Genomic DNA, 53,730 nt, shown 5'->3' with positions numbered 1-53,730 from the left:
CTGCCTCGACGGCCGCACGATCCGCGACGTCGACCTCGAAGGCCTTGACGCCCGTGACGCGGCTGATGTCGCGGTCGAGCACCACCGGGGTGCCGCCGGCGGCGATGACGCCCTGGACGATGGCCGCGCCGAGGCCCGAGCCCCCGCCCGTCACCAGGACCCGTCCCGGGTTGTAGCCGCTGGTCCCCGGAGTGGTGGTTGCGTTCTCAGTCATGCTGTTCCTTTCGTTGCGTGCGCCCGGCGCAATCAGGCCGGGCACGGATCTGCAGCCCGTCAGCCGACGCGTGCCAGCGCGGCTGCAAGTTTGGTGGTGGAGCGTGCCGGGATGTACGGGACGGTGACCGTCCTGCCGCCCCAACTGCTCACGAGGGCGGCCTCGGGGAGGTCCTCCGCCGCGTAGTCGCCGCCCTTGACCCAGATGTCCGGCTGGAGGCGCGAGATGGCGTTCTCCGGTGTGGACTCACCGAAGACGAGCACGGCGTCGACGCACTCGAGTGCGGCGAGCAGCTCGGCGCGGTCCTCCTGCTTGATGATCGGCCGGTGCTCGCCCTTCAGCCCCCGCACCGACTCGTCGGAGTTGAGGCAGACGATCAGGCAGTCCCCGAGCCGTCGGGCCGCCGCGAGTGTGCGGGCGTGGCCGGCGTGCAGGAGATCGAAGCACCCGCCGGTCGCGACCACCGTGCCACCCGATTCCCGCGTCCGGCGGGCCACCACGAGTGCGTCGAGGCCGTCGACGGGCAACTGCTCGGGCGCCTCCTCGCGGCTGCGGCCCATCGCGCCGACACCTCCCGAGGCGAGGAAGTGTGCCGCTGCTTCGGTCGCCTGCTGAGCGGCGACGTCGATCGCGGCTCCGCCTGCGAGCCCGACGGCGAGCGCGGACGCGAAGCGGTCACCCGCCCCGCACGGGTCGGACGCGGTGACGCGCGGTGCGGGCACCACCTGGGGCAGCAGGCCGGCCGCCGCCACGAGGGCGCCGTGCTCCCCCATCGTGACGAGCACCGCCCGGCTCCCCCAGGTCCGGAGCAGGACGTCGGCGGCCGCGGCGGCGGCCTGCGTGCCGGAGCCCTCGACCTCGGCGAAGCGGAGTGCCTCCCCGATGTTCGGCGTCACCGCGGCGACTCCCGGGACCGGTTGCGCGCCGGCGGGATGCGGGTCCCACACGACGGGCACCGAGGCGGCCAGCGCCTCGAGGCGGGCGCGCAGTGTGTCGTTGGCGAGGAGACCGCGGCCGTAGTCCGCCGCGATGATCGCATCGGCGCCGTCGAGCGCCGCGAGCATGTCCGCCGTGCAGCCCGGGAGGGGTGGCTTCGCGCAGCCCTCGTCGAAACGCACCACGGGCTGGCCCGAGGCGCGCACGCGTGTCTTCACCGGCGTGGGCGCCCCGGAGGGGCCGGCGACAACGGTCACGCCGTCGAGTTCGGCGCGCAGCAGGCCTGCGGCGTCGTCCTCGCCGAGGACGGTGACCAGGACGGCGTCGTGCCCGTCCGCCTGCAGCATGCGGGCCACGAGGCCCGCTCCTCCCGCACGGCGCTGGACCGCGTCGACGTCGACGACGGGGACGGGCGCGTCGGGTGAGAGCCGGCCGGCGCCGCCCGAGAGGTCCGTGTCGAGCAGGACGTCCCCGACCACCACGATCCTCATCGCTGGGCCTCCCGGTAGCGGCGGACCTCGGCGTCGAAGGCCCGGCAGATGGCGTGCAGCGCGATCAGGTGGCCCTCCTGCGCATTGGCCGACGCCGCATCGATCGCCACGTAGTCGTCCACGCACTCGGTCAACGGGTTGGGGCCCACCCCCGTGAGGGCCCAGGTCGTGATGCCGGCCGATCTAGCGGCCTCCACGGCGTGCAGCAGGTTGGGGCTCTTGCCGCTCGTGCTCAGGAGCATCAGGATGTCGCCGGGGCGGCCATGGGCGCTCACCTGCCGGGCGAACATCCGGTCGAAACCGTAGTCGTTCGCTATGGCCGTGACGGCCGAGCTCTCGGCGTGCAGGGAGATCGCCGAGAACGGCTCGCGCTCGCCGTCGAACCGGCCCACCAGTTCCGCGGTGAGGTGCTGCGCCTCGGCGGCCGAGCCGCCGTTGCCGGCTGCGAGGAGGCGTTGTCCGGCCAGCAGGCGGCCGGCCATCTCCACGCCCCAGCCGGCGAGCGTGCCCGCGTTCTGGACGAGGGACTCCACGGCCGGGGTGACCGCCCGCAGGTGGTCCAGGACGAGGCGCCGGGAGTCCACCTGGACCTGGTCCAGTGTGCCCGTGGCGGTCGGGGCGGGAGCACCCGCACCCCGGGCCGGTACGGCCGGATCGGTGCGCGTGCCGGTGTATACGTCGGAGAAATGCGTGGTCACAGTGCCCTGCCTCCCGTGCTTTCGAGTCGACGCGCGGCACTCCGCCGCGCTGGGGTCTGCTGGACGGGTGCTGCGGCGCCCAGAGCCGTCTGGTAGGCCTTCTCGGTGTCGGCGGCGATCCGGCTCCACGAGTAGCGGGCTTTCACGCGGCGGTAGCCGTTGTCGCCCAGTTCACGCGCCCACTCGGGATCGCCCACCATGTCGGCGATGGCGGCGGCGATGGCCGCCGGGTCCTGCGGGGGGACATGGAGACCGGTCTTGCCGTCCACCACGGTGTCCACCAGGCCCCCGACGGCCGCCGCGATGACCGGGACGCCGCACGCCATCGCCTCGAGCGGGACGATGCCGAACGGCTCGTACCACGGCGCGCACACGACGGCATCGGCGCTCCGGAGGACCGCGGGCATCTCGGCGCGGGAGACCTGGCCCCGGAGCACCACCCGGTCGGCGACGCCGAGTTCGACGGCCAGCGCGCGGAGCCGCTGCGCCTCGGGGTCGTCCTCGAGTCCGGTCGAGTTGCCCGCTCCACCGACGATGACGAGTTCGACGTCGTCGCGGCCCATCACGGCGAGTTCACGCAGGGAGCGGATGGCGAGGTCCATGCCCTTGCGCGGGACGAGCCTGCCCACGCTGACGATCCTGTGCGGCTGCCCGCGGTCCTCGACGGGTCCGTGCGGGGTGAACAGTTCGAGGTCCACGCCGCAGGGGGCGATCGACACGCGGCTGCCGGGCACACCCATCGCCTTGAGCTCGAAGACCTCGTCCGAGCAGGTCGCGACGATCCGGTCGGCGCTGCGGCCCACCATCGTCTCCAGCATGAGCCGCTCGGAGGGGCTGGTGTCCTCGGCCCCCTGGTGGCGGCGCTTGACCGTGCCGAGCGCATGGAAGGTCTGGAGGACCTGCACCGGCCGGCCGGCGGCACGCGACTGCCCGGCGGCGTTCAGGGCGGCCAGTCCCGACATCCAGAAGTGTCCGTGCACGATGTCCGGCGGTTCCGTGCCCCAGTCCGCCACGATGCCGTCGGCGAGCTCGCCCATGTAGGGCAGGAGCATGTCCTTCGGGACGCTCCGCACCGGGCCTGCCGTGATGTGCACGACCTCGAGCCTCGGGTCGGTCCGGACGCGATCCGGCAGCGCAGGGTCGTCGCGGCGCGTGTACACCGTGACCTCGTGTCCGCGGCGGGCGAGCGCGAGGGACAGTTCGGCCACGTGCACGTTCTGTCCGCCGGCGTCCACGCCCCCCAGGGCCGCGAGTGGACTTGCATGCTCAGACACCATCGATATCCTCACTGCGCTTTCCTTTCTGTTACCGCCAGGACAGGGTGCCGCGTCGGTTCCTGCACCAGGACGTCGTCCCAGTCGGCGAGGAACCGGGCGAGCCCGTACCGTGCGAGTGCCGCTTCCCGTGCAGCCAGTCCCCGTGTGCGGGCCTCGTCCGGGTCCGCGATGAGTCGTGCCGCCATGCGCACGAGGTCGTCGATGCTGGTCGAGATCGCCCCTGCCTCGGGCGGCACGGCGCGCGCCGCCTCCGTGGTCGCCAGCGCCAGCACGGGCAGCCCGACATGCATGGCTTCCAGGAGGGAGAGTCCGAGGGACGTCCAGCGCAGCGGGTGCACGTAGGCCCGCGACCGGCCGAGCCGGGCGTGCAGGTCCGCCATGCCCAGGTCCCCGCCGATCCGCAGTTCCGCCGGACCGAGGTCGAGGGCGGCGGCGAGCCGGTCCGTCCCCATGCCGAAGACCTCGAGCGGAGCCACGCCCGCGAACCGCGGGAGCAGGTCCGTGCCGGTGATCCTGCCGCGCCGGACGGGTTCGTTGATGACCGCGGCGAGCTGCTCGAGTTCACCCGTGTACAGGTAGCCCGGATCGACGATGCCGTGCTCGATGACCCGGGTCCGCGCGATCCCGCTGTCCCAGAAGAGCTCGTTGAAGTGCGTGACGTGGACGATCGGTATGTCCGTGCGGTCCGCCAGCGGATGCACCGTGCCGACGATGTCGCGCCGGGGTGTGTTGTGCTCGAGGAAGACGGCGGGGAGGTCCCGGCCCGGCGTCCGTCCGAGGAGCCGCTCGCATTCGGCGATCTCCTCGACCCGCTGCAGCACCACGACGTCGATGTCGGCGTCCCGCAGGTCGTGCGGGGCCACCTCGACGACGGAGGCCGGCCAGTCGCGGCCGGCGCGGCCCAGCCCCCATGCTCCGCCGTCGGGCGTGGTGGGCAGCAGGTAGGTGTGCGTGCCCCTCACGAAGGCGTCGGTCCATCCTCCGTGGACGTGCCATAGCAGGATCCTCATCGGTTTCCCCTCGTTGTTCTGCGGCCGTCGGTGCGGCCGATGCTGCGGCGCGAGCCGAGCGACGATATTCCGGAGCTGAGCCGGAGGACGGCGTCGACGACGTCCTCCGGCGAGACGTTGGACAGGCAGGGATGGCCCTGGACGGGACAGATGCGGGCGCGGCTGAGGGCGCAGGCCGCGTCCTGGTCACCGAGCAGTTCGACGGGCACGCGGTACGGGGCCCAGCGGATCGCGGGCACCACGGGCGAGAACAGGCACACCACCGGTGTCCCGACGGCGGCCGCGAGGTGGGCAGGGCCGGTGTTGCCGGTGATCACGACGGTGGCCCCGGCGAGCACGGAGCCCAGTGTGGCCAGGTCCGTCCGGCCGCCGAGGTCCAGGGCCTCCGGGCCGGCGACGGTCGAGGTCAGGTCCGTCTCGTCCGGGCCGCCGGTCACGACCACCCGGAACCCGGCGGCGGTGAGGAGTTCGACGGCGGCCGCGTGGTGCAGGGGCGGCCAGGCCCGGGCGGGCACGGACGCCCCCGGGTGGACGACGACGTAGGGTCCGCGGCCCACGAGGTCCGCGGCGTCGACCAGGTCGGTGACCTGGAGCCGGCCGTCGTCGCCGGGAGCCAGGGCGTACCCCGCGGCCTCCGCGATGCCGAGGGCACGCTCGGCCTCCGGCTGGTCCTCCGGGAAGTCCTCCCCCGGCTTGAGCCGCACGTCGAGGAGCGATCCCGCGTAGTCGACGGATGCTCCGGCGATCCGCCGCACCCCGGCGAGGCGGAGCAGCAGCGCGAGCGGCAGGGGCGACTGGTGGAACGAGGTCAGGATCACGGCCTCGTCGACACCGAGCGCCACGATCCGGTCGTGGAGCTCACCGATGAGGTCGGGCGTCGGGTCGGGGGCGGGGTCCACGATCCAGGGCGCGGACCAGGTGACGACGTCGACGACGCCGGGCAGCAGCCGTGCGGCTGCCGCGCCCTGCGGTCCGCACAGCATGACGACGTCGTTCGGCGAGTCGCCGTGGTCGCCGGCGGCGATGGCGCGGACGGCCGGCCCGGCCAGGAGCACGTCACCGGCGCTGTCGAGGCGGGCGACCAGGACGCGGCGCCTCACGGGGTACCCGCCCAGAGGGAGGCGACGGCCCCGGCCAGGTCGCCCGCGACGGCCGGGGCCGCGCGGATCTCGTCCTCGAGCGTGATGTCCGTCGGCACCAGCACCGCGCGTGCGCCGGCGGCCTCTGCCGCGCCCATGTCCGCTCCGATGTCCCCGATGACGGCCACCTCGGACGGGTCGAGCCCCAGGCGCTCGCTGGCCGACACGATCATGCCGGGCCCCGGCTTGCGGCAGGCGCATCCGTCCGCCGCCCCGTGCGGGCACACCTCCCACACGTCGAACGGCCCGAGCAGTTCCTCCACCCGGGCGTTGACGGCGTCCACCTGCCCGCGCGTCACGAAGCCGCGCGCTATGCCGGACTGGTTCGTGACGACGCCGACCGGGATCCCCCGCGACCGGAGGCCGTCGAGGACCTCCCGGGCACCCGGCATGGGTCGCACGAGGGTCGGGTCCCCGTTGTACGGGACGTCCACGACGATGGTCCCGTCGCGGTCGAACAGGACCGCCCGGGGGGCTGTCCGCGATCGTTCGGCCGAAGTATGCATACAGGCTTAGTTCCCGGGAAGGAGCAGTACTAAACACTTCGCACCGAACTTCTTCTCCTCGGGGATCCCCGCACCGCCGGACGCGCCCTGGACGGGGCGACGACGACGGGCACCCGCCTGCCTCTGGCAGGATGATTCGCATGACTTCCGAGGGCACCCGTGCCACGAGCGCCGAGCGCGCATCGCAGCAGCACCCACCAGCCACCCCTGCGGCGTCCGCCACGACGGTCCCCGCCACGACAGTCCCCGCCACGACACCGCCGCCCGATGGGCGCCCCGAGATCCTGGCCCTGCGGGCGCTGAAGCTCGGGGACCTCCTCGTCGCGGTGCCGGCTCTCCGGGGACTGCGCCGCGCCTTCCCAGAGCACCGCATCCTCTACGCGGCACAGGAGTGGCTCCGCCCTGTCGTGGCGCTCACCGACGCCGTCGACGACCTGCTGCCCACGCACGGTCTCGACGACCCGCTGCCGATCGAGCACGGCCGGATCGACCTGGCCGTCAACCTGCACGGCAACGGCGCGGAGAGCAGGGGACGCCTCGAGGAGATCGGGGCGCGGCGCCGCATGGGACACCGTTCACCGGGCTGGGACGGGCCCGAGTGGGACAACGACGCCCTCGAACGCGAGCGCTGGGCCTCGCTCGTCAGCTGGCACGGCGTCCCTGCCGATCCGCTGGACTGCCGCCTCCGGGTACCCGACGGCGAGAGTCCCGCCCCGGACGCCGTCGTCATCCATGTCGGGGCGGCCTACGGCAGCCGCCTCTGGCCCGTGGAGCGGTTCGCCGCGGTGGCGCGTTCCCTGGCCGCCGCCGGTCACCGGGTGGTGTTCACGGGAAGCGGGAAGGAACGTCCGCGCGCCCTCGCGGTCGCCGACGCCGCAGGGCTGCCCGAGGAGTCCGTCGCGGCAGGGGAGCTCCCGCTCGACCGCTTCGCACGACTGATCGCGGGTGCGTCCCTCGTCATCTCCGCGGACACGGGGGCGGCCCACCTCGCGTCGGCCTATGCGAGACCGTCGGTCATCCTCTTCGGGCCGGCGCCGGTGTCCTCCTGGGGGCCACCGCCCGGACCCCACACCGTCCTGACGGATGCATCGCTCCGCGTCGGCGAGACCTTCTCCCCCACCCCGGATCCGGCCCTGATGGCCGTCACCGTGGAGCAGGTCCTGGCCGCCGCCGCCGACCACGGCATCGCCTAGGAGCGTCCCCCCGGCGCGCCTGCCCGGCGCTTCTGCTAGGCGATACCGGACCGCGAGGGCCGCTGCTCCGGGGCCGCCGGCGCGGCGAGAAGCCTCTTCTGCAGCTTCACCAGGATCCGCGCGAGGGTCCGCGAGACCTGCATCTGGGACATCCCGAGCTCGTTCCCGATGCCCTGCTGCGTCTGCTCCATGAAGTAGCGGCGGTAGAGGAGTTCCTTCTCGCTGCTGTCGAGCTCGTTGACCGCGCTGCGCAGGGAGATCATGTCGTCACTGCGTTCCATGCCGTTGGAGTCGCTCGCGAGCGTGTCGGCCCAGCTGCGCCCCTCGAAGGGCGCATCGAGCGAGTCGGGGCGCAGGCTGGAATGGGACGCCTGCGCCTCCAGGATCTTGTCCTCGGACCAGCCCAGTTCCAGCCCGAGTTCGCGTGCAGTCGCCTCGCGGCCGAGCCGCTGGGCCATGGCGGGAGCTGCCCGGGCGATCTCCGTCCGGAGGTCCTGGACCTCGCGCGGCGGCCGGACCACCCAGCAGGAGTCCCGCAGGTAGCGCTTGATCTCCCCGTTGATCGTCGGTACGGCGAACGACGCGAACGGAACGCCCCGCGCCGGGTTGAAGCGCTGCACGGCCTTGATGAGTCCGAGGTAGGCCACCTGACGGATGTCGGACGCCTCCGGACCGGAGGCCGCGAAGGACCGTGCCACCGATTCCGCGATGTCCATGTGCCGCAGGGCGATGTCGTCCTGCAGGGCCGCCGCGAGGGGCCGCTCCGGATACGTGGCGGTCGCCTGCCCCGCGACGTCCCGTCGGGGGGCTCCGTCGGACACCTCGTGCTCGGCGGTCGTCTGCATGCTGTTCTCCGTCTGGCGTTGGGCACTCACGGTTCCCAACAAAACATCAGCCTGCTTAGTACGCAACCCATCGTCCCGAAATGTCCGATTCCGGGCAATGCCTTCCCTTTTCCTCAGGAGAGGAGTAGTGGCAGCAGCTCGCCGGAGCGCTCCCGATGCGCGCAAAAAGCCCCTCGCCGGATGGCAAGGGGCTTCGATCCAGGGCCTGAGTGGCCGGCCGTCCTCCGGAGCAGTTCAGCCGGGGACGGTCGCAGCGGGGCCCGGAGCGCCGGACTCACCGAGCGCCACGTCCTCCTGCACGGCGGCATCCGGCGCCACCCAGTTCCATCGCGGAGCGCCCAGCTGCCGGATGACCGTCTGGAGGTGGTTCCGCAGTTCGTCGGAGACGAGTCCACCGCCCGCGACCAGGGTGCGCTCGATATCGTCCGCGGCATCGAGCACCTTCCGTCCGTCGGGCGAGATGGAGACCAGATGGGAGCGGCGATCGAGGTCATTGCGCACGCGGCTCACATGTCCCCGGGATTCGAGGCGGGAGAGGGTCTTGCCCATGGTTTGCGCCTGCACGCGCACGATCTGCGCCAGGCTCGCCTGCGTCATCGCGCCCTGGTTCGCGAGGACCCCCAGGGCGATCACGCCGGCATGGGTCACCCCGATGTCGACCAGGCGCTCGTTCCAGGCGTGCTCGACGAGGCGGGCTGCCGTGGTCAGCAGGCGACCGGTGGGCCATTGATCCAGATCGGGCATAAAACTGTGCACTTCCTCTCGCTTGCAGGACCGGCTGCCACCGTCGGCGTCGGATCTTCCACCTATGATAGCTAGGCGGGTTGGTCCATTCCTCCCAGCCGGCCGGACAGGCCGATCCGGGGGGCGCATCCCGCTCCGGCCGAGTAACGAACCTCTAGGAGTATTCATGTCGCAACGACTCGCCGCGGGTGATAGTGCCCCCGACTTTACGCTCAACGACGCCGAAGGCAACGAGGTGACCCTGTCCTCGCAGCGGGGCAGCAGCGTCGTCGTGTACTTCTACCCCGCTGCTGCCACGCCCGGCTGCACCACCCAGGCCTGCGACTTCCGTGACAATCTCGCCTCGCTCGGCGCGGCCGGGTACCGCGTGCTCGGGATCTCGCCGGACCCTGTCGCCAAGCTGGCGTCCTTCGCCGAGCAGGAGTCCCTCACGTTCCCCCTCCTGTCCGACGCGGACCACGCGGTCGCGGACGCCTACGGCGCCTGGGGTGAGAAGAAGAACTACGGCAAGACCTACGACGGGCTCATCCGTTCCACCGTGGTCGTCGACCCCGACGGGAAGGTGGCCCTCGCGCAGTACAACGTCAAGGCCACCGGCCACGTGGCGAAGCTCAGGCGGGACCTCGGCATCGACCGGTAGGGCTCGGGAGGGTGCCCGCTTTCGCGTTACAGTGAAAGGACGGGCCGCTTCCAGCGGAGCAGCCCGAGCGCGAGTGGCGGAATTGGCAGACGCGCTGGATTTAGGTTCCAGTGTCTTCGGACGTAGGGGTTCAAGTCCCCTCTTGCGCACAGTAAAACGCCTAGTCAGAGGCGCATTGGCCGGGCTGGTGTTGATGAAGTTGGCGAAAGTGTTGATCGGACTCGTACTATTCCGGTCTATGGCCAGCATCAAGCACCAGACCCGGTCCGATGGATCGACCCGTCACCAGGTTCTGTGGCGCGACCCCGAGACGCGCAAGCAGCGCTCGCAGTCCTTCGATGATCCGTCTGCTGCGGAGATGCTGAAGAACTTCCTCAACGCCAACGGCCAGTCCTTCGCGCTCGCGTCCGAGGCGGCAGCCGACCTCCGATCCACGGCCCCACGGGTGCGCGACGTCGTCGCCGAACACATTGCCGGCATCAGCGGCATCGAACCTGGCACCCGCTTCCGCTACCGCCGCCTCCTCGAGAACCACATCGACCCGCACCTCGGCAGCATCCCCGTCGACAGGCTCCGGCGCTCGCAGGTCCTGTCCTGGTTTGAGGGCATGAGCGTGGCGGACAAGACCCGTAAAAACATTCACGCACTTCTCTCCGCGTCGCTGGAGACGGCCGTCGCTGGCCGCCTCGTCCCCGAGAACGTGGCCAAGGGTATCCGCCGGGCCCAAGTCTGTTGTTCGGACGCGAGAGGCGATCTTCCTGAGCAAACCGCAGGTCGAGGTGCTGGCCGACACGATCGACCCGCGGTACGCCACGCTCATCCGGTTCTTTGCCGCGTCCGGGCTCCGGTATGGCGAGGCCACAGCACTCCGCCGGCGCGACGTACGAAAGTACGACGACGGGCGGTACGTCGTCCATGTGACCAGGGCGTGGAAGAAGATCGAGAAGGGCTACGAGCTCGGCGGCCCGAAGAGCCCGAAGAGCCGGCGCACCGTCGCACTGCAGCGCTCGCTGACCCCGGCTGTGGCCGAGCAGCTCCACGGCCTCCGACCGGACGAGCTCGTCTTCCAGAACACGAAGGGAGACCCATTGCGGCATGATCTGTTCCGGCGGGTGTATTGGCTGCCCGCGATGGAGTTGCTGCTCGCCCGTGACGTCGAGCCGTTCTTTGATCAGGCGCCCACGCCGCACGACTTGAGGCACACGCATGCGAGCTGGCTTATTGCCGCCGGCGTCCCGCTCCCGGTTATCCAGGCGCGCCTCGGACACGAGAACATCACCACCACGGTCGGCACCTACGGGCACCTCGCCATCGGGGCGGACGCCAGTGCCGCGGACCTGCTCGAGTTATAGACTGATCCGCAGTTAAGGGGTTCAGCGACGCCGGAAAGACTTATTGGAGTGCGTCCCGCTCAGTTCAAGTCGCACTCCATTGATAGTGGTGTACGCGACGTACAAACGGGGTAGAGCCAGCAGGAACACGGCAGCCACATGCGCGCCCGTGAGCGCCGCCAGGGCCGCCAAGAATCCGACTATCGCACCCTCATGGTCCGTCGAGAAGTTCATGCCCAACACCAGCAGTATCGCCGTCACGCCGGCCATGTAGGCAGCCACGAGCAGATGAGCAGCAGTCTCGTCCAAGAAATCCCGATTGCCCTGCTCAGATAGCGCGAAGTCGTCCGCGCGATCGGTGAGTTTCAACCGGAGAGATGAGAGTTGACCGAATGCAGACAGTAAACCACCAGCTAGCAGTGCCATCCCGCTGAGCAGTCCTGCTGGCGCCGAGATCGATCCATGCGTGAACATCATGGCGATGAAGGCGCCGAGCGGGACTACGGTGACGAAAATCCGAGCGACTACATCAGGTTTCGTCGGAGTGGTCCGGTAGTCGGACAAGCCTTTCCAGTGGCCGCGAAAGACTTCGATTGGAATCAATCTGTCTAACATTGATGCCTCCAGATTTTCTTACTCGGTCAAGTCTAGCTCGATCTGAAGGCCCGTATTGATGGACTTCAGCTTGCCTGCGACGGTTGATCGCCAGATGGCGGGGGACGGCAATACGTCCCCGATGGGGTAGATGAACAGGCGCTCGATCGTGTTCGGGGTGATCGTCTGCTTCTTTCCGTTCTCGAGGAAAGAAATCTCGCCATCTTCATAGTCAAAGTTGTCGATGTCGGCGCTGACCAGGACGCCAAGCTCCTGAGCTCCCTCTTTGCTTCGATCTTCGGGTGAGCCTACCTTCTTCCTCCCCCACCAGCTCCGGATGACCTGAATCAGGTCTGACATCCTCGACACTGGGATGCCTTGCTCCGTGAGCTTGATCGTCCCTGAGGATTGGGCTCCGGAAGGGAGGCGCCCCCTACCTGTTAAGGTCAGCGCATGAGACGCACCTTCGTTGATGATGGTGTCTATACGGCCTGGGTCGAACATCGGGGCGGGCCGCCAACGAATCCATGGCGTTTCCGACGGCGTGCCGGCACCATCAAAGCTGACAGCGCCTCGCTGACTCTGAACGTTGAGCCGCTGTAGCAGTGTCTCACCGAGGTACGACCGGCCCTTCGTTATGGACACCATAATGGCCTCCGTACCCACGGACGGTACGTGAAATGTCACCTGGTACTTACGGGTTGCTGCCTTCTTCTTCATCTGCACGGACGGCGACCCGTCTCGACTGTGGAGATCCTCGTAGTCGTTCTCCTTCCCATAAGCTGCGATGACGTCGATCCGTCGGCGCTCTCGGGTTACGTCGGTGACAATCAGGTAGGGCACCAGTTCGTCCTCATCGTCCAGCTTTGCCTTGCGTGCCGCCTCCTTGTCGAGGTCCCGAAGGTAGGTGGCTTCACCTAGGAAGAGCTTGTCTTTCATCTCGGTGAGTCGGAGGAACAGCTCTTCGTAAGCGTCGTGGTTCCGGTTTGCGAAGGACAGGTCATGCAATTTCATGTCCGTCTGCCCCCGACCCAGGTGCAGGGTGAGCAGGTGCAAGCGGTAGCCGTACGTAGACAAGGGTTCCCCGTATTCCAAGCTGGATGTGAGAGATCCAGGCACAAGAAGCACCGCCTGAATCGAAGACCTGCGAACGCGAGTTCGCTGGGCCTGATACTAATCGCAGGGCTGAGGTCGAGTCACTCATCGACCGCGGATGCGTGCAATTACCCAAAGGAGGGCGCCCAGTCGCAGCACGCGTTGGCGCGACCGCTCTACCCGCCCTGCTCGCCGGTAGGTCGGTTGAGTGCAGTCCGCAACCCATGGATCCACCCCACCGCCCGGTAGGAATCCTGAAACCATGGATGGCGTCGAATGGCAGATGAATGTGAGGGAACGCAAAGGATGCCGACAAGCAGAGGGCCCAGCTGGCGCGGATCGTGCTGGAGGAGGGACTCAACTTGGAGGAAGTGTGGCTCTACTACTTCGCGAATGCTGGTACCGCGACGGAGGTCGAGTTCACCCAGTACGCGCTCCGGCAGATCGACCTTCCGGAACTGCAGCTCGACCTGATCTCCCTGGCGCTCCGAGATTTGGTGACGAACATCCGCGAGCTGGAGAACCGCTTCACACTGTAAGACCGACCGCGCCTGTTGCCCGATCACGGCGACTAGATCAGCGCCCCGAGCCGGGTCACACGTGGGCGGGTACGACTCCCCCGCTGCGCTCGCAGCCGCTGCACGAGCATCGGGTTCCAGGCGAGTGCTGCTTCGAGGTCGAGCAGCTGGTTGATGCGCTGGTAGAAGGCCGTGGGCGTGACGTTGAACAGGCTGGTGATGGCGTTCTCGCGGGCGCCCTGGTGCTTGTAGTTGGCGCCGGCCATGAGCAGCATCTTCTGGTCTCGGTCAGTGAGGGCTGAGGTAGCCGCGCGTTGCACGTTCGGAAGTCTCCTGTCCGTATGAGTTAGGGCACGCTGATCTTCAATACAGCTCCCTGATCTGTGTCTTACTGGAAGAGCGGGTATTTGGCTTAGCAGCGGGCCGCCCGTGTGGGGCGGCATTTCGCTGACGTCGGTCGCCGGAATGTCGCCCCGCCTCACCTCGACTCACTGGAGTCAAGGGCGCGGAGGGCATCGCGTTCCTTTGCGTCGAGGTGAGTGAGTCGGTCCCAGAGAACCTCGGGCGTGACCCAGAGCTCGTCGGCTATCTCCCAGAGGTCGTCCCCCGCCCAGCGGTACGCGGCAATCAAGTCCTCGAGTGAGATGAGCCGGCGGGCCACGATGACCCTGACCATGAGCTCGATGCGTAGACTCTGGTGGCCGCGGTGCCCCATGCGGATGTGCTGGAGTTCGTGGGCCAGCGCGCACCGGCGCTCGACCTGCAGCAACCACTTGTCCATGAGGATCCGGTCGACGCCGTTGGTGCGGGCGTGGACGCCGTCGGGCAGTTCGACCCACTCCACGGTGATGTGGGGCAGTGCGCGCAGTTCACGCCAAGGGTGGGTTGAGACCATGCCACCAAATTAGAGAGCGCCGGTGACCTTATTGGTTCGCAAGGTGAACTACAACGGTGTGATTTTGGAGCGCGTCTCCGCTACTCCTGCGCGGCCTCGGCGGCCTCGTCCTGCAGCCGCCTGAGGCGTCGTCCCTGGCTCTCGTGCCCAGTCTCGTATGCGGCGAGGTCGACGTCGTCTTGCGTCGTCCCGTCGCTTGATGCAGGGCTCTCCCCTGCTCGTGTAATGGGGGCGGTACTGACATTCCCATCACCCTCTTCCTCGGTCGCTGCTCGCACCACGGCGATGAGAGCGTCTTGCATGGAAGGCGACAGCTTCTCGGTTCCCGCCGGTAGGCGACTAGCGAGTGCGGAGGTAGGGTCCGCGACGTCAAGACCGAGGCTTGCGGCGTATGCAAGCACCACGGCTTTCTCGCTGGTCCGGAGGATGGCGGCGATCGCCCGGAACGTGTCCGGGTTCTTCGGCCAACTCTTCGGGCCAGCAGTGACGAGCTCATTGAGGTACTGGAACTTGAGGCTGTAGCCAGCTTTCGAGGCGCGCTCCACCAGATCACGGTAGGAAAGCCCGGAGGCGTCCTTCTCGTGCCGGAGTAGCTCGCTGATCGACTGCATGGCCATAGCTTCATCGTTCCTGTCAGGAGTGCGCAACGGGACGGAAACCTAGCCGTCTACCACTGCTGGACAGGCTCACACTACCGAACCGTCTACTAAGTGTTTCCCCGATCGCGCTCGTGTCTTGCTACTGCGCGCGGGAGAGGTAGTTCCCCGGTATTGACACCCGTCTACCAGTGGACCTACGTTTGTACCGTACTGATTGACAGATAGACGTCTACTAGGGGACACTTTGAAGACCAGAAGAAGACCAACCCGAGGAGTTTGGATGCGCCTGAACAGCTCCAGCACACTGCGGGCTTTGATGGAGCAGAATCGGATTTCACTCGGCATGATGGCGGACTACGTCGGATGCTCGAAGGGCTTCATTTCGCATCTGCTTGCCGAGCGCCGCCGGTCCTGCACCCCACTCCTGGCTGACCGCATAGCGCGGGTTCTCCACGTCCCGACCAGTGTCCTTTTCACGGAGCACAAGTCCCCCAGTGCGGTACAGCGCGTCAAGCAGAAGGAAAGGGCAGTGGCATGACGAAGGTGTTCTTCACTCCGAAGGAAGTGGCCGAGGAGCTCGCTCCCGCTATTCAGGAGTTCACGATCATTCGGAAAGCCCGCGCGAAGGAGATCGAATGCTCACGTGGCTCGAAGAACGCCATCCTCTTCACCCGTGAGCAGATCGACCTGCTCGTGCAATCCATGAGGCAGCCCGCTGAACCGAAGGCAGATCCGACCCCGACGCCGGCCGACCTCATTGCGATCTCCGAGCCGCCGAACGTCTTCGGCGCCACTGAGAGATCCCATCGGCGCACCTCGCGCTCGCAGGCCCAGCGCACGGGCTGACACAGACCCTCCCACAGCGTGACCCCCAACCGCCCGGGAGTACCGACCGGGAGTCGTGCCTGAGACCCGCGACTCCCGGTCACCCACACCTTCCCCTCCTCACCCGAAGGAAATGCCAATGTCCGCTACACCTATGCCTAAATCGGCCCAGCCGCTGGTGTCGATCCCCTTCAACCTCTACTTTCACGGCCTCGACAAACCCCACTGGTCCGCCGAGACCGACGGCTTCCGCCCGGACCCGGACGCGCAGCGCCGCGCCGAGAAGTCCCGCCAGGTCGCCGGCAGCGCTCGCCGCCGGCGGGTAGCCACATTGCACGACAGCATCAAGCGCCTAGAGAAGGCGGTCTACGGATTGTCTGAACTGGACGAGACGGGATTCACCGACGTCGCAGCTCAGCACCTCGAGCGGCGCCTGGCCAACACCGTCTCTCATTGCCGCTCGCTCCTCGGCGACATCGCCGCCGCAGTCGACACCTACCGCACCATGGAAGTTGCCTCGGCCACTCCCCCGTCGAGCGACTCGGATCTCCAGTGGGAGCACGACCAGCATCAACGCGAGGAAGAAGAACTGGCGGCAAGCGAAGCCGACGACCTCGCAGCAGACGCCCGGGCCGCCGATCAGGTCATCACAGCGCTCGCCGCCCGCACCGCTAAGGCAGTGCCGTCCGAGACCGACAGCTTCCCGACTCCGGCGGACATCGCAAAGGGTGCGGTCACCACGATCCGCCGAAACAACGTCTGGCCACCACAGTGAGCGGCACTCGCCGCCGCGCAGTTGCCTACGTGCACCCAACCGGGCATCGCCCTTACCGGCAGCCGGCCCAACTGCACTACGGCAACAATGCCGAGCTGCGCTCGCAGCTCGCTGCGTACGTCCGCACCAAATGGACGACCGCCAAACGCATCGACGTCGACCTCGGCGCAAACCAGATCCTCATCAACGGTCAGGTCGTGGCCGGCTTCGCTATCACCGAACCCCGCACAGCGGGACAGCAGGAAGGACTCCCGTTATGAGCACCGCCACCCCGATCGTCCGTCACCGCCGTCGCATGCTCGCATGGGCGCTCCTCGTCGCCGTCGCCCTCCTGCTCGTGACCACCACCGCAGCTCCGGGCAGCTTCGACGGCCGGCACCTCCTGGTCGTCTACGCGCTCGCCGCACTGGTCCTCGAGGCCGAGTGGCATCCCCGTGCAAGCTGACGGCAACTCCGCGGCCGCCGACCCCGTCGACGCGGTCGAGGCCGGCTTCCTCGAAGGGACGACAGCGCGCCTCCGGGTCCTCGAGGTCAGAGCGCAGCTGCAGGCGCAGCGCGCAGCCGATGAGCTTGCCCGCGGAAACCACGACTACGGCGTGATGCTCCTCGTCTGCGCCCTCATCACCACAGAACAGATCGACAAAACCCCGACCGAAGGACCGTCATGAGCGACCTGCAGGACATCCCCTTGGCGAAGCTCGAGCCCCACCCGCACAACGTGCGCCGCAGCCTCCACGACCTCGACGACCTGTCCGCATCGATCAAGGCCAAGGGCATCGTCCAGGCTCTCACCGTCGTGCCTCACCCCACTGCGCGGACGAAGTACGTCGTCCTTGGCGGGCACCGCAGGCTCGCGGCCGCGAAGCTCGCGAAGGTCAAGACCGCTCCGTGCATGATCCGCGAGGACCTCGCCACCGCCGAGGCGCAGACCGAGTTCATGATCGTCGAGAACACACAGCGCAATGCCCTGTCCCCGATGGAGGAGGCCCGCGCGTACCAGCAGCTGCTGGAGCTACCCGGGTACAACGCCAAGCGGATCTCGGAGAACACCGGCCGCAAGGCACGTCTTGTGCAGGACCGCATCAAGCTCGCGAAGGTTTCCGACCCGATCGCGGAGAAGCTGGATGACGGCCAGATCACTCTCGAGCAGGCCCTGGTCTTCGCGGAGTTCGCCGACGACGAGGCGGGCACGAAGAAGCTGCTGAACGCGACGGGCACGTACGACTGGGAGTACCAGGTCCGGCGGCTCCGCGAGGCGCGCAAGCACGAAGCGCAGGCGCAGCGGACGCGGAAGGCACTGAAAGTCCTCGGCGTCGAGCCGATGCCACGGCCCGAACACTGGCCATATAGCGGCGAATACGCGCCCGCTCCCGACGAGGAAGGCATGACCTCCGCCCAGCACGTCAATGCTGGCCACCGCGCCATCATCGTTCAGAACGGGCTCGTTCAGTGGGCGATCTTGCGCTCCGAGCTGCCGGGCGCCAGCGCACCTCGCGAGCTGACCGCGGAGGAGGTTGCAGAGGCCGAGCAGTACGGGCGGATCGAGGCCGGCCTGAATGTCGCCGGGCATGTTCGCCGGCAGTTCCTCGAGGACCTCTTCACCGCGCCGCCCGTCGGCCTAGCGAAGAGGATTCAGCTGCCACGAGCGGCGGAGTACTTCATGCAGCGCAAGGGCGCCCGAGACCTGATTGGGCTCACCGCGGACGCGAAACCAGCAGAGGTAACCGCGGCCCTGGAGAAGTACTCGCTCGAGCAGCTCGTCATCGCGCAGGCTCTCGTCCCGCTCCTTGACAGTGAGGACCTCCTGAAGCCGGACTACTGGGGCCCCAGCCCATACGGCTACGACTACACCGCGACGGCCAGGCGCACGCTCACCGAGGTCCTCGGATACCAGTGGAGCGACATCGAGAAGGAAGCCATGGAGCGCCTACGCCTCCAAACCGAGGCACACGACGCTCTGAGGGCCGAGCAACGCAGGGCCAACGAAGATCGCGCCGCCGCAGCCAACGCGGCCGACGCGGCCGACGAGGAGGCCGACGATGCCAACGCCGCGTGAGTACCCACGTATCAAGCACAAGCGCGAAGAAATCTGCATCGTCAGCGAAGTCGACACACCGATCGCGCTCGCCGACGCGCACCCTCAGTGCAACGTCGGCAACGAGCCGGCATCCAAGGCTCACGGACACGAGCCTTGCCACGGACTGGCTGTCTGGGCCATCCGCACACACGACGGCGCCGGTGACAGCCCGAAGGGAATCTGTCCCTCCGTCCTCCTGGTTTGCGAGGACCACCTCGACACCCTCCGCGAAGCCGCCCAGTACAACCTGTCCCGGGCCGGCCGCCGCGGAGCGACCATCCGCTGCGCCACATGCGACGTTGTCGCCAGAACCGTCGAAGACGTCCTCTGGGGCGCCGAGCGGATCCGCTCATGACCGCGCTCGCCTTCGCCGCAGGCGCAATCGCAGGCGGCATCATCTGGAGCCTCATCTCCTACTACCTGATTCACAGCCTTCTCGACATTCAGGACCAAGACCACGAGAGCGAGGGCTGCCGTGGCCGGCAAGGCACCTGACCCGAACCTTTGCCCGCACTGCCCGTACAACCACCCGGTGGCCACCTTGGTCGCCGATCACATCAGGAAGGAGCACCCGTGCTGAACCACGTCGCGCTCAAGCCCCACGATCAGATCCGATTCGGCCTATTGAACGGCCGCTGGGATGTCGCAGGCGAGACCCGAGACGGCAGATACGTGGTGGTCACCCACCCCGCTGCGCACACGTACCAGGTCATTGACCAAGAGCAGGGTTTTCGCGGCGCCTTGATGGGCGGACCCACAGTGCATCCCAACGCCTTCGATGGCCCGCCGAACGACGAAACAAACTGGATCCTCGAAGCGCTCGACGGCGGCCGCGAGCTCGCTCTCGCCAGCCTCATGCCGCTTTGGATCACAGATCACTGGACCAGCGAGATCCGAGGACCGGTTCTCGACCCCGAGAAGCTCAGCGACTGGGCCTGTCACCGCATCAGCCACTGGCTGAAAGCGAACGGGTGCCGCTGGCTCGTCGGCACCAGCGCCATCGTGCGTATCAAGGGCAAGCGCATCGAGCTCGACACCTGGACGATCCGCAACCGGCACCAGTCCCGCACCCTCTGGCCACGACGCCTCCCCAACGACTTCGAGCCCTACCAGAAGCGCCGCCGCTTCCAGATCCGCGTCCCACTCTCAACCATCAGGAAGGCCTGACCATGGATTTCGACGACATCAAGATCACCCACAGACTCGAAGCCCTCGGCGACGGACGCCTCACAGCCTCCACTCTCGCCGCGCTGGCCGCTCTCGTCCCCGACGAGGCGCACGTGAAAACAGGGTCGGGCTCAGGTCGCAATGAGAGCCACTGGACCTGGTCAGCCGAGTGGGACCACTCGGTGGAGGCGGACTGGCATTACGCCTCAGCCGCATTGCCGGACGCACCTGAGCAGGACGGTGAGCCCCTGACGGCCCTCGACCTGTTGGGGCGAACGGAGACCATTTTGGCGAATGGTGATCCACGTTGCCAAGAGTGGTCGGATCAGCGGCATGCGCGGTTCGGCTTTCACACGCACGCTCAATGCCGCATGAAGAAGGGTCATTCGACGCTCCGCAACGGTGCCGGCCACGACTTCCCGAAAGACGGCAAGCAGTGAGCCGCGATCCGATTTTAGTCGTGCCGGAGCAGGCGAATAGCATGCACACCCGCCTGCGCCAGCACGCGGGCACTCCCGCGGACAAGCTCTTGATCTTCGCGAAGGACAAGACGTCGGCCGAGAAGTGGGCAATCGCCAACGAGTACAACCGCCACGAGGTCCTGTACGTCACTAACTACGTGCAGCTGCGCACCATGACCACGGCCGCATACCCGCGCGTGTTCCTCGACGGGTGGAAAGCCCACCCGCAGGCGCGCTCCATCGCGGCCGAGCTCACCGCCCGGGACAAGATCAAGGCCGGGTGGCGTCCATGACCGCACCAGCGAACGATCGAGACATCTGCAAAGCGGAGGGCCCTGGCGGCGCGACGTGCACTTTGGACTGGTTGCACCCGCGCGGGCAGCACGAGGACGAGTACAAGGGCCGGAAGTGGGCGGACGGCGGCGAGACCAACCTGCCCGCGTCCTCGGTGACACCCGGTCCCGTGTACGCGACGGACGTCCGCGGCGCCGGATACATAGAGGCTCCATCGGACGAGTGGACGCTCGAGGCGTGGCACCAGGACGCGATCGCCGATGCACGCTCCAGCCACAAGCTCGTCGGCCGCGCTTACGTAGTGCAGTGCGAGTGGTGCCCGGCCGTATTCATCGCCCACACGAAGGCAAAGGCCATGGAGCTCTTCGAAGCCCACGAGCAGCTCATGCTCAACCCCGAGGGGAGCGACCAGTGAGCGCCCGGGTCCCCAGCGGCTCTTTCACCCGCACCCACGAGTGCGGGTACAGCGTCACGAGCCGCACCGCAGGCCTCGCTGACAGGGGCTTCCGGACGCACTCCTGCCAGAGGCACCACCTGATCGCGGCTCGCACGAAAAGGGCCACCCAGCAGCGCGCTTCGGAAGGCGTGAAGCGGGAGTGCCATCACAAGCAGGCCCGCCACGAACACGGCACCCGCACCGCGTACATCCTCGACGCCTGCAGGTGCCGACCATGCCGCGACGCGCAAGCCGTTACGGAGCGAGTACGCAGCCGGCAGATCGCCTATGGCCGGTACGACTCGGGCAGGGTCGAGGCCGGCCCCGTCCGCGAGTACTGCTTCGAGCTCGGACGCCAGGGCATCAGCATCAAGCGCCTGCGCACCCTCACCGGCCTCAGCAGCGCCACCCTCGGCCGTCTCATGTACGGGGTGCCGAGCCAAGGCCTGTCGCCCCGCGCCCGCGTGGAACGAGAGACCGCCGAGAAGATCATGGCTGTCCGCCCCTCACTCGACCTCATGGCACCCGGACACCTCGTACCCGCGATCGGCACCGTCCGCCGCCTGCAGGCCCTCGTCTGCCTCGGCTACTCCATCACCAGGCTCGGCAACCGCATCAGCATGACCGGCAGCAACACCACCAAGGTCATGCAGCAGGACGAGGTCACCGCCCGCACCGCGCTCGCCGTCCGCGCGCTGTACGACGAGCTGTGGAACAAGCCCGCCCCGTGCTCCGACCAGCGCAGCAGGCAGAGCGCATCCAGGGCCCGCAACTACGCCCGCCGCAACGGCTTCGCTCCCCCACTCGCATGGGACGACGAAACGATCGACGACCCGGCCGCCAAGCCGGAGGGCATCACCCCGACCAAGCTCACGACCAGGGCGCACCGCATGGAGGACCTCGAGCACCTCCTCGAGACCGGGACCGGCTACGCAGAGATCCTCACCCGCCTCGGCATGACGCGCAGCGCGCTCGACCAGGCCATCCACCGGGCCGGCCGAAACGACCTTGGCGCTCGCCTCTCGGCCCGCGCTGACGAGCGAAGGAGCGCAGCAGCATGACCGCCCAGCTCGAAGGCCAGCTGGAGCTGCTCCTCGGCCACTCCGAAGATCCAGCGGGCCGGCATGACCTGCCGCCGCTTTGGGACGGCGTGCCGGTGGCCTGGAAGGAGTGGGCCCGCATTGACACGACCATCCCGCTCCACGTGCCGACCGAGGACCTCGCATGCGAGCAGTGCGGCGCCGTCGACGAGAAGGACACAACCCACGGCCGCCGAGGCCCTTTCGTCAACCTCATGGCCGCCAGGTGCCGGCACTGCGGCCACGACCAGGTCACCGACATGCTCACGGGCACCCTGTGGGACCTCGACGACACCGACTACGCCGACATCGGAAGCAATGGAGCAACACCATGAGCGTCACCCAACTACGACCCAACAGCTTCTCCTGCGACTGGGGACACTGCAACGCCCTGTCTGTCGCCTACCGGTCCTCGCCGGACAACGGAAAGATGCTCCCGGTCTGCGCCCGGCACACCAGCGGTGCGGAGCCAGCGCTCGACGACGCACTATTCATCAAGGAGGTCCTCGACGACCACCCCATCGTCTTCTGGGCGACAAACGATCCGGACCGCAACGCTGCTGGATGTGACGGTGAGGACTGCGACTGGGAAGAGCCGATCGAGGCCAACTACGAACACCCAGACGAAGCAGGCAACCTACACCAAGCCGAGATGATTGCGGCCGCGCTACGAGTGCGCCATGCGGGGGTGGTCGCGTGAGGCGCTCCACGCCCGACGCGGTGAGCGGCACCAAGCGCACCATCACTGTGCAGCGATGCTGCAACGGCTGCGCTAACCCCATCGGGGACGCCGACGACGCCGACCTCAACGCCGCCATGGCCGGCCTCCCGCTACCCGACGTCCGAGACGAGTGCGCAACCTGCACACCCCTCACCGCTGCGCTCGCGGATCCGGAAGGCCACGCACTCGTGCAGGCCATCCTCGACCGAAAGACGACCCCGTAACCCATGCCTTGGCTCCGCTCCGGCGACACCGCCGCAAACCACCCCATCGCGCTCGCCGCGCTCGAGCACGACAGTTTCGACGAGCGCCTGCTCAACGAGGTCTTCGGCTTTGTGATGCGCTGCGCCCTGCAGTCGACCGCACACTTGACCGACTATGTCGTGTCCCGAGGCACCGCCATCCAGATGGCTGGCGCCTCCCGTGTCGCTCTACTGACAGAAGTAGCCACGTTCGCCGGCTACTGGGTCGAGCAGCGCGTCGAGGTCGACGGGGCGGAGCGCACGGTTTACAAGCTGGTCGAGGATCCCGAGTTCATCCATATGCGGACGAAGGAGGAGATCGAGTGGGAGCGCCAGCGCAAGACGGATAACTCGAATCCCGCGCTGATCATCCCGGTCCGCTTCCGCGACGGTGACGCCTGCCGCTACTGCGGCAAGGTCGTCAACTTCCTTGCCCGCAAGGGACGCCTCGCAGGAACGTATGACCACAGGGAGCCTGGGAAGCCCGCGACCGTAGACACCTACGTCGTGGCCTGCGGAGCCTGCAATGCCGGCCGGTCCGATGACCCCGCTGCAGACACCGCCTACCCGCTCCTGCCAGCCCCCATCAAGCCCTACTACTCCCCGAAGACCATCGAATGGTTCAAGGGGCACGAGTGGGCGCAGAGCAACGGTTACAGGCCGCCACGGTCTCCGGCTCGCACCATCCCACCAGGACAGCCATCAGGCAACGGAACCACCGGCCAGACGGCACCAGCAGCACCACAGGCGCAGGGCAACGGACATTCCGGCCCAGCGCAGGGCGACGGAACCACCGGCCCGCAGATCAGCCCAGAGCCGCGCAAACAAGCCGAAGACATACCCCCACCACCACGACCTGACAGAAATCCGCAGATTCCAGCAGGTCCAGCAGATCAGCAGTCTGCAACTTCTGGAATGTCCGGGACGGGTAGGGACGGGACGGGACGGGTAGGTGAGGTTAGGTCTGGTCACCCAGACCAGCCACCCGCCAAACCTGATCCATCCTCCAAACCTCCTAAGCGCAGACGTAACAGGAATAGACCAGGCAGGAGAGGCCGCACCTCATGACACCCTTCCCCATCAGGACAGCAGCAGAGCAACGACTCTTCGACTGCAACCAGTGGACCGAGACCCAGTTCCAGAACAAGATCACGCAGCTCGCCAAGGAGCTCGGCTGGCTGGTCTATCACACAAATGACAGCCGTCGATCTGATCCGGGCTGGCCCGACCTCGTCCTGGCACACCCGATCCGGCATCGCCTCATCATCTGGGAGCTCAAGAGCAAAACCGGCCGCGCCACTCCCGCCCAGTTCGCATGGATCACCGCCCTGCGAACCGCCGGCATCAACGTCGGCATCAAGCGCCCGGAGGACTGGGCCAACGAATCGATCCAGCGCGAGCTGCAAGGAGCAACTTCATGACCAACCCATTACTAGCAGCCCTCACGAAGACAGCTCGCTACCTCATCGACGGACAGCCCGTGCCTTACTCCGTCGCCGTCGACGTCGCCGACCGTCCGAAGTTCTGCATCATCGGAGACGTCCACAAGCCGACCGAGCGCGGCTCCAACCTCTGCGCCGACTGCACTGCTCAGCTGCGCTCCGACCTTCGGCTGATCGAGGACCGGTGGGAAAACCTCGAGGACGCACTCATGACCGTGCGCCAGAAGTCCAACGGCGAACGCCCCGGATCCAGCGCCGAGGGCTCGGCGGCACCCATCGATCTCAACGTCAGCGAAGCCATGGGTCTCGCACGAGACGCGGTGTGGGCGATCATCGCAGGCATCTCCCGCGACCATGTCATCGGCCGCGACGGCAAGCCCGTCCGCTTCCTTACCGAAGAGGGGACCTGGGCACTTGCTGGGCTGCTCGCTCGCTACTACGTTGACTACATCGCCACGCATCCCGATCAGGAGTTCACCGAGCGCCTGTACCGGATGACCTGGTCAGCCGGCCGGAAGATCGAGGACGCTGTGCACCCACCGAACGCTCGCCGCTCCCTCGAATCGCACTGCCACCAGTGGATCGGCACCGTCGATGGTGGGCGGGCGCCGTGCCCTGGTCAGCTCGAGGCGGTCGTCGGGTTCGGTGGCAAGAAGATCGTCGAGTGCTCCGAGGACCCGCTACACAAGATGCCGATCGAGGACTGGCTCCGGGTCTCCGGGCACCGGGCCACAAAGAAGAGCAAGCTCGCCGGCAGGCTGGCCGCCAAGTACGGAGCGCCGGCAGCTGGGACTACTCGAGGATGATGGGCGCGAGGGCAGCCACCACAACGAGGACAAGCCCGAGGATGTTGGCAACGATCCCCTTGTAGTTCTGCCACCAGGATATGTTTTGTGGGTGCTCCTCCGGCTTGAAGAAGGGGGTTCCGTCGTCGTCCAGATGGAGCGGCATCCCACGCTGTGGGCTTCCCCACACGATCCCTATCAGGCTGAGTGCGGAGCCGAGAAGGGTCAGTGTGATGATGAGGGGATCCATAACGCCGATCCTTCCAGAAACAGGCCAGCTTGACGGACTTGACAAACTGCCCTACGTTTTAGGGGATGGTGGTGTTCTGCACCCAACCACCGCAGGCTCCGACCGGATCACCCGGACGGGGCCTTTGTCGTTGGCGGCCCACTCGTCTAGCCGGGAGGTGAGAACGATGTGAGCCAAGACGGTGTGAGCATTCCCGACTGGTCCGGCCGACGTCGAGCCGAGGCGCTCGAGTGGGTGAAGGCCGAGGGCCAGCGCAAGGGCACCCCCTGCTGCATCTGCAAGCAGGGTATCGAGTACTCACTGACCTACCCCCACCCTCAGTCGTGCAGCGTCCAGCACGTGAAGTCCCGCAAGCTGTACCCCCAGCTCACATGGGACCGCACGAACTGGAAGCCTGCACACCTCGACTGCAACAAGAGCGCCGGCATTTCCGAGGAGGTAGGGCTCGGCGTGATGTCCGAAGATTGGTGAGCCGACGCGTCGTCCTCCTCTGCGGGCCGCCAGGCGCGGGCAAGACCACAGCCGCCAAGCAGTCTGGCCTCAAAGTGTTCGACCGCGACGACAGCGAGTGGGAGAGCGAGCGGCAGTTCACCGAGGCGATCGCCAAGCTGGCCATCGACCCGAACGCGCAGGCTGTCGTCATTCGCTCAGGAGCCAGCTCATCGGCTCGCAACAGCGTCCGCTCTCAGATCGGAGCAACGCACACGTTCGTGCTCCTCGAGGACCCTGACGAGCTCGCACGCAGGGTCAGGCAACGAGCCCGAGCCGATCGCGTCTATACGATCGCCGGCATCAAGAAGTGGTTCGCCAGACACGACCGTGAAGACGGCGTCCAGATCTTCCCCGGATGGTCCGCGATCGGCGAGACCGACCTCGGGGTGACCTCCGAGGACTGGTGAAGCTGGAAAAAATCCAGCCCATGAAAACAGGGGCCGGTCCCCGCCGTCACCGGCCTCTCCCCCCGGGTCCGAAAAATTGAGAAGGGCCCCAACTTCCGCATGTTGGCGCGGAAAACGGACCCCCCAGACAGAGAAGGAGCCCGCCATGGCCCGCTCAGATTCGCTTGCCTCAATCGAGGCGACGATCACCCTCGATCTGCCCGCCGGCCCGCCCATCGACATCGGCACCGTCGACATCCCAGTCAGCGTGAAGCTCATCGATGGCGCGATCATCCCCAACGCCGACGTCGCCGAGCTGCGCTCCGCGGTGTGCAGCTCGGTCGCAAAGGTCACCAACCCCGCGATGCACCACCGCACCGCGGACCCGCTCGAGCAGCGAGTACTCGAAGTTGCGCTCGCCGAAGACCCTGAAGCGCTCGAAGCCGCCACCGAGGCGCTACGGCACCACCGGACGTCCATGACGCGCTGGCATCGGGAATCGAGCCAAGAGGCACTCCGAGCCACCGAGGTGGTCACAGGACCCCGAGCGTCCGGCAAGACGTGGGCGCTCGCAGAATGGGTCCGCCAGGGCCGCCGCGAGACTACGGAGGGCGTAGGCAACGATCGCTGCCTGGTGGTTCCCACTGTCGACGCCGGCAGGCATCTTGTCGACGCGGGCCTCTTGACCTCCAGTGAGGTGATCAGTGTCCGCCAGGCGAAAACCAACGGTGCTCGGAAGCTCAAGGAGTACGCCGTCGACGAGAGCGCCATCGAGCTCGCCGCAGCGCTCAACCAGATCCGCGTGCCGGCCGTCATCGCCGTCTGCACGGCCTAATCGTCCCGGCCATCCGCTGGCGCCCGCCCCTGCAGTAGTCGATAGGGTGACCTCGCGGAGTACTCCGGACGCACACCGGGCACCGCCTCAGACCTGCGGCTGAAACAGGCAGAGGCTCCACCCCCACCCCGACCAGCTCAGGGAAGGAGGAACAACATGCGCAAGCTCATCGCTTCGATCGTCGTCGCCGTTGGCATGATCGCCACGTCCGCAACCGCCGCAAACGCTGTCGGCAACTGGCCCTTCTAGGCCACAGCACCCGGGCGCCCGGTGCTGGGGCCGGCTGTTCCCGGAGGTACACATGCACGATCGCCCGAAGTTCCGCCTGCTGCGCGGCGACGGCGAGTCCATCCGAGGCATCGCCCGGTCGCAGGGAGCCTCCCGCAACGCTGTCCGCCGCGCGCTGGACCCGAATGCCAGGGACCACTACCACCGCTCAACCCTCGCGGAGGAAGCCGAGCCAGCCGTCCGTGACGTCCTGGCCGACTACCCCGCGATGAGTGTGGCCGACATCGCCGTGATGATCGACTGGCACCACTCCCGCCGGGCCCTCTCCGGCCTGGTCGCCGCGCTACGTCCCGAATACCTCGGCCGCTCGTCCGTTGACGCTCAGCCCATCGGCAGCATCCGGAGCGGGCTGCTGACCACCAAACAGATTCAGTGCGGCACCATGCAGATCGGGGAGGTAAAGATCCAGTGAGCAAGGACCCCACCGAGGCCACCATCGACCCGCCCGAGGACATGCCTGGGCCCGTCGCAGACGTATGGCACGAGATCGTGGCCACCAACGACTTCGCCGGCCGCGTCGACCGAGCCGCACTGGAGACCTTCGCGACCCTCGTCGCACGGCTCCGTGAAGCCCGCCAACGCATCGCTGACGAGGGAATGGTCGTCACGGACACGCGAGGCCGCGTGATCCCCCATCCTGCCCTCGCTGTGGAGCGTGAGACGGCGAACCAGATCCGCATTTGGGGCGATCGCTTCGCTCCCCTGGTCAAGCCGGCCCGGAAGCGCGGCTACATGGCCGACGCCACCGCGGCGTCGATCGCCGCCGCAAGCCACCTGAAGGCCCCGAAATACGCCGGCCCAGTCGCGCTCCTGAAGACCACGGCCTGGCTGATCGACGAGGCGCAGCGCGACAGCATGGAAGCGCTGCAGCGCACCGCAGCCACCCTCATCCCGCTGTACCTCAAGTCCTGCGCGGAGCTGCAGATCACCCCGGCGTCCGTACCCGGCACAGTGCAACAGGCTCCTGCCGCCGAAGATCCCCCAGCTGCAGCAGCTGGAGGCGCAGCGAAGGCGGGAGGGGGCTCCGTGACCGACATGCAAGAGAGGGCGCGGGCTCGGCGTGGCGCAGGCTAAGGCCAAGCGCCCACCGCTCTACGGCTGCGAGACCCCCCGCGTCTACACGCCGCCCCTGCGACCACTGGAGCCGCGCTCGCCGGAGACGGAGAAGCGCACACTCGGCTACGACGTCATCGACTTCGCCCACGACGTCCTGCACCTCGAGCTGTACCCGTGGCAGAAGTGGCTACTGGTCCACATGCTGGAGCTGCTCGACGACGGGTCGTTACGCTTCCGCACCGTGGTGGTGCTCATCGCCCGCCAGAACGGCAAGAGCACCCTCTCGCAGGTCCTCGCGCTGTGGTTCATGATCGTCTGGGGCTGGCCCCTGGTCATGGGAACGGCGCAGGACCTCGAAACGGCCGAGGAAGTCTGGCAGGGCGCCGTCGACATGGTCGAGGAGGACGACGAGCTCTCCAAGCTGCTCAAGCGGGTCCGGAAGGTCAACGGCCAGAAGGCGCTCGAGCTGAAGACCGGGCAACGGTACAAGGTGAAAGCCGCGAACCGCCGAGCAGGCCGCGGATTCACCGGCAACCTGATCATGCTCGACGAGCTGCGCGAGCACCAGAACTGGGAAGCCTGGGGCGCGATCACCAAGACCACCATGGCACAGCTCGAAGCGCTCATCCTCGCCCTGTCCAATGCCGGCGACCTGACCTCCGTGGTGCTCCAGTACCTCCGGAAGATGGCGCACCTCGCGCTCGGCGACCCGGACGGCATCAACGAGGACAGCATCCCCGTCGGCCCCACCGTCCTGGACGTACAGGACCTCGAAGAGGACGGCGAGGAATTCGACGAGGACGACCTCGAGGACTTCGAGCAGGACGAGGACACCCTCGGCCTGTTCGAGTGGTCCGCTCCCCCCGGCTGCGACAAGTGGGACCGGGCCGGGTGGGCGCAGGCGAACCCGTCCGTCGGCTGGAACCCCGGCTTCACGCAGCGCACGATCGCCGCAGCGTGCCGAACGGACCCCGAATGGGTGTTCCGGACCGAGGTCCTCTGCCAGTGGGCTGACGGAGCCCTGCAGGGCCCATTCCCGCCAGGCTCGTGGGACAAGGGCAAGAACAAAATCGAGACCACGCCCGACGGCGCGACAACAGTCGCGGAGGAAGACCGGATCATCGGCCCCGTGAAGGCCGGAATCCACCAGTCACACGACCGCTCGCGCACGTTCATCGCGTTCGCCGGCCACCGCGCCGACGGCCAGGCGCAGGTCGAGATCGTCACCGTCCGCCTCGGCTCCGACTGGGTCAAGGACTGGCTCATGGATGACAAGCGCCGCCACCGCATCACCGCGGTGACCGGCCAATCCAAGGGATCCCCAGTCTCGCCGCTCCTCGAGGAGCTCGACGCCGATCCGACCTTCACAATTCCGGTCGAGAAGTGGTCCGGAGGCGACCTGACCGCCGGCTGGGCCATGGTCTTCGACGCTGTCCGCGACAACAAGGTCCGCCACAACCCACAACCCGTCCTCGACGTCGCCGCAGCGACCGCGGTCGTGAAGATCTTCAGCGGCGGCGCGTCCATCCCGGACGATCGCGCCTCGCCGGCCGACATATCCCCGCTCATGGCATTCACCGCGGCCTACTGGCTGTTGTGCCACCGCGAGGAAGTACCCCTACCCCCACCGCCACCTCCGGCGGCGGTCCGTACAGCCTCTGTGGCCTCGTCTGACGACGTCGCGACCATGGGCTTCTGATGAAAGGAGTGCCTCGTGGCCGTTCCGGTAGCAAGCAGGGGCTACTCCACCAACGTCTCGCCCTGGTGGGCCGCCCCTGACGAGGAAGAAACACCGGAGCTCGTCTGGCCGAAGAACATCATGGTCTTCGACAGCATGCGCCGCCAGGAAGCGCAGGTCACCTCGGTGCTCCGGGCCATCACGCTCCCCGTGCGCCGCACAGTGTGGCGGATCGACCCGAATGGCGCCCGCGAAGAGGTCGTGCAGCACGTCGCCGACGACCTCGGCCTGGACATCGTCGGCCAGCCCAAGCGACAGGCGCTGCGCTCGCAGAATCGCTTCTCGTGGAGCGAGCACCTGCGCCACGCGCTGCTGATGCTGCCGTTCGGCCACTCATTCTTCGAGCAGGTGTACGTCATCCGCGACGGCAAGGCCCACCTCAAAAAGCTGGAGTGGCGGCCGCCGCGGACCATCTCGAAGATCGACGTCGCGGCCGACGGAGGGCTCGTCGCTATCGAGCAGCACGCCTCGAAGCCGGGCACGAAGGACGCGCGAATCGAGATTGGCCGCCTGGTCGCCTACGTCAACGAGCGGGAGGGCGGGAATTGGCTTGGCCAGTCCGTCATCCGGCCGGCATACAAGTACTGGCTCCTCAAGGACCGCGCGCTGCGCGTACAGGCGCAGACCCTCGACCGCAACGGCATGGGCGTCCCGATCTACGAGGCCGGCGAGGTCCCGTCCGGGCTGAACGGCGAGGAAGCGAAGAAATACCAGGAAGAGGAACTCAGCAAGGGCCTCGACCTCGCTCAGGGTCTCCGCTCGGGAGACAACTCGGGCGGCGCGATCCCTCACGGAGCGAAATTACCTATGAAGGGTGTTGACGGCACCCTTCCGGACGCCGAGAAGCCGATCCGGTACTACGACGAGCAGATCGCCCGCGCGGTCCTCGCGCACTTCCTGAACCTCGGCACCGAGACCGGCTCGTGGGCTCTGGGATCGACCTTCGCGGACTTCTTCACGCTGTCCCTGCAGACGATCGCCATGCAGATCGCCGACGTCGTCAACCAGCACGTCATCGAGGACCTCGTCGACGCCAACTGGGGCCCGGACGAGCTCGCTCCGAAGCTCGTGTTTGACGAGATCGGGTCCCGCCACCCGGCGACAGCCGACGCGATCGAACGCCTGGTGCGCGTCGGCGCGCTGCGCCTGGACGATCCGCTGGAGGCGCACCTGCGCAACCAGTACAGCCTCCCTGACCGCGACCCGGACACCGAGCGGGCGCTGCCCTCCACAGCCGGCCAGTCCGGAACCGATCAGGACCCTCCCCCCAGCCCAACCAGACCGCAGCCAGGCGAGCAGCGGCAGACCGCAGAACGGTGGCCAGGAACATGACCCGCACTCGCAGCACCGCAGGCCCCCTCCCGCGGCCAGCAGAAGACCCCAAGTGGTTCCGGATGGAGGCGCAGAGCGGCTCCACCGCCGACGTCTACATCTACGACGTCATCGACAGCTGGTGGGGAGTCAACGCCTCCGAGTTCGTCAAGGAGCTCGCCGCCCTCGACGTCGAGACCATCAACCTCTACGTCAACTCCCCCGGCGGGTCCGTGTTCGACGGCACGGCGATCATGAACGCCATCCGCCGGCATAAGGCGCACGTCGTGGCAATCGTCGACGGACTCGCCGCCTCCGCGGCGTCGTTCATCGTCCAGGCCGCCGACGAGGTCGTGATGGGCTTCGGCTCCGAGATGATGATCCACGACGCCTCCGGGATCTGCTGGGGCAACGCCGGGGACATGCGTGAGACCGCCGACATCCTCGACCAGCTCTCGCAGACCATCGCCAGCGTCTACGCCGAGCGTGCCGGCGGAACCGCCGACGAGTGGCGCGACGCCATGCACGCCGAGACCTGGTACACGGCCGAGGAAGCCGTGGCCGCCGGCCTCGCGGACCGCGTCGAGACCCGCAAGGGCAAGGACGCCGACGATGACCAGGACAACGCCACCGCGAAGTTCGACCTGTCGATCTTCGCCCACGCCGGCCGCCGGGACGCACCCCGGCCCCTCGTGCCCACCAACCACGTCCGCAAGGACCGACTGAGCCTCGCCAACGGCCACGCCCTGCCGGCGCTCACCAACCTGGTCGACAAGGCCACCAACAAGCCTCCGGCCGAGCCGGCGGAAAGCACCAACCCCCGACAGAAAGGAACCGACACCATGTCGGACGCACTGACCAAGGGGCTCCGTGAGCGGCTCGGCATCCCTGCCACCGCAACCCTCGACGAGGACGGCCTGCTGGCCGCCGTCGACGAGGCGCTCGCAGAGCAGGAAACCCCCACCACAGCTGCAGCAGCCCCCGCGGCCGCCGCGACTGCCCCGGGCACCGTCGTTCTCGACGAAGCCCAGTACGAGCAGCTGCGCAACGACGCAGCGCAGGGCCGCGAAGCCCGGGACCAGCAGGTCGCGGACGCCCGCGCGAAGCTCGTCAACGACGCCGTCAATGACGGCCGGATCCCGCCCGCACGGCGTGACCACTGGGTGGATGCGATCGCGAAGGATCCCGGCATGGCCGAGACCCTCGGATCGCTCCAGAAGAACCTGATTCCGCTCGAGGCGCGCGGCTACTCGGGTGGCATCAACGAGGCATCCGACGAGGACGCCCTCTACAGCAAGGCATGGGGCTCCGCCCCGGCCGAGACCGAGAAGGGAGCCTGATCATGGAGCACATCCGGAAGTTCAACCCGGGCGCCGGCGTCACGTTCAGCGCGGAGACCGACGTCGTCGGCGGCCGTCTGGGCGCCATCAGCGGCGATCGCCAGATCTCGCACGCTGCCGCGGGCAGCCGCTCCTGGTTCGGCGTCATCGCGTTCGACGCGAAGGCCGGCGAGGACGTCACCGTGTACCCCGGCGGAGTCCAGTCCCTCGAAGTCGTCGGCACGGTCGCTGCCGGCGACCTCGTCATCCCCGCCGCGGACGGGAAGGTCGCGCCCATCGGGGCAGCCGATGCCTCCCTCGCCGTCGGCCCCGCCCTCGTCGGAGCGACCAACGCGCGCGCCGACATCGCATTCAGCCGCTAGGAGGCCTCATGTACCAGTACCCAACGAGGGCCGTGCAGGTCACGGGCCCGAGTACCGCAGAGATCCACACGATGATGAAGACCCCTTCGGTCATCGCGCGGCGCCTGCGCACCCTGCTCGACCAGAAGTACATCGCGGACCGCCTGCTGCAGGGCCGGTTCATCGCGGTCGGCGGCGCGATCCTCTACGAGACGGGCGAGCCCATCTTCACCGAGGACGAGCCCGAGGCCGTCGCCCCGGGCGCCGGTTACCCGCAGACGAAGATGACCGGCGGTGAGCTCGCGACCGCCCGCACCAGCAAGTGGGGCCAGGACTCCCCGGTCTTCGACGAGGCGATCGCCCGCCTCGGCATCAACCCCGTCGACCGCGCATTCACGAAGCTGGTCAACCAGTCCGTGAAGTTCGTCGACTCGGCCGCCCTCGGCGTCATCGCATCCAAGGTCACCCGCCAGTTCAACGTCTCGGCCGCCGGCGGACCGGGCGCCTGGGTCGGAGACGGCGCAGGCGACAAGATCGTCGAAGGCACGCTCCTCGCCGTCGCGTCGGTCACCGGCCTCGACGAGGGCTACAACCCCGACGTCGTCGTCCTCAAGCCCACCCAGTGGGCCAAGGCCGTCGCCCGCCTCAACGCGGCAGGCCTCCTGCCCCGCGAGGCCGGCAACCCGCTCGTCAGCGGCGTGTGGCCGCAGGCTCTGGGCCTCACCTGGATGACCAGCAACCACACTCCTGTCGCGGATCCGATGATCCTCGACACCGAGCAGCTCGGCGGCATGGCCGACGAGGACCTCGGCGGCCCCGGCTACGTCAAGACCGGCGGCGTCGGTGTCGAGACCAAGTCGATCCGCAACGACGACAACGACTCCTACATGCTGCGCGCTCGCCGCACGACGGTCCCCGTCGTGCTCGAGGGCAACGCCGGCGTCACGATCACCGGGACGGAGCTCTAATGCCCGCCGCAGCTCACCGGGTCACTGCGACCCTCATCGTCGCCAAGACGGACACCGGCGAGGTCTACCTCCGCAAGGGCGCCGTGCTCTCCGCGGCCGTCGGCCCGGCCGAGCGCAAGCGCCTCATCGGACTCGGCCTGGTCGAAACCGTCAAGGTGCCCACCGCGGCCGAGCTGAAGGCCGCAGCGGACGCCGCAGCCAAAGCGATCGCCGACGCAGAAGCCGCAGAGGCCGAGCGGGTCAAGCAGGCTGAGGAAGCCGAACGTCAGCGGCTCGAGGCCGAGGGCAAGAAGTAGGACGGGAGGTGCGCCATGACTGATCTCGCTCAGGTCACTGATCTGGAGAAGGCGTGGCGCACCCTCGCCTCCTTCGAAAAACCCCGCGCCGAGTACTACCTCGGCTTCGCCTCCCGCCGGATCCGCCAGCGCTGGGCCGACGTCGACCAACGGCTCGCGCTCGCCGTCGGGGATCCTCGGCGGCTGGATCCGGACGACGTGCGCGACGTCGCCGTGCACCTGGTCCTCGGAGTCATCGATGGGCCCACGATGCGTGGCGTGAAGTCGTTCTCGGAATCCTCCGGCTCGATGGCTCGCTCCGTGACGCTCGAGGCGGGCAAGCAGCACCTGATCGCCTTCGAGGACTGGATGGTACAGATCTTCGAACCGAGCGCGTCCCCTGCAGCGCCGCGCGGTCCGCGGGGCCACTTCCCGAAGTCGCGCGGCTATGGCGGGCTGTTTCCCGGCCGGGAGGAGTACTGATGTACCCGCATCCGAACGGCGAGACGATCATCGTCCACCCGTACGAGGGCGAAAAAGAGGACGACCACGGCAACGAGTCGCCCACGTTTGGTCCCGACCGCGAGGTCGAGGGTTGCGGCATCGATCCAAACGGAGCGACGTCGGAACCGAGTCGGCAAAACCGCAGCCTAGTCATCGAGGAGTACCGGGTCTTCGGCCCGCACGACATTGAGCTGGGCGCGCAGGACGAGGTCACTGTCCGCGGCGTCCGCTGCACGGTTCAGGGCGACCCGAACGCCGGGCGTTCCCGGAATGTCTTCACCGGGTGGGCCCCTGGTTGCGAGTTCATCGTGCGACGGGTGGAGGGCTGATGCGAAAGGACCTGCGGCTCCTCAATGCCGGCTTCAGGAAGCTCCGCAACGACCGAGGGGTGGTCGAAGATCTCGAACGCCGGCTGAGAAGAATTGCCTCCGTTGCTGGCCCGGGGCACCGCGTCACCGTGAAATCGGGCGGCACGCGCGCCCGCGGGAGGGTCTACACCGCCACCACCGCGGCGAAGCGTCGTGAGGCGCGTGACCGGACCCTCTCGAAGGCGCTGGACGCCGGGAGGAACTGATGGAGAACGAGCCCGTCTTCAGTGACCCGTATACGTTCCTCCGCCCGGTTCTCGACGCCCGCCTAACCGCGAAGCTCGGCCGGCGCGTGCACATCGGGACGAAGGTTCCGAACCCGCGGAAGACCGAATTCATCCGGCTGGTCCTCACGGGCGGATCGCGGAAGAACGTCATTACCGAGTCGCCCACGATCGCCATCGAAGTGTGGGCAATCGATTCCACCGAGGCGCTGCGCATCGCCAAGCTCGCCTCGGCGATCATCCACTCGCTCGCCGGCGAGCTCATCGACGGCGTCCAGGTGGGCGAGGTCGGAGCGTTCGGCCTTCCTCAGGACCTACCGGACGAGGACTCGACGCACGCGCGATTCACGGCCACCTACTCGATCGACCTCAGCTTCACCGACACCCTTTAGGAGATCAGCATGAGCACCACCCTGTACCACCCGACCGCCCCCGGAGTCACCCGGGAACGCGACGACGAGGCCGATTACAAGGCCCACGTCGACGCCGGCTGGCTGACGGAGGATCCGAAGGTCACGGCCGAGAAGGAAGCCCAGGAGGCTGCGGAGGCCGAGCGGCGCTCCGAGGCGGCCAAGAAGGGCGCCCAGACGCGCAAGAAGAAGGCGGAGGAGACCGCGCCCGTCGATCCCGCCACCTCGGATGCTCCCGTCGTGAGCATCGTCAACGACACCCCCCAGTAACACCCACCCCTCACGGCTCACCGGGCCACCCCTATTTCCTCTGGAGGAATCATGGATGTACGAAACCTGACTGCTGGCGGCCCGGCGGCCACCGGCGGAATCCTGCGCGCCCCGCTGCGGTCCGTCCTGCCCGTGGACGCATCGACTGCCTTCGCGGCCGCGTGGAAGCGCCTCGGCCTCGTCGGCGAGGACGGCCTCGCGCCCTCGGGAGAGCGCAACTTGGAGAGCATCCGGGACTGGTCCGGCGACACCGTCGCGGACCTGCAGACCGACCACTCGTCCTCGTTCACGTTCCCCCTCCTCGAGGTGTTCAACGAGGATGTCCTGAAGACGGTCTTCGGCGATGGCAACGTCACCGTCACGGCGCAGACCGAGACCCGCGGGAAGCTCTACACGATCATCGAGGATGGCGCCCAGCTGCCCTTCGCCGCATACGGCTTCGACATGCGCTACATCGGCAAGAAGATGCGCATCCTCGTCCCCAACGGGAAGATCACCACCGTTGAGGAGACCCCGTTCGTCGTGGGCGGCCTCAACATGTTCACCTGCACCGTCTCGGCCTACAAGGACGAGTCCGGCAAGAAGGTGTACCGCTACTACGAGGACGAGATCCGCGCCGCGTAGCACCCCTCCTGATTGCTTCCCTGTTAGCCGACGGCGGGCCGGATGGACCCGTCGCCGTACCGTCGCCGGTCGCGCCGAGCGGCGGGCGGGAGGGTCGCACCCTCAGAGCGGCAAGGCAGCAGTCAGACCGGCGGCGCGGGCTTTCCATGGTGGGCTTCCCCGCGCCGCCACCCACCCCCACCGCAGGAACAGAGAGCCCACCACCAGCCCGACAGGGCACCAGAACCCCACCAGCAGGAAGAAGAACCCACCATGCCACAGACCACCGCAGCGAAAAAGACCACCGAACTCGCGAAGGACGCCGGCGCGAAGACGCCCGAGGACAAGAAGAAGCCCCGCCACAAGAAGCACGAACGCTTCGAGTGGACCAGCGACGACGGCCACACGCTCTCCGCGGTCTACGTGGAGAATCTGCCCTACGGCGCCGTCATGCAGTTCCAGAAGCTCGAGCCTGCAGAAGCCCAGGACAGCATCATCGGCCTCATCCTCAACGAGGAAGACCGGAAGCTCTTCAACGAGGAGCTGAGCGTCGGGGAGGTCATGGAGTTCCTCGACCAGTGGCAGGAGGAGTCCTCCATCTCGCTGGGGGAACTCTAAGCCTCGTCGAGCTCCTCGAGGAGCACAGCGAGGCCGTCGAGTACGAGCTCATCGGCCGCGGCCTCCGGCTGCGGAACGTCGGAACGCGAAAGTTCAACTGGCGCGATCTCTGGGTCATCATCAAGGGCCTGCCCGACGACTCCGCACTGCACCGCGCGATCACAGTCGTCGACGAGGACAGCATCTGGACCCCCACGATGATGCTCCTCGCCGAGGTGCACGACCTGGTCGCCTACCTCGTGTGGTTCCAGACGAAAGACGGCCAGGCCAACCGCAACCGGCCCAAGCCCTTCCCCCGTCCGGGGTACCGGCAGAAGAAGGAAGAATACGCGCCACTGCCGGCCGACGAGATGCTCGAATGGCTGGGCTGGACGGCTCCCGACGACATCGGCGAACTCGAAGCGGTCATCGAGGCCGAGGAGCAGGCCGAGGCTGCCCGCTCCCGCTCGAAACTGACCGAGGACGACGTCCGGGCCATCCGGGCGGCCACGGGGCTCTCACAGACGCAGCTGGCCGCCCGGCACTGCGTCTCGAGGTCGACCATCGCAGCGGTCCGCGCTCGCCGCACCTGGCAGCACATCAACTGAATAGAGGCCGAGGGGCCTCCTGATCTCTAGGAGGCTCCCTTGGCACTCATCACATTGGCAGAGGCCGGCATCAATCTGGTGTCGACGTCGAAGGGCCTCGGCAAGTCAGTCGTGTCCGAGTTCGGCGTCATCGAGTCCGGTGCGGAGAAGACCGGCGGGCGGATCAGTTCGAAGCTCTTCGGCGGGCTGAAGACCACGGCCAAGGTCACCGGCGCCGGAGTGGCTGCTGTCCTCGGCACCGCCCTCGTGAAGGGCTTCGGCCGTCTCTCGGCGATCGAGAACGCCGAGGCCAAGCTCTCCGGCCTCGGCCATTCCGGCGAAACCGTCACCGGGATCATGAAGGACGCGCTCGCCGCTGTGAAGGGCACCGCGTTCGGTATGGACGAGGCCGCCACCACCGCCGCCGGCGCGGTCGCAGCAGGCATCAAGCCGGGCAGGGACCTCGAGGGCGTCCTGCGCCTGGTCGGGGACGCCGCCACCATCGGTGGCACCTCGATGTCCGAGATGGGCTCGATCTTCAACAAGGTCGCCTCGTCGGGCAAGGTCCAGGGTGACGTCCTGGCGCAGCTGGGCGACAAGGGCATCCCCATCGTGCAGCTGCTCGCCAAGGAACTCGGCGTCACGGCCGCGGAGACCGTGAAGATGGCCTCCGACGGGGAAATCGGCTTCGAGACCTTCCGCAGGGCCATGGAGTCCGGAATGGGCGGGGCGGCGCTCAAGAGCGGCAACACCGTCTCGGGCGCCTTCAAGAACATGAACGCCGCCCTGTCCCGCTTCGGCGCGGCACTACTCAAGGACACCTACCCCCTGATCGGCCCCGTCTTCAACACCCTGACGACGTGGATCGACAAAGCCACGGAAAAGGTCGGTCCCCTCGCGGCAGCCTTCTCCGGAACCTTGTTCTCCAGCCTGCAGAGCATCTGGGGCATCATCTCCCGCCGGGACTTCACCGGGCCGATCTTCGGGCTGCAAGAGGACTCCGAGCTCGTCGGCTACCTGTTCACTCTCCGGGACGCCGCAGCAGTGACCTTCACCGAACTGCGCGGCGGCATCCGTGCCTTCGGCGCAGCGTGGCACTACAACGACGGCGACATCACCTCCTCAGGCTTCCCTGGCTTCATGGAGCGCGTCGGCTACATCGCACGGCAGGTCTTTGGTGAGATGCGCGGCTCGGTCCTCGCCTTTGGCGCCGCGTGGCGGTACAACGACGGTGATATCACCAGCTCGGGCCTGCCCGGCTTCATGGAGCGCGTCGGGTATGCAGCACGCCAGACATGGGACGCACTCAAGCTCCTCGACTTCACCTCGTTCAACGGTTTCCTGACGTCCCTCGGCAACGTCGGAGGCACCGCTGGCGCCCAGCTCGGCAGCATCGGCCAGTCCCTGACCGTCCTCGCGCCCGCGGGACGCGAATTCGCGGCCCAGCTGCCGAACATGACCGGGGCCTTGGTCAAGCTCGCCGCGGTAGGCCTGACCGTGGTCACCGGGGCGCTCTCGTTCCTCGCGAACAACGTCGACACGATTATCAAGTTCATGCCGCTGATCGTGGCCGGCTTCATCGCCTGGCGGGTGGCAACCGCCTACACGGCCTCCGCCATGATCGGGCTGCAGGCCGCGCAGGTCGCCATGACTCCGGTCATCACCCTGAACAACGTCCTGCGCCTCATCGCCATTCGCGGCGAGCAGCAGCTGGCGATTGCCAACGCGCAGAACACCGCCACGCAGCTCGCGAACAACACTGCAATGCAGGCCGGCGCCACCGGGCGGTTGCGCATGGCCAGCTCGACGACCGCGACAGCGCTCGCGACCGGCGGGCTGACTAGCGCGCTCGGAATCAGCACCATCGCGACGCGGGCCCTCGGCTTCGCGGTGAAGGCGCTACCGTTCGTCGGCCTGATCGCGATCCTCGCGTCCGTCGTGGCGGCCGGCGTCTACTTCTTCACCGAAACGGAGAAGGGCCGGCAGATCGTTACTGCCGCATGGTCCGGCATCCAGGCGGCTATCGGCGCCGTAGTGACATGGTTCCAGACCACCGTCCTGCCGATCGCGCAGCAGGTCTTCGCTGCCATCGGCACCGCGGCGTCATGGCTCCACCAGAACGTCATCACACCCGCGATGACCGGAGTCCGCGCCGCGGTCGGCTGGATGTCCAGCTCCTTCCAGGGGGCGCTCGCCGTCGCTCAGCCGGTGTTCGCCGGCATCGGGACGGTCCTGAACTCCTTCTGGATGCTGGCGTCGAAGATCTTCGAGATCGTCGTTGCCGTCGTCACGAAGATCCTGATTCCGGCGTTCATGTCCTTTTGGCAGGGCACGATTGTTCCGGTGTTCGCCGCGGTCGGGTCGATCATCTCGTCCTGGTGGAATCTCGCCAGCACGGTGTTCGGGCTCGTGGTCGCATTTGTGCGAGGGACGCTGGCCGGAATCTTCACCTGGTTCCGCGACTCGATCATCACCCCGGTGTTCAGCTTCATCTCCGGAGTGATCGATCGCCAGGTCCTCGGCTGGACGCTGATCTTCCAGACGTTGGTCGCCTTCTTCCGCAACACGCTCGGTCCGGTGTTCTCGTGGCTGTACGACCGTGCGATCAAGCCGGCCATGGACAATGTCGGCGGCGTCGTCCGCGGCGTCTATGAGCGGACCCTGAAGCCGATCTTCGATGGCATCGCGGACATCATCCAGAACAAGGTCCCTAAGGCCTTCGATCTGGGCGTGACGGCGGTGAAGGCAGCGTGGGACAAGCTGCAGGACATCGCCAAGGCCCCGGTTCGGTTCGTCGTGGACACGGTCCTGAACAAGGGCCTGATCGCGAACGTGAACAAGATCGCGTCGAGGGTCGGCGTTAGTCCGCTGCCCGACGTCGCGCTCCCACGCGGCTTCTACCGGGGTGGCATCATCCCGGGGAGGGACCCGGGCAAGCGGGACAACGTCCTCACCCCGATGCGTTCGGGCGAGGGCGTCCTCGTGCCCGAAGCCGTCCGTGGCATCGGCGCGAAAACCGTCAACGCGCTGAACCGTGCTGGAAACGCGGGCGGCGTCGGCGCTGTCCGGGCGCTGATGCGCGGCGGCAATGCGTCGAACCTCCTGGCGAACGGGTCAGCTCCGCTGCACTTCGGCGGTCTGCAGCAGGCCTTCCGGTCAGCTGGTACCGCGTTTGTTCGGAGCAACGGAGCCGGCGCGTGGGACCTCCCGGGTGCTGCGCGCATGTGGGACGGTGCGGCGGGCCTGCGGGTGAAGGTCGGCGGTGGCTCTCCGAGCATGACGGCTACGCAGCGCCCGCTGGGGGCCAACATCCTCGGCTACGCCTACAGCAACGGGGAGATCAGCCTCGCTTCGGCGTGGGCGAATGTCCTCAGCGCGGTGCAGCGGCGGACGACATCGGCCCACGAGATGGGCCACGTCTTCGGCCTCCCGCACGAGTCCGGGCAGCGTTCGATCATGCACCCGAACCTCGGGTCGCAGTCACCGACGCCGACCGCCTTCGACATCCGGAACCTGCAGTCGCTCTTCCCGGGGGGCTCGGGCAAGGCCGGATCCGGCAGCGGTGACGGCAAGGGCTTGCTCGAGGCGATCCTCGCACCGTTCAAGCGGATCGCGGACGGGCTGATCGAGAGCATTCGGTCCAACTTCCCCGGCGCGGGCACGTTCATCGATCTCGCGGTCGGGGCGGGCAAGGCAGTTGTGGGCATGGCCACGAAGTGGATGTCCGACAAGATCGGCGGGCTCAAGGACATCGCGTCGAACATCTGGGACGGCGCGAAGAAGCTTGTCGGGCTCGGATCACTGGCTCCGCAGTCGCTCTTCCCAACCCTGTACGACAACGGCGGTGTGCTCGAGCCCAATGGCGGCCGGCCGCAGCTGATCCAGAACAAGACCCGCAAGCCGGAGCTGATCCACACTCCGGGGCAGCTCGCGGCGCGCGACCAGTACATCGCCGCGCAGGCGCAGGCCGCCAGCAGCGGCGGGTGGTTCGAGGGTCAGCTCGTGCTGGACTCCGGCGAGCTGATGGGAACGATCCGCGGCGAGGTCCGCCGCGGCATCAACGAAGCGGCCTCCGGGACGCGATACACGAGAGCGGGGCGCTGATGGCTGAGCTTGCAGTTGAAGCGATACTGGACGCGCCCTGCCCTCGGGCGGGTATCACCCTCACCGGGCTCAGTGCCGGCGAGCACGTGGTGTCGATCTGGCGGACCACGGATGGGCAGCGTGTGCCCGTCCGTGGCGCACGGATGGTGCCCGTAGTGGACTCCGCTTACTGGGACGACTGGGAGGTGCCGCTCGGCCGCCCGGTCATCTTCGAGCTCGAGGTGGTGTCCGGGCCGGATGCCGGCGCGCAGGGAATCACCGACGAGGTGTCCGTCGACGCGGAGTTCGGATACGTGCAGGACCCGCTGAACCCGGCGGCGGCCGTCCCTGTCTTGCACCGCAGCGCAGAGGGCGGGCCGGCGGTCCTTGTCTCCGGCACCTTCGCGAAGATGGCCTACGCCTCGGACATCAGCACCTTTCAGATCATGGGGTCCTCGACGCCCGTCGGCGTCGGCGGGATCAGGCAGGCCGCCTCCGGCGTCCCGCTGTCGATGCTGACCCGCGGGGAGGAAGAGAACCTGCGCATGCGGGACCTGGTGGCCGGCACGTCCATCCTGGTCATCCGCGGGCTGCCGGAGTGGGGAGCCCGCGTGCCCGCCAGCGCGTCCTACGCCGCCGGCACCGTGACCGAGTCCAACCCGCTGCCCGGTGACCAGGTCACCGTCTGGGAGACGACGGGCGACACGGTCCGCGGGTCCTCCGCAACGATCCTGGTCGCCCTGTGGACGTATCAGGACGTCGCGGACATCTTCGCGACTTACGCACAGAAGCAGGCTGCTGCCAGCGGGCGCACGTACCTCGAAGACCAGAAGAACCCGGCGAACGTTTAGGAGGCTGCATGCGCACGATTAGCGAGAACACCCAGCAGGCCCTGGCGGGGTCCCGGTCAGGCGACGCTCTCGTGTGCTGGGTCTGGTACGGCGGCAGGCTCGTCTACCCCGATCCGCTGCCCGTCGTGTCCTGGTCCCTGCCGTGGAAGGGCGAGGACCGGGAAAAGGTGCAGGGCTCGCTCACCATGGAGATCAAGGATCCGGACGGCAAGCTCGGACCGTGGCTGTTCGATGACCCGCTCGGCGTCGGCGGCGCCCGCATCCAGGTCCTGTACCAGGTCGGCGGCGAGGGCGACGACATCAGGGTCGGGTGGTACCGCATCACCGGCAACGACACCGAGGAATCATGGGCGTTCCGGGTCATCCGCGAGGACGGCTACGTGGTCCCAGACTCAGACCTGCCTCCCCACTTCCGCCACGTCGCGCAGTCCCTCGGATCCTCAGTGTCCGTCACCGCGCACGAGCTCACCGCGGAATTGGACTCGGACGAGTTCCTCGCCCCCGAGAACCCGTCGACCCCGACCGTGATCTCCGAGGTGACGCGTCTGGTGGGCGACACCATGCCCGTGCGCTTCCGCGGCATCACCGACGCGACCGTGCCGCGCGACGTCGTCTACGAGGAGAACCGCCTCGAAGCCATTCAGGATCTCCTCGCCATGGTCGGAGCGACCTACCGCATGACCGGCGACGGGGAACTCGACTGCTACGTCAAAAGCTCCGACCCCGTCGCCGTCCTCGCCGGCGGGCCCAACGGCGTGCTGATCAACCTCAAGCGCTCGCAGAACGTCGACGAGGTCTACAACATCGGCATCGTCACCTCCACCCGCAAGGACAGCCAGCTCGTGGACGGACAGACCCGTGAGGTCGAGGTGCCCGTCATCGGACGCTACGAGATCACCACCGGCCCCTTCCGGGTCGGCGGGCCCTTCGGCCGACGGGTGATCCGCAACGACAACCCGCTGATGAACTCCGACGCCAAGGCTCATAAGGCCGCGGAGTCGCTGGTGCTCAACCGGCTCACCTCTCAGACCGTGAATGTGTCCGTCCAGTGCCTGCCGAACCCCGCCATCCAGTGCGGCGACCAGGTCACCGTCGAGGCCCCGCAGTCCGATGGAAGGCTCGTCCCTTTCAACGGCGAAGTCATCAACATGTCCCTCGGCGGATCCGGCGGCCGGGTGAACGAAATGACCCTGCTGGTCCGCTGCCTCCTCTCGGACGTTGCACGGGCGCTGAAGAACCACTCCATCGCGGACAGGCTCACCGACGCCCGTCCCGCCCTGACGCTCGAGACCATCAACCCGCTGCGCACCATCGACCAGATGAACATCAGCGGCGACGACGCCCGCTCCTGACCCGACCAACCGAGGAGGTGCCATGTCCCTGGATGTACTCATAGGGAAGATCGACCCCGGGCGCTCACGGTGCCGGCTGGGAACCGTGGTCACCGTCAACGGGATCCGGAAGGTCAACGTCGACGGCAGCATCCTCTCCTGCACGTGGGCCGACCCGATGGTCGTCGACGACGGGGACCCGGTGAACGTCGAGTTCTACACCGCCGGCATCGGCCAGTCCCGGGCGCACGTGGCATCCCGCTCAACCGCCCAACCGCGCCCGCGGACGGGCCGGGTCACGCAGGTGCCTGCCGGCTCCCCCACGATCAAGGTCGAAGCGCTCGGCGTCACCTACGACGCCGAGCAGGTCAACGGACCCTACGTCCTGGACGACATCGTGCACCTCGACTGGGGAGCCGGCCGGGTCCGCGCCATGGGCAAGTCCACGCAGACCGCCACACCTCCCCCACCCGCAGTCATCGCGCCTCCTCCCCCGCCACCAACCCTGTCCCGCACCGGATACCAGTCCGGCGCCGCGATCGGCTCACGGACCTTCTGGATCCAGGGCAACAGCTGGGGCAACTACGCCGGCGACGGCAACAAGGTCCACCAGGGCAGCTACGGCAACGCCTCAGTCAGCGGCGCATGGTTCTACGGCACCCAGTTCCGGAACCTGCGCGGCCGCCGCATCACCAAGGTCCAGTTCCGCACCGGCCAGCGCCTCGCGGTCGGCAACCACGGCCAGCCGGCGACCTTCCACTTCTACGCCCACACCAACCACAACCAGCCCGGCGGGGACACCAACAGGGTCGCCGGCCCCTTCAACTGGACGGCGGCACCCGGGCAAGGCCCGGCCTGGATTGAACTGCCGCCCGAGTTCGGAGACATCGTCGCTGCAGGTGGCGGCATCGCGATCTTCGGCGAACCGTACGCGGCCATGCAGGGCACCACAGCACGATCCCCCGAATCCGGGGCACTCATCCTCGACTGGTCCTACTAGGAGGCCCCCATGCCAGCGAAAACCCGCAACGGGGTAACCACACCCGTCGGCTCCGACCCCTACAACCTCACCGCCGACCTGAAAAAGGCCTTCGAATCCGCGCTCCTCACAGTGCCCGTCGAAGACCTCGCCGCCCGCAATGCGCTCGCCGCGCTCTTCCCCAACAACACGCTGCCGCTGAATCTCAGCGTCGCGCGGGCGGACATCCCCGGCCTCATCGAGACGTGGACCGGCACCCGGTGGATCAGCAACTCCGGATCTATCCACCTCGAGCTCGCACGCCAGGCAGGGGCGAACATCGCCAACAGCCTGTGGGGCCCTGGAACCCCCACCGAATTGACCGCCGGCGTCGACCAAGGCGGATCCCGCAACGCCTCACAGTTCAGCTTCCCCGTGAACAACCAGATCGAAGTCGCACAGGAAGGCCTCTACGCACTGTCCTGGGCGGTGACCGACTTCAGCAGCGGTGCGAACGGCTTCATCACCATCCGCAAGGACGCCACCAACCAGGTCCTCGCACAAAAGGCCCTGTCGAGCACCTTCGACGTCACCGCCGAACGGCCAAGCATCCACCTGACCGCCGGGGAACGTGTCCGGTTCAACTTCCAGACCACCACCGCGGTGTCCTCCAAGCACCTCATCTCCGTCACGAAGATCGGGTGACCGCCATGACCCCGAGAACCAGGAGAAGCATGCACGACCTTCTACTCAAGGCAGACGACTGGCAGACGCGCCTCGGCAGGAACCACGTCCCCGAGCTCATGACCGGCGGCACCGTCATCATCACCATCGCCCTCGGCCTGGCCATGATCCTCACCGCCGAGACGTTCATGGCCACCGCCACCTTCCGGAAGAACTTCGAGTTCGCCCGACCGGAAACATGGGGAGTCGTCATGATCCTCACCTCCGTCCTCCTGCTCGTCGGCTTCCTCGCCCGCAGCGACGGCGCCCGCTACGCAGCCCTCGTCGTCACCGGGATCTACGCACTCTTCGGCGCACTCGCCGGCTACGGACCCCTCACCGGAACCGGCGGCGTCCTCTCCGCCGGCATCGTCTACACCGGCCTCGGCTTCTTCACCCTCGTCACCATGCTCGTCATCGGCGCCCGCACCAGAGTGGACCGATCATGAGCACCGGCTACAAGCCCCTCGCCGTCACCTCCACAACCAACGCCATCGCGCTCGCCGTCTACCTCGGCCTCGCGTCCCTCGGATGGGTGCAGCTGTCCAACAACGACGCCGTCTACCTCGACGACTACCTCGGCCTGCAGGCGTCGACCGTGCTGATGACCCTCCTGACCGTCTCCGGGCTGACCGCATTCCTCACCTCGGTCGTGGCCGCGTTCCGCCTGGACCCGACGGCGGCCATGCTCATCGAGAGCGCAGGCCTGCTCTTCCTGACGATCGTCATGTTCTTCGTCTACCGCTCCCTGGTCACGGCTTTCGAACTGGCCGAGGCCCCGACCTCCATCGTCCTATCCCTCACCGTGCTCGCTGGGTGCGCGCTGAGACTGCTGCAGATCGCCGTGGAGCTCTGGCGCGTTCGCCGGTCCCGCCGGCGCCCTCCGGCGACAACGGAAGTACCCGCGGAACCAACGAAGGGGTAGGCGTGAAGGAGGCGATCGAGACATTCGTGCCCCTCAGCCCCTTCCTGCTGGCGCTCCTGGCGCTGTTCATCCCGTCCGCGGCGGACCGGATGAAGTACAGGGCAGAGAAGGCGCAGAAGGCCAAGGACGCAGGGGAAGCGCCACCCGTCATGCAGGGCAAGTCCGTGGACTTCACGGACCGGTACCTGTCCGAGATCGACCGGCGGGACGCCGAGCAGGAAGCGACGATCGCCAAGCTCCGCCGACAGCTCGAAAACTGCACCTGCGGGGCGGCCAACTCCTGACCGAACCTCGCGGGCATCCCCACCCCCTACAGCCCCGCCACCCGGTCGGGGCTTCCTTATTGCACGGAAAGGACCATCGATGCCTGAACTATGGATGCCAGGCGCGGTCAGGGATCCGCAGCCCGGCGGAATTCCACTCAACCGTGCGCTGCCTCCGCGATGCACCTGGCACGCGACCGCGGACCAGATCAATGCCGCCGGCTATCAACCGCCCTTCGACAACGTCCGCCGGTACCTCAACTCCGTCGCCTATGCCCCGACGCTCCTCTGGGACCCCGTCACTGGGCATAAGGTCCAGAGCTACCCGGCGGACGTCGGGGGGCGGGCGCTGAGCCGCTGGAACGAGGACGGCGAGGTCCACATCCAGATCGAGGTCTACTTCGCTGCCGGCGCGATCCGCGAAACGAAGGACGGGCCCCGACGGCTCGCCACGATCGCTGAAACGCCCTGCAATGGTCTCGAGGAGATCCTCGCGTGGACGGACGGCTTCGGGATTCCCCGGCGGTGGCCGATCGCCGAACCGAGCGGGGGCCGGCAGGACGACGTCCATGTCTGGAACACGCAGGCCGGACACTACGCCCACGCTCAGGTCCCCGGCGAGAACCACGTCGACCCCGGACCTATGCCGCCCCTCACCCGGGCAGCGACGGTCCGGGAACTCGTGACGGGACTCGGAATCGTGGTGCCCGCATGAGCATCGCCATGCTCGAGCGGGCGCCCGTCGCCGCCGGCATCAGCCAGGGATGGAAAGAGAACGCGACCGCCGGCGTCATCCCGGACCCGAACGGCACGACCGTCCAGCAACTCGTCGCGAAGTACGGGGACTACCAGTCGCTTGGGCACGACGGCATCGACTGGAACTGCTTCATGCGAACGCTCGTCGTCGCACCGGGCGCCGGCGTCATCGACTGGGCCGGCTGGTCGCACGAAGCCCCCCGGTGGGTCACCGACAAGTACGGCTACCTGTTCCGGGACACCTCCGGCGGCATCGTCGTCTACATCGACCACGGCAACGGACTCGCCACCGCCCTGCTGCACCTCGACGAGACCGGCCTCAACGCCGGTGAGCGAGTCCGCGGCGGCGACCCCGTCGGCCTCAGCGGGACCACCGGACGGTCCGGCGGCCCGCACGTGCATCAGAGCCTCATCGAACTCGCGTTCGTGTACGTGACGCCCATGTACGGGCGCATCAACCCACTCAGCCGGATCCCCGCCGGCCTCACCATCCCTCTCGTCCCCGGTGGCACCGGCGACGCGGCTGGACCAGCAGACACCATCGCCGGGATTCCCGGCCTCACCGTAGGAGGAGCAGGAATGGCAACACCAGCAGAGAACCAGGCAGCATTCGAGCAGCTGTGCAAGGACGCGGCCGCTATCCGCGAGCACGCCGTCAAGAACGCCGAGCAGGGCGCAATGAACGTCTTCAACTGGCCAGTGCTCGACGCACTCGGGCGCATGCGGACTCCCATGGACCTCGTCCGCGAGGTCGGCGGCATCGCCACCCCGCTCGAGTGGATGGGCCCGGACGGCAAGAAGCAGACCGGCCCTCGCAAGACCACCACCGTGGCCACGTCTGCACAGTGGTCTGACGCCGGCACCGGCGCGATTCTCCGCGAGAACCAGGCGTTGAAGGAGCTCGTCCGGCAGCTGGCCGTCAGCACCGGCGCCGTTATCGACTACGACGAGATCGCCCGCGTCGTCAACGACGAGGAGGACCGCCGCAACGCCGAACGCCTCGCCCTCACCGTCATCCCCGTCGCACCCGAAGGCACGAAAGAGGAAAACAAGTGATCGTGTTCGACGTCCCCATCTGGCAGGTCCTCGGCCTGCTTTCCGGAACCATCCTCCCGCTGCTCGTCGGACTCGTCACGACGCGGGTCACACACAGTGGGGCGAAGGCGACCCTGCTCGCCGGGCTCTCCGTCCTCATCAACCTGGCCACCGAACTCGGATCCGCCCTGCAGGAGGGCGAGACGTACAACTTGGGTCTCGCCCTCGTCCTCGCGCTCGGCACCTTCCTGATCGCCGTGGGCATTCATTACGGCCTGTGGAAGCCCACCGGAGTAACGGACCAGGCACAGGACAATCTGCGCACCGCCAACACTCCGGGCCAGCTGCCCAACGGCGAGCATCAGGTCGTCGACCGCACACCTGGACCGGACCACCGCGCAGGTTCATGACCAGGATCCTCACCGCGGCGCCCGCCGGCACTGCGATCGGCGCGACGGCAGGGTGGCTCGCCGTGGCAGTCATCCTGCCGCCACTGATCCGGCACTCGGGCCACTACGGCAGTCGCGTACCAGCACGCTCGCGCTAACAGGAAAGCGGCACCGGACCTTCTGCGGGCCGCAGCCCAAGCAACACCCGGACCTCCTAGTGGGGTCCTTTTTCATGCCCGACCCCACTAGGAGGCCCACTCATGGGATTCATCACGTCAGCACTCGGCTTCAAGAAACCCGATCGTCGCGAGCTCCTCAGGAACCTTGCGGGGTTCATCTCTCATAACGCGACAAAGAGCGAAGAGCACTTCCTGGCCGACCGAAGCCGTCTCGATCGCGTGGAAGGCGATACCGCAGGCGTCCCCAAACTCATATCGTCCGCATACACCGCAGCCGTCCGAGACGCGCAAGCGTACACGGACGGCGAGGTCGGCAAGGATCGCACCCGCCTCGGCGGTGTCGATACTGCGCTCAGCGTGATTCGCGCAGGCCTAAATGACCTGCGTGCGATGGTGAGCCTTCTCGGGTCCTCCGCTATCGCTGAAGTGCCTGCAATCGTGGTTGAACAGTCAAGCGCCGTCAATCACACCTCGGATGTCCAAGCGGCACTGAATATTGCGCGGGACGCCGGGGGCGGCGAAGTGGTCGTCCCCTACACCGGCCAGGACTGGTGCATCGGCAAGCTGACGATCTACAAGAACACGACCTTGCGGTGCGCTCCGGGCGTAGTCATGAAGCGGTCTGGCGACACCTATGGCTTGACCAACTACACCGATGCGAACGGTCCAACCGACCCCACGGACCCATACAGTAATGACTCCAACATCAGCGTCATTGGCGGTACCTGGGACGGCAACATCGCTTCGGAGCCATACCTCAACACTGGCTTCGTCGTGTTCTACTTCGCCGCGGCCCGCAACATCTCCATAACCGGAGTGACCATTAAGGACACGGTCACCAACCACTGCATTGATGCCAACGGAGTCGCGGGACTGACAGTGCGAGACTCAAAGTTCCTGGGCTACAGAGATGCCACCAAACCTGGTGAGCCCCTGTACCCACGGAACTACTCCGAGGCCATTCAATGCTCGCAGTTTAACGACAGCGCGAAACCTGCCTTCCACGGGTCCGTCGGCGCCCCGAGCGTCGACGTTATCGTGCAAGGGTGCACCTTCGGAGCATCCGGCACGCCCGGCACCCAAGCGTACCCAGTCGGATTCGGCACCCACACCGCCTCGAACGACAAGCGCTCAAGCAACATCCAAATCACAGGGAACACGTTCAACGGCTGCACCTACGCAGCCATCCGCCATTGGACCTACGACGACCTGAAGATAATCGGGAACACCTTCACCGGCTGCGCGACTGGAGTGATGGGAAACAACTTCACCAACGGGCGCACCTGGAACGTCGCCACCAAGACGTTTACCGCGGGGCAGGCAACCCGGGTAGAGACGACTGGATGCGTCATTACTGACAACTACTTCGTGGACACGGTCGCGACTGACATACAACTCGTGGGAACGAACAACGACGTCAACGGATTCTGGGCGACGATGAACGACATCACCGTCGCCCGAAACATCTTCAAGGCGACAACCAGCGCGATGAGGTCCGGGCACAACATTCGCCTCTTCCTCTGCAAGGACGGCATTGTCGCCGAGAACCAAGGCGGCATGGCAGTCGAGGGCATTCTCTCCGACAGTGGAGTGAACATAGGCATCCTGAACAACAAAGTGGCCGGCACAACCTCCTACGGCATTAGGGTGCTCAAAACCACAGCGACTCCGAAAAACGGTGCGGCAACGTACTCGGTCAACAATCGGATCATTAACAACCACGTCGAGAAAGCCGGCACTCACGGCATTGGCGCGATCGCCCTGTACTTCGCCACGGTGGTCGGAAACACCGTGATGGACTGGGGTCAAACCACCCTCACCTCATCGGGCATCCTCGTCTCCGGGACCGACGGCGCACTGGTGTCTGGCAACAACATCTTGCACGGAACGGCGGGCGCAGGCGCAGGCATCGCTCTTGCTGGCTCGACGAACATCGCAGTGACCCCTGACAACCGAGTGGTCAAGCCCGACGGAGTCAAGGTTTCAGTGGCTGGTGCCGGTTCAACGTACGGGCCAATACAGTACGTCTAGCCCACCAGTAGCGGCTCCCAGCGTCGAAGTTGAAGCAACGACTGTCTACGAAAAGGTGCCCCGCCCGTGTCCGGTGGGTGGGGCACCTCATCTGCTGGTTCCATCAAGGCGATATCAGCCGGAGCCGATGGCTTAGTGTTGTCGGATGCCACAGAAGGTCGTCCTGACAACTCTCAAAAACTACTCTGACGAACGCGGGAATCGGATCACGTCGGAAAAACAGATCTCGGACAAGATCCGCATCACGTTCAACGGATCGAACAACACTGTCCGCATATCGCCAGACGCCAACATCGGCTCCCTGACGATACAGTTCGACCGCGACAACGCTTCATTCGAGATAGGTGCCGGGCGCAACGGGAAGTTCTCCGCCTGGGTAATGCTTGGCGAAGATTCCGGCGTGAAGGTCGGCAACGATGTCTCCTCCAACGGGCCATGCGTGATTACTGCAGCCGAAGGAGCATCGGTCACCATCGGGGACGACTCGATGCTCGCGATGGAGAACGAGATCAGGGCCGACGACTCGCACCCGATCTTCGATGTACACACGGGCAAACGCGCAAACCAGTCCCAGTCGATAAGCATCGGTGAACATGTCTGGCTCGCCAAGCGGGCGATTGTGTTAGCAGGGTCTTCGATCGGATCTGGATCGGTCTTGGGATTCGGCGCAATCCTTGCAGGGAAGATCCCGAACAACTGTGTCGCGGTCGGCGTACCGGCACGGGCGGTTCGCCGCGATGTCGCATGGGAGCGCCCGCACCTCATAGTGCAACCGCCGGCGTACAAGCCAGATTCAAGCGTTATCAAGACAACGCGTTGGTGGGACCTTACCAACGACCTCGAAGTGGCAAATAGCCCCGAACAAGCGCGGGCTGACGATCCTTCTCAGCCCGCTACGTTAGCGTTCCACCACAACGGTCAAGACTTCGCGATCGACTTCGCTTCCCGTGAAGAAGCCCAGGATTGGCGGGGCGATACCGATTTTGATGACGCCAGGATCGCCACCAAGATCACTGCCGCCGAAGCACTCCGCGTCCTGGGTCGTTCAGACGCGACCGAACCCTGATTGATCCATGGCGCGCCCCATCCTCCTTGTGAGGGTGGGGCGCTTTCGTCGTTGACGGGAAGCTAGAAGTTCTTCCTCAGCCAGTCCTCGTGGCAGTCAGTCGTGCAGAAAAACCCGTTCTGATCGTCCCGTAGTGGTTTTCTGCACTCCTGACATTGACGCCACCTCAGCTTGTCCCGCGCAAACATCTGAGCCAGGGCGTCAAGGATCCTCATTCCAGCAGGATAAGCAGCACGCCGTGGTTACCTGTCACCAGGCCCGGCTACGGTCGGTTCCATGGATAGAGCACCTCGTCCTGGCTGGCATGGGATCCCGCCTTCGCGGGACCGTTTCCTGCCACCTGAGTCTCTGCCGGAACCGACGGAGGGCGTGCATTGGACGACGGAAAAGGCCCCGCCCGTATGGGCCGACCTCACCTACCCGGGCGGCGCAGCCCAGACGGTCAAGGGCTTTGCAATGGCATGGACCCGCGAACTAGTGCAGGTGCAGTGGGTTGAGTACTCGATGGCCCGCACAACGTGGGTGACCGCGGATAAGGTCCGGCGCCGGCAAATCGAGGAACGACGGCCTCACCGCGACGGCTGAGCGCTTGGCTGTTGCCTTCCGCGCGGGGACGAGGGCCCCTCTCAGCGCCTGTTGATCCCATCAACAAGACCCAGATTGCGCATGTAACCGGGACTGTCCAGCTTCGCGCAATCATGCGGCTCGATAGATCGGCGTCATGCCCAGAAAAGCCTGAGCCACGTTTTCAAGTCCCCTCTTGCGCACAGAGCAGCACCGGTCTCCGGACCGACCTCCAGGCCCCGCCGGGCCGCACGCCCGGCGGGGCCCTTCCATGTCCGGCGACGACCGTGTGCGTACCTTTCCTGGAGATGCCACCCATCCACTCCTACGCGTCGCCCGAAGTACCTCCGAGACATCGACACGATGTGTTTCAGCAAACAGTTCCAGACCACGGGCACCCGCCGGGTCTCATCAACGGAGGACATCTCATGGAAATCACCAAGCGCAGGAACCTTTCGATCCTCGGGATCGCAGCAGTCTCGATGTTCGGTCTCGCGGCCTGTGGCGGTGGCGACGAATCCGCCGCCGAGGCCACTCCCAGCAGTGAGGCCAGCGAGACCAGCATGGCCGCCGAGTCCGCTTCCCCCGAAGCGAGCATGGCCCCCTCCGCCTCGGCCGACGCCATGATGGACCCCGCCGCGAACCTCGTCGGCCCCGGCTGCGCCGGCTACGCCGAGACCGTCCCCGACGGCGCAGGATCCGTC

72 protein-coding genes, 1 tRNA gene and 1 pseudogene (1 of these 74 only partly in view) are annotated in these 53,730 nt (G+C 67.1%); 58 read left to right on the top strand and 16 right to left on the bottom strand.

From position 1 onward, the window contains the following. From ACX80U_RS12345 to ACX80U_RS12315, 7 genes are all read right to left on the bottom strand, one after another. Positions 1-214, bottom strand: the 5' end (the start) of a protein-coding gene (locus ACX80U_RS12345) for an SDR family oxidoreductase (protein ID WP_459268663.1). 512 nt of this gene lie to the left of the window's left edge; only the first 214 of its 726 coding nucleotides appear in the window; the start codon lies at positions 212-214; its stop codon lies beyond the left edge, outside the window. Between the two features lie 59 nt (positions 215-273). Then, positions 274-1,641: a D-glycero-beta-D-manno-heptose 1-phosphate adenylyltransferase gene (gene rfaE2 / locus ACX80U_RS12340; protein WP_459268662.1), complete on the bottom strand. Its 1,368-nt coding sequence runs from the start codon at positions 1,639-1,641 to the stop codon at positions 274-276. Further along, the gene (locus ACX80U_RS12335; protein ID WP_133081028.1) at positions 1,638-2,240 is read right to left on the bottom strand and encodes a D-sedoheptulose-7-phosphate isomerase; all 603 of its coding nucleotides are present in this window, start codon (positions 2,238-2,240) and stop codon (positions 1,638-1,640) included. Before ACX80U_RS12335 ends, rfaE2 begins: the two co-directional genes overlap by 4 nt. 95 nt (positions 2,241-2,335) lie before the next feature. Beyond that, positions 2,336-3,628 carry a glycosyltransferase gene (locus ACX80U_RS12330; RefSeq protein ID WP_459268661.1) on the bottom strand — a complete coding sequence of 431 codons (1,293 nt, stop codon included), beginning with the start codon at positions 3,626-3,628 and terminating at the stop codon, positions 2,336-2,338. Further along, a complete protein-coding gene (locus ACX80U_RS12325; protein ID WP_459268660.1) occupies positions 3,625-4,626 on the bottom strand; it encodes a glycosyltransferase in 1,002 nt (333 codons plus the stop codon). Before ACX80U_RS12325 ends, ACX80U_RS12330 begins: the two co-directional genes overlap by 4 nt. Then, complete coding sequence (locus tag ACX80U_RS12320) at positions 4,623-5,726, bottom strand: glycosyltransferase family 9 protein (protein ID WP_459268659.1); 1,104 nt, start codon at positions 5,724-5,726, stop codon at positions 4,623-4,625. Before ACX80U_RS12320 ends, ACX80U_RS12325 begins: the two co-directional genes overlap by 4 nt. Next, positions 5,723-6,271 carry a D-glycero-alpha-D-manno-heptose-1,7-bisphosphate 7-phosphatase gene (locus tag ACX80U_RS12315; RefSeq protein WP_459268658.1) on the bottom strand — a complete coding sequence of 183 codons (549 nt, stop codon included), beginning with the start codon at positions 6,269-6,271 and terminating at the stop codon, positions 5,723-5,725. The genes ACX80U_RS12320 and ACX80U_RS12315 overlap by 4 nt, the downstream gene beginning before the upstream one ends. A 140-nt stretch (positions 6,272-6,411) precedes the next feature. On the opposite strand from ACX80U_RS12315, the gene ACX80U_RS12310 reads away from it, so the two are divergent. Continuing rightward, on the top strand, positions 6,412-7,464 hold the full coding sequence (locus ACX80U_RS12310; protein ID WP_459268657.1) for a glycosyltransferase family 9 protein: 1,053 nt from the start codon (positions 6,412-6,414) through the stop codon (positions 7,462-7,464). Positions 7,465-7,499: 35 nt separating this feature from the next. On the opposite strand, the gene ACX80U_RS12305 is transcribed toward ACX80U_RS12310, so the two are convergent. Continuing rightward, a complete protein-coding gene (locus ACX80U_RS12305; protein ID WP_459268656.1) occupies positions 7,500-8,309 on the bottom strand; it encodes a sigma-70 family RNA polymerase sigma factor in 810 nt (269 codons plus the stop codon). A 234-nt stretch (positions 8,310-8,543) separates the two neighbouring features. Beyond that, complete coding sequence (locus tag ACX80U_RS12300) at positions 8,544-9,053, bottom strand: MarR family winged helix-turn-helix transcriptional regulator (protein ID WP_459268655.1); 510 nt, start codon at positions 9,051-9,053, stop codon at positions 8,544-8,546. Between the two features lie 166 nt (positions 9,054-9,219). Here ACX80U_RS12300 and bcp point away from each other — a divergent pair, with 166 nt between their 5' ends. After that, positions 9,220-9,693, top strand: coding sequence for a thioredoxin-dependent thiol peroxidase (gene bcp, locus ACX80U_RS12295; RefSeq protein WP_133080793.1), 474 nt, complete (start codon positions 9,220-9,222; stop codon positions 9,691-9,693). Between the two features lie 67 nt (positions 9,694-9,760). Then, positions 9,761-9,842 (top strand) — tRNA-Leu (locus ACX80U_RS12290). Positions 9,843-9,919: 77 nt separating this feature from the next. On the opposite strand, the gene ACX80U_RS12285 is transcribed toward ACX80U_RS12290, so the two are convergent. Continuing rightward, positions 9,920-10,336 (bottom strand): hypothetical protein, encoded by a 417-nt coding sequence (locus ACX80U_RS12285; RefSeq protein WP_459268654.1) that lies wholly within the window; start codon positions 10,334-10,336, stop codon positions 9,920-9,922. Between the two features lie 34 nt (positions 10,337-10,370). Between ACX80U_RS12285 and ACX80U_RS12280 the strand changes: the two genes are divergently transcribed. Beyond that, entirely contained in the window at positions 10,371-11,045 is a 675-nt protein-coding gene (locus ACX80U_RS12280) for a site-specific integrase (protein ID WP_459268712.1), read from the top strand. Between the two features lie 21 nt (positions 11,046-11,066). Here ACX80U_RS12280 and ACX80U_RS12275 read toward each other — a convergent pair whose 3' ends face one another. Further along, on the bottom strand, positions 11,067-11,639 hold the full coding sequence (locus ACX80U_RS12275) for a hypothetical protein (RefSeq protein ID WP_459268653.1): 573 nt from the start codon (positions 11,637-11,639) through the stop codon (positions 11,067-11,069). Between the two features lie 18 nt (positions 11,640-11,657). After that, a complete protein-coding gene (locus tag ACX80U_RS12270) occupies positions 11,658-12,632 on the bottom strand; it encodes a hypothetical protein (protein WP_459268652.1) in 975 nt (324 codons plus the stop codon). Positions 12,633-13,054: 422 nt separating this feature from the next. Here ACX80U_RS12270 and ACX80U_RS12265 point away from each other — a divergent pair, with 422 nt between their 5' ends. Continuing rightward, positions 13,055-13,252: a hypothetical protein gene (locus ACX80U_RS12265; RefSeq protein ID WP_459268651.1), complete on the top strand. Its 198-nt coding sequence runs from the start codon at positions 13,055-13,057 to the stop codon at positions 13,250-13,252. 32 nt (positions 13,253-13,284) lie between these two features. Here ACX80U_RS12265 and ACX80U_RS12260 read toward each other — a convergent pair whose 3' ends face one another. From ACX80U_RS12260 to ACX80U_RS12250, 3 genes are all read right to left on the bottom strand, one after another. Further along, entirely contained in the window at positions 13,285-13,551 is a 267-nt protein-coding gene (locus tag ACX80U_RS12260; protein WP_459268650.1) for a DUF3263 domain-containing protein, read from the bottom strand. Between the two features lie 158 nt (positions 13,552-13,709). Further along, positions 13,710-14,126 (bottom strand): ImmA/IrrE family metallo-endopeptidase, encoded by a 417-nt coding sequence (locus tag ACX80U_RS12255; protein WP_459268649.1) that lies wholly within the window; start codon positions 14,124-14,126, stop codon positions 13,710-13,712. Positions 14,127-14,206: 80 nt separating this feature from the next. Next, complete coding sequence (locus tag ACX80U_RS12250) at positions 14,207-14,743, bottom strand: hypothetical protein (protein ID WP_459268648.1); 537 nt, start codon at positions 14,741-14,743, stop codon at positions 14,207-14,209. Positions 14,744-15,259: 516 nt separating this feature from the next. Here ACX80U_RS12250 and ACX80U_RS12245 point away from each other — a divergent pair. The 19 genes from ACX80U_RS12245 to ACX80U_RS12155 all read left to right on the top strand — a co-directional run bounded on the left by ACX80U_RS12245 (position 15,260) and on the right by ACX80U_RS12155 (position 25,050). Then, positions 15,260-15,571: a hypothetical protein gene (locus ACX80U_RS12245; protein WP_459268647.1), complete on the top strand. Its 312-nt coding sequence runs from the start codon at positions 15,260-15,262 to the stop codon at positions 15,569-15,571. A 118-nt stretch (positions 15,572-15,689) separates the two neighbouring features. Continuing rightward, entirely contained in the window at positions 15,690-16,325 is a 636-nt protein-coding gene (locus ACX80U_RS12240) for a hypothetical protein (protein WP_459268646.1), read from the top strand. After that, positions 16,322-16,585 carry a hypothetical protein gene (locus ACX80U_RS12235; protein ID WP_459268645.1) on the top strand — a complete coding sequence of 88 codons (264 nt, stop codon included), beginning with the start codon at positions 16,322-16,324 and terminating at the stop codon, positions 16,583-16,585. Before ACX80U_RS12240 ends, ACX80U_RS12235 begins: the two co-directional genes overlap by 4 nt. Continuing rightward, complete coding sequence (locus ACX80U_RS12230) at positions 16,582-16,770, top strand: hypothetical protein (RefSeq protein ID WP_459268644.1); 189 nt, start codon at positions 16,582-16,584, stop codon at positions 16,768-16,770. Before ACX80U_RS12235 ends, ACX80U_RS12230 begins: the two co-directional genes overlap by 4 nt. Then, positions 16,760-16,993 carry a hypothetical protein gene (locus ACX80U_RS12225; protein ID WP_459268643.1) on the top strand — a complete coding sequence of 78 codons (234 nt, stop codon included), beginning with the start codon at positions 16,760-16,762 and terminating at the stop codon, positions 16,991-16,993. Before ACX80U_RS12230 ends, ACX80U_RS12225 begins: the two co-directional genes overlap by 11 nt. Further along, positions 16,990-18,381 (top strand): ParB/RepB/Spo0J family partition protein, encoded by a 1,392-nt coding sequence (locus ACX80U_RS12220; protein WP_459268642.1) that lies wholly within the window; start codon positions 16,990-16,992, stop codon positions 18,379-18,381. Before ACX80U_RS12225 ends, ACX80U_RS12220 begins: the two co-directional genes overlap by 4 nt. Continuing rightward, positions 18,365-18,757: a hypothetical protein gene (locus ACX80U_RS12215; RefSeq protein WP_459268641.1), complete on the top strand. Its 393-nt coding sequence runs from the start codon at positions 18,365-18,367 to the stop codon at positions 18,755-18,757. The genes ACX80U_RS12220 and ACX80U_RS12215 overlap by 17 nt, the downstream gene beginning before the upstream one ends. Further along, positions 18,754-18,897, top strand: a complete 144-nt coding sequence (locus tag ACX80U_RS12210) for a hypothetical protein (protein ID WP_459268640.1) — start codon at positions 18,754-18,756, stop codon at positions 18,895-18,897. Before ACX80U_RS12215 ends, ACX80U_RS12210 begins: the two co-directional genes overlap by 4 nt. A 78-nt stretch (positions 18,898-18,975) precedes the next feature. Further along, entirely contained in the window at positions 18,976-19,569 is a 594-nt protein-coding gene (locus ACX80U_RS12205) for a hypothetical protein (RefSeq protein ID WP_459268639.1), read from the top strand. Positions 19,570-19,571: 2 nt separating this feature from the next. After that, positions 19,572-20,009 carry a hypothetical protein gene (locus ACX80U_RS12200; RefSeq protein WP_459268638.1) on the top strand — a complete coding sequence of 146 codons (438 nt, stop codon included), beginning with the start codon at positions 19,572-19,574 and terminating at the stop codon, positions 20,007-20,009. 41 nt (positions 20,010-20,050) lie between these two features. Next, a complete protein-coding gene (locus ACX80U_RS12195; protein WP_459268637.1) occupies positions 20,051-20,323 on the top strand; it encodes a hypothetical protein in 273 nt (90 codons plus the stop codon). Between the two features lie 62 nt (positions 20,324-20,385). Then, positions 20,386-20,739 carry a hypothetical protein gene (locus tag ACX80U_RS12190; protein WP_459268636.1) on the top strand — a complete coding sequence of 118 codons (354 nt, stop codon included), beginning with the start codon at positions 20,386-20,388 and terminating at the stop codon, positions 20,737-20,739. After that, the gene (locus tag ACX80U_RS12185) at positions 20,736-21,821 is read left to right on the top strand and encodes a hypothetical protein (protein ID WP_459268635.1); all 1,086 of its coding nucleotides are present in this window, start codon (positions 20,736-20,738) and stop codon (positions 21,819-21,821) included. Before ACX80U_RS12190 ends, ACX80U_RS12185 begins: the two co-directional genes overlap by 4 nt. Further along, positions 21,818-22,174 (top strand): hypothetical protein, encoded by a 357-nt coding sequence (locus tag ACX80U_RS12180; protein ID WP_459268634.1) that lies wholly within the window; start codon positions 21,818-21,820, stop codon positions 22,172-22,174. The genes ACX80U_RS12185 and ACX80U_RS12180 overlap by 4 nt, the downstream gene beginning before the upstream one ends. Next, positions 22,171-22,539, top strand: a complete 369-nt coding sequence (locus tag ACX80U_RS12175) for a hypothetical protein (RefSeq protein WP_459268633.1) — start codon at positions 22,171-22,173, stop codon at positions 22,537-22,539. Before ACX80U_RS12180 ends, ACX80U_RS12175 begins: the two co-directional genes overlap by 4 nt. Then, positions 22,536-22,784: a hypothetical protein gene (locus ACX80U_RS12170; protein ID WP_459268632.1), complete on the top strand. Its 249-nt coding sequence runs from the start codon at positions 22,536-22,538 to the stop codon at positions 22,782-22,784. The genes ACX80U_RS12175 and ACX80U_RS12170 overlap by 4 nt, the downstream gene beginning before the upstream one ends. Before the next feature lie 3 nt (positions 22,785-22,787). Next, entirely contained in the window at positions 22,788-23,870 is a 1,083-nt protein-coding gene (locus ACX80U_RS12165; RefSeq protein ID WP_459268631.1) for a hypothetical protein, read from the top strand. Further along, on the top strand, positions 23,867-24,223 hold the full coding sequence (locus ACX80U_RS12160; RefSeq protein WP_459268630.1) for a VRR-NUC domain-containing protein: 357 nt from the start codon (positions 23,867-23,869) through the stop codon (positions 24,221-24,223). Before ACX80U_RS12165 ends, ACX80U_RS12160 begins: the two co-directional genes overlap by 4 nt. Next, a complete protein-coding gene (locus ACX80U_RS12155; protein WP_459268629.1) occupies positions 24,220-25,050 on the top strand; it encodes a hypothetical protein in 831 nt (276 codons plus the stop codon). The genes ACX80U_RS12160 and ACX80U_RS12155 overlap by 4 nt, the downstream gene beginning before the upstream one ends. On the opposite strand, the gene ACX80U_RS12150 is transcribed toward ACX80U_RS12155, so the two are convergent. Beyond that, the gene (locus ACX80U_RS12150) at positions 25,037-25,279 is read right to left on the bottom strand and encodes a hypothetical protein (RefSeq protein WP_459268628.1); all 243 of its coding nucleotides are present in this window, start codon (positions 25,277-25,279) and stop codon (positions 25,037-25,039) included. The genes ACX80U_RS12155 and ACX80U_RS12150 overlap by 14 nt on opposite strands. Positions 25,280-25,447: 168 nt before the next feature. Here ACX80U_RS12150 and ACX80U_RS12145 point away from each other — a divergent pair, with 168 nt between their 5' ends. The 34 genes and pseudogenes from ACX80U_RS12145 to ACX80U_RS11980 all read left to right on the top strand — a co-directional run. Next, positions 25,448-25,750: a hypothetical protein gene (locus ACX80U_RS12145; RefSeq protein WP_459268627.1), complete on the top strand. Its 303-nt coding sequence runs from the start codon at positions 25,448-25,450 to the stop codon at positions 25,748-25,750. Continuing rightward, on the top strand, positions 25,747-26,178 hold the full coding sequence (locus ACX80U_RS12140) for a nucleoside/nucleotide kinase family protein (protein WP_459268626.1): 432 nt from the start codon (positions 25,747-25,749) through the stop codon (positions 26,176-26,178). The genes ACX80U_RS12145 and ACX80U_RS12140 overlap by 4 nt, the downstream gene beginning before the upstream one ends. Positions 26,179-26,323: 145 nt before the next feature. Beyond that, a complete protein-coding gene (locus ACX80U_RS12135; protein ID WP_459268625.1) occupies positions 26,324-26,992 on the top strand; it encodes a hypothetical protein in 669 nt (222 codons plus the stop codon). Positions 26,993-27,293: 301 nt separating this feature from the next. Beyond that, complete coding sequence (locus ACX80U_RS12130; protein WP_459268624.1) at positions 27,294-27,692, top strand: hypothetical protein; 399 nt, start codon at positions 27,294-27,296, stop codon at positions 27,690-27,692. Further along, positions 27,689-28,354, top strand: coding sequence for a P27 family phage terminase small subunit (locus tag ACX80U_RS12125; RefSeq protein ID WP_459268623.1), 666 nt, complete (start codon positions 27,689-27,691; stop codon positions 28,352-28,354). Before ACX80U_RS12130 ends, ACX80U_RS12125 begins: the two co-directional genes overlap by 4 nt. After that, on the top strand, positions 28,341-30,035 hold the full coding sequence (locus tag ACX80U_RS12120; RefSeq protein WP_459268622.1) for a hypothetical protein: 1,695 nt from the start codon (positions 28,341-28,343) through the stop codon (positions 30,033-30,035). Before ACX80U_RS12125 ends, ACX80U_RS12120 begins: the two co-directional genes overlap by 14 nt. Before the next feature lie 15 nt (positions 30,036-30,050). Continuing rightward, a complete protein-coding gene (locus tag ACX80U_RS12115) occupies positions 30,051-31,406 on the top strand; it encodes a phage portal protein family protein (RefSeq protein WP_459268621.1) in 1,356 nt (451 codons plus the stop codon). Continuing rightward, complete coding sequence (locus ACX80U_RS12110; protein ID WP_459268620.1) at positions 31,403-32,725, top strand: head maturation protease, ClpP-related; 1,323 nt, start codon at positions 31,403-31,405, stop codon at positions 32,723-32,725. Before ACX80U_RS12115 ends, ACX80U_RS12110 begins: the two co-directional genes overlap by 4 nt. 2 nt (positions 32,726-32,727) lie before the next feature. After that, positions 32,728-33,087 (top strand): capsid cement protein, encoded by a 360-nt coding sequence (locus ACX80U_RS12105; RefSeq protein ID WP_459268619.1) that lies wholly within the window; start codon positions 32,728-32,730, stop codon positions 33,085-33,087. A gap of 8 nt (positions 33,088-33,095) precedes the next feature. Next, a complete protein-coding gene (locus ACX80U_RS12100; RefSeq protein ID WP_459268618.1) occupies positions 33,096-34,034 on the top strand; it encodes a phage major capsid protein in 939 nt (312 codons plus the stop codon). Beyond that, on the top strand, positions 34,034-34,330 hold the full coding sequence (locus ACX80U_RS12095) for a hypothetical protein (protein ID WP_459268617.1): 297 nt from the start codon (positions 34,034-34,036) through the stop codon (positions 34,328-34,330). Before ACX80U_RS12100 ends, ACX80U_RS12095 begins: the two co-directional genes overlap by 1 nt. Before the next feature lie 15 nt (positions 34,331-34,345). Then, entirely contained in the window at positions 34,346-34,792 is a 447-nt protein-coding gene (locus tag ACX80U_RS12090) for a hypothetical protein (RefSeq protein WP_459268616.1), read from the top strand. Further along, on the top strand, positions 34,792-35,142 hold the full coding sequence (locus ACX80U_RS12085; RefSeq protein ID WP_459268615.1) for a hypothetical protein: 351 nt from the start codon (positions 34,792-34,794) through the stop codon (positions 35,140-35,142). The genes ACX80U_RS12090 and ACX80U_RS12085 overlap by 1 nt, the downstream gene beginning before the upstream one ends. Further along, entirely contained in the window at positions 35,142-35,387 is a 246-nt protein-coding gene (locus ACX80U_RS12080; protein ID WP_459268614.1) for a hypothetical protein, read from the top strand. The genes ACX80U_RS12085 and ACX80U_RS12080 overlap by 1 nt, the downstream gene beginning before the upstream one ends. Then, entirely contained in the window at positions 35,387-35,797 is a 411-nt protein-coding gene (locus ACX80U_RS12075; protein WP_459268613.1) for a hypothetical protein, read from the top strand. Before ACX80U_RS12080 ends, ACX80U_RS12075 begins: the two co-directional genes overlap by 1 nt. A gap of 9 nt (positions 35,798-35,806) precedes the next feature. Further along, the gene (locus ACX80U_RS12070; protein WP_459268612.1) at positions 35,807-36,085 is read left to right on the top strand and encodes a hypothetical protein; all 279 of its coding nucleotides are present in this window, start codon (positions 35,807-35,809) and stop codon (positions 36,083-36,085) included. A 51-nt stretch (positions 36,086-36,136) separates the two neighbouring features. Continuing rightward, positions 36,137-36,709 (top strand): phage tail tube protein, encoded by a 573-nt coding sequence (locus ACX80U_RS12065; protein ID WP_459268611.1) that lies wholly within the window; start codon positions 36,137-36,139, stop codon positions 36,707-36,709. Between the two features lie 252 nt (positions 36,710-36,961). Beyond that, entirely contained in the window at positions 36,962-37,306 is a 345-nt protein-coding gene (locus tag ACX80U_RS12060) for a hypothetical protein (RefSeq protein ID WP_459268610.1), read from the top strand. Beyond that, positions 37,267-37,893 (top strand): DUF5361 domain-containing protein, encoded by a 627-nt coding sequence (locus ACX80U_RS12055; protein WP_459268609.1) that lies wholly within the window; start codon positions 37,267-37,269, stop codon positions 37,891-37,893. Before ACX80U_RS12060 ends, ACX80U_RS12055 begins: the two co-directional genes overlap by 40 nt. A gap of 39 nt (positions 37,894-37,932) precedes the next feature. Then, the gene (locus tag ACX80U_RS12050; RefSeq protein WP_459268608.1) at positions 37,933-41,976 is read left to right on the top strand and encodes a tape measure protein; all 4,044 of its coding nucleotides are present in this window, start codon (positions 37,933-37,935) and stop codon (positions 41,974-41,976) included. Next, entirely contained in the window at positions 41,976-42,806 is an 831-nt protein-coding gene (locus ACX80U_RS12045) for a hypothetical protein (RefSeq protein WP_459268607.1), read from the top strand. The genes ACX80U_RS12050 and ACX80U_RS12045 overlap by 1 nt, the downstream gene beginning before the upstream one ends. Positions 42,807-42,814: 8 nt before the next feature. Continuing rightward, positions 42,815-44,158, top strand: a complete 1,344-nt coding sequence (locus tag ACX80U_RS12040) for a hypothetical protein (RefSeq protein WP_459268606.1) — start codon at positions 42,815-42,817, stop codon at positions 44,156-44,158. 22 nt (positions 44,159-44,180) lie between these two features. Beyond that, positions 44,181-45,137, top strand: a complete 957-nt coding sequence (locus tag ACX80U_RS12035) for a hypothetical protein (RefSeq protein ID WP_459268605.1) — start codon at positions 44,181-44,183, stop codon at positions 45,135-45,137. Positions 45,138-45,146: 9 nt separating this feature from the next. Further along, positions 45,147-45,800 carry a hypothetical protein gene (locus ACX80U_RS12030; protein ID WP_459268604.1) on the top strand — a complete coding sequence of 218 codons (654 nt, stop codon included), beginning with the start codon at positions 45,147-45,149 and terminating at the stop codon, positions 45,798-45,800. 29 nt (positions 45,801-45,829) lie between these two features. Next, positions 45,830-46,267: a hypothetical protein gene (locus ACX80U_RS12025; protein ID WP_459268603.1), complete on the top strand. Its 438-nt coding sequence runs from the start codon at positions 45,830-45,832 to the stop codon at positions 46,265-46,267. Next, positions 46,264-46,743, top strand: coding sequence for a hypothetical protein (locus ACX80U_RS12020; RefSeq protein ID WP_459268602.1), 480 nt, complete (start codon positions 46,264-46,266; stop codon positions 46,741-46,743). The genes ACX80U_RS12025 and ACX80U_RS12020 overlap by 4 nt, the downstream gene beginning before the upstream one ends. A gap of 2 nt (positions 46,744-46,745) precedes the next feature. Further along, positions 46,746-47,027, top strand: coding sequence for a hypothetical protein (locus ACX80U_RS12015; protein WP_459268601.1), 282 nt, complete (start codon positions 46,746-46,748; stop codon positions 47,025-47,027). A gap of 79 nt (positions 47,028-47,106) precedes the next feature. Continuing rightward, positions 47,107-47,721, top strand: a complete 615-nt coding sequence (locus ACX80U_RS12010; protein WP_459268600.1) for a hypothetical protein — start codon at positions 47,107-47,109, stop codon at positions 47,719-47,721. Continuing rightward, positions 47,718-48,818, top strand: coding sequence for a M23 family metallopeptidase (locus tag ACX80U_RS12005; protein WP_459268599.1), 1,101 nt, complete (start codon positions 47,718-47,720; stop codon positions 48,816-48,818). Before ACX80U_RS12010 ends, ACX80U_RS12005 begins: the two co-directional genes overlap by 4 nt. Continuing rightward, positions 48,815-49,207: a hypothetical protein gene (locus tag ACX80U_RS12000; protein WP_459268598.1), complete on the top strand. Its 393-nt coding sequence runs from the start codon at positions 48,815-48,817 to the stop codon at positions 49,205-49,207. The genes ACX80U_RS12005 and ACX80U_RS12000 overlap by 4 nt, the downstream gene beginning before the upstream one ends. After that, positions 49,204-49,344, top strand: a complete 141-nt coding sequence (locus ACX80U_RS11995; protein WP_459268597.1) for a hypothetical protein — start codon at positions 49,204-49,206, stop codon at positions 49,342-49,344. The genes ACX80U_RS12000 and ACX80U_RS11995 overlap by 4 nt, the downstream gene beginning before the upstream one ends. A gap of 102 nt (positions 49,345-49,446) precedes the next feature. Then, positions 49,447-51,396 carry a hypothetical protein gene (locus tag ACX80U_RS11990; protein ID WP_459268596.1) on the top strand — a complete coding sequence of 650 codons (1,950 nt, stop codon included), beginning with the start codon at positions 49,447-49,449 and terminating at the stop codon, positions 51,394-51,396. 145 nt (positions 51,397-51,541) lie between these two features. Further along, positions 51,542-52,462 (top strand): acyltransferase, encoded by a 921-nt coding sequence (locus ACX80U_RS11985; protein ID WP_459268595.1) that lies wholly within the window; start codon positions 51,542-51,544, stop codon positions 52,460-52,462. Between the two features lie 992 nt (positions 52,463-53,454). Next, positions 53,455-53,730: pseudogene (locus ACX80U_RS11980) on the top strand (fasciclin domain-containing protein); the annotation flags it as partial.

It is taken from the genome of Arthrobacter sp. TmT3-37, assembly GCF_054510835.1.
Note: the sequence above shows the minus strand (reverse complement) of the source record. Positions and strands in the feature narration are given on the sequence as shown.

Bases quoted from the DNA above. Each gene is read 5' to 3' on its own strand.
- rfaE2 (WP_459268662.1), bottom strand. From the start codon at position 1,641: ATGAGGATCGTGGTGGTCGGGGACGTCCTGCTCGACACGGACCTCTCG.
- ACX80U_RS12325 (WP_459268660.1), bottom strand. From the start codon at position 4,626: ATGAGGATCCTGCTATGGCACGTCCACGGAGGATGGACCGACGCCTTC.
- ACX80U_RS12315 (WP_459268658.1), bottom strand. From the start codon at position 6,271: ATGCATACTTCGGCCGAACGATCGCGGACAGCCCCCCGGGCGGTCCTG.
- ACX80U_RS12310 (WP_459268657.1), top strand. From the start codon at position 6,412: ATGACTTCCGAGGGCACCCGTGCCACGAGCGCCGAGCGCGCATCGCAG.
- ACX80U_RS12305 (WP_459268656.1), bottom strand. From the start codon at position 8,309: ATGCAGACGACCGCCGAGCACGAGGTGTCCGACGGAGCCCCCCGACGG.
- ACX80U_RS12300 (WP_459268655.1), bottom strand. From the start codon at position 9,053: ATGCCCGATCTGGATCAATGGCCCACCGGTCGCCTGCTGACCACGGCA.
- bcp (WP_133080793.1), top strand. From the start codon at position 9,220: ATGTCGCAACGACTCGCCGCGGGTGATAGTGCCCCCGACTTTACGCTC.
- ACX80U_RS12275 (WP_459268653.1), bottom strand. From the start codon at position 11,639: ATGTTAGACAGATTGATTCCAATCGAAGTCTTTCGCGGCCACTGGAAA.
- ACX80U_RS12270 (WP_459268652.1), bottom strand. From the start codon at position 12,632: ATGAAATTGCATGACCTGTCCTTCGCAAACCGGAACCACGACGCTTAC.
- ACX80U_RS12255 (WP_459268649.1), bottom strand. From the start codon at position 14,126: ATGGTCTCAACCCACCCTTGGCGTGAACTGCGCGCACTGCCCCACATC.
- ACX80U_RS12250 (WP_459268648.1), bottom strand. From the start codon at position 14,743: ATGGCCATGCAGTCGATCAGCGAGCTACTCCGGCACGAGAAGGACGCC.
- ACX80U_RS12245 (WP_459268647.1), top strand. From the start codon at position 15,260: ATGACGAAGGTGTTCTTCACTCCGAAGGAAGTGGCCGAGGAGCTCGCT.
- ACX80U_RS12240 (WP_459268646.1), top strand. From the start codon at position 15,690: ATGTCCGCTACACCTATGCCTAAATCGGCCCAGCCGCTGGTGTCGATC.
- ACX80U_RS12230 (WP_459268644.1), top strand. From the start codon at position 16,582: ATGAGCACCGCCACCCCGATCGTCCGTCACCGCCGTCGCATGCTCGCA.
- ACX80U_RS12220 (WP_459268642.1), top strand. From the start codon at position 16,990: ATGAGCGACCTGCAGGACATCCCCTTGGCGAAGCTCGAGCCCCACCCG.
- ACX80U_RS12215 (WP_459268641.1), top strand. From the start codon at position 18,365: ATGCCAACGCCGCGTGAGTACCCACGTATCAAGCACAAGCGCGAAGAA.
- ACX80U_RS12210 (WP_459268640.1), top strand. From the start codon at position 18,754: ATGACCGCGCTCGCCTTCGCCGCAGGCGCAATCGCAGGCGGCATCATC.
- ACX80U_RS12200 (WP_459268638.1), top strand. From the start codon at position 19,572: ATGGATTTCGACGACATCAAGATCACCCACAGACTCGAAGCCCTCGGC.
- ACX80U_RS12195 (WP_459268637.1), top strand. From the start codon at position 20,051: ATGCACACCCGCCTGCGCCAGCACGCGGGCACTCCCGCGGACAAGCTC.
- ACX80U_RS12180 (WP_459268634.1), top strand. From the start codon at position 21,818: ATGACCGCCCAGCTCGAAGGCCAGCTGGAGCTGCTCCTCGGCCACTCC.
- ACX80U_RS12175 (WP_459268633.1), top strand. From the start codon at position 22,171: ATGAGCGTCACCCAACTACGACCCAACAGCTTCTCCTGCGACTGGGGA.
- ACX80U_RS12165 (WP_459268631.1), top strand. From the start codon at position 22,788: ATGCCTTGGCTCCGCTCCGGCGACACCGCCGCAAACCACCCCATCGCG.
- ACX80U_RS12160 (WP_459268630.1), top strand. From the start codon at position 23,867: ATGACACCCTTCCCCATCAGGACAGCAGCAGAGCAACGACTCTTCGAC.
- ACX80U_RS12155 (WP_459268629.1), top strand. From the start codon at position 24,220: ATGACCAACCCATTACTAGCAGCCCTCACGAAGACAGCTCGCTACCTC.
- ACX80U_RS12150 (WP_459268628.1), bottom strand. From the start codon at position 25,279: ATGGATCCCCTCATCATCACACTGACCCTTCTCGGCTCCGCACTCAGC.
- ACX80U_RS12135 (WP_459268625.1), top strand. From the start codon at position 26,324: ATGGCCCGCTCAGATTCGCTTGCCTCAATCGAGGCGACGATCACCCTC.
- ACX80U_RS12130 (WP_459268624.1), top strand. From the start codon at position 27,294: ATGCACGATCGCCCGAAGTTCCGCCTGCTGCGCGGCGACGGCGAGTCC.
- ACX80U_RS12110 (WP_459268620.1), top strand. From the start codon at position 31,403: ATGACCCGCACTCGCAGCACCGCAGGCCCCCTCCCGCGGCCAGCAGAA.
- ACX80U_RS12105 (WP_459268619.1), top strand. From the start codon at position 32,728: ATGGAGCACATCCGGAAGTTCAACCCGGGCGCCGGCGTCACGTTCAGC.
- ACX80U_RS12100 (WP_459268618.1), top strand. From the start codon at position 33,096: ATGTACCAGTACCCAACGAGGGCCGTGCAGGTCACGGGCCCGAGTACC.
- ACX80U_RS12095 (WP_459268617.1), top strand. From the start codon at position 34,034: ATGCCCGCCGCAGCTCACCGGGTCACTGCGACCCTCATCGTCGCCAAG.
- ACX80U_RS12090 (WP_459268616.1), top strand. From the start codon at position 34,346: ATGACTGATCTCGCTCAGGTCACTGATCTGGAGAAGGCGTGGCGCACC.
- ACX80U_RS12085 (WP_459268615.1), top strand. From the start codon at position 34,792: ATGTACCCGCATCCGAACGGCGAGACGATCATCGTCCACCCGTACGAG.
- ACX80U_RS12080 (WP_459268614.1), top strand. From the start codon at position 35,142: ATGCGAAAGGACCTGCGGCTCCTCAATGCCGGCTTCAGGAAGCTCCGC.
- ACX80U_RS12075 (WP_459268613.1), top strand. From the start codon at position 35,387: ATGGAGAACGAGCCCGTCTTCAGTGACCCGTATACGTTCCTCCGCCCG.
- ACX80U_RS12070 (WP_459268612.1), top strand. From the start codon at position 35,807: ATGAGCACCACCCTGTACCACCCGACCGCCCCCGGAGTCACCCGGGAA.
- ACX80U_RS12065 (WP_459268611.1), top strand. From the start codon at position 36,137: ATGGATGTACGAAACCTGACTGCTGGCGGCCCGGCGGCCACCGGCGGA.
- ACX80U_RS12060 (WP_459268610.1), top strand. From the start codon at position 36,962: ATGCCACAGACCACCGCAGCGAAAAAGACCACCGAACTCGCGAAGGAC.
- ACX80U_RS12045 (WP_459268607.1), top strand. From the start codon at position 41,976: ATGGCTGAGCTTGCAGTTGAAGCGATACTGGACGCGCCCTGCCCTCGG.
- ACX80U_RS12040 (WP_459268606.1), top strand. From the start codon at position 42,815: ATGCGCACGATTAGCGAGAACACCCAGCAGGCCCTGGCGGGGTCCCGG.
- ACX80U_RS12035 (WP_459268605.1), top strand. From the start codon at position 44,181: ATGTCCCTGGATGTACTCATAGGGAAGATCGACCCCGGGCGCTCACGG.
- ACX80U_RS12030 (WP_459268604.1), top strand. From the start codon at position 45,147: ATGCCAGCGAAAACCCGCAACGGGGTAACCACACCCGTCGGCTCCGAC.
- ACX80U_RS12025 (WP_459268603.1), top strand. From the start codon at position 45,830: ATGCACGACCTTCTACTCAAGGCAGACGACTGGCAGACGCGCCTCGGC.
- ACX80U_RS12020 (WP_459268602.1), top strand. From the start codon at position 46,264: ATGAGCACCGGCTACAAGCCCCTCGCCGTCACCTCCACAACCAACGCC.
- ACX80U_RS12010 (WP_459268600.1), top strand. From the start codon at position 47,107: ATGCCTGAACTATGGATGCCAGGCGCGGTCAGGGATCCGCAGCCCGGC.
- ACX80U_RS12005 (WP_459268599.1), top strand. From the start codon at position 47,718: ATGAGCATCGCCATGCTCGAGCGGGCGCCCGTCGCCGCCGGCATCAGC.
- ACX80U_RS11995 (WP_459268597.1), top strand. From the start codon at position 49,204: ATGACCAGGATCCTCACCGCGGCGCCCGCCGGCACTGCGATCGGCGCG.
- ACX80U_RS11990 (WP_459268596.1), top strand. From the start codon at position 49,447: ATGGGATTCATCACGTCAGCACTCGGCTTCAAGAAACCCGATCGTCGC.
- ACX80U_RS11985 (WP_459268595.1), top strand. From the start codon at position 51,542: ATGCCACAGAAGGTCGTCCTGACAACTCTCAAAAACTACTCTGACGAA.